The sequence below is a fragment of the Dactylosporangium sp. CA-152071 genome, from assembly GCF_050936335.1.
GTDB classification, from domain to species: Bacteria; Actinomycetota; Actinomycetes; order Mycobacteriales; family Micromonosporaceae; genus Dactylosporangium; species Dactylosporangium maewongense.
This window is the reverse complement of the sequence record NZ_JBNJMZ010000002.1, coordinates 3,055,985-3,113,125: the sequence shown is the minus strand read 5'-3', so window position 1 is coordinate 3,113,125 and position 57,141 is coordinate 3,055,985. Positions and strand designations below refer to the sequence as shown.

51 protein-coding genes (2 of these 51 only partly in view) are annotated in these 57,141 nt (G+C 72.8%); 32 read left to right on the top strand and 19 right to left on the bottom strand.

What is annotated here, in order from left to right; genetic code table 11:
* The 6 genes from ACQEVZ_RS53945 to ACQEVZ_RS53920 all read left to right on the top strand — a co-directional run.
* Nucleotides 1–699, top strand: partial view of a cytochrome P450 gene (locus ACQEVZ_RS53945; protein WP_354892814.1) — the 3' portion only. Its footprint begins 585 nt before the window's first position; only the last 699 of its 1,284 coding nucleotides appear in the window; its start codon lies beyond the left edge, outside the window; its stop codon occupies nt 697–699.
* 193 nt (nt 700–892) lie between these two features.
* Entirely contained in the window at nt 893–4,720 is a 3,828-nt protein-coding gene (locus tag ACQEVZ_RS53940; RefSeq protein WP_433383568.1) for a PA14 domain-containing protein, read from the top strand.
* 29 nt (nt 4,721–4,749) lie between these two features.
* Nucleotides 4,750–6,864 (top strand): glycosyltransferase family 2 protein, encoded by a 2,115-nt coding sequence (locus tag ACQEVZ_RS53935; RefSeq protein WP_433383566.1) that lies wholly within the window; start codon nt 4,750–4,752, stop codon nt 6,862–6,864.
* A complete protein-coding gene (locus tag ACQEVZ_RS53930; protein WP_433383564.1) occupies nt 6,861–8,378 on the top strand; it encodes a glycosyltransferase family 39 protein in 1,518 nt (505 codons plus the stop codon). Before ACQEVZ_RS53935 ends, ACQEVZ_RS53930 begins: the two co-directional genes overlap by 4 nt.
* The gene (locus ACQEVZ_RS53925) at nt 8,375–8,779 is read left to right on the top strand and encodes a GtrA family protein (RefSeq protein ID WP_344502307.1); all 405 of its coding nucleotides are present in this window, start codon (nt 8,375–8,377) and stop codon (nt 8,777–8,779) included. The genes ACQEVZ_RS53930 and ACQEVZ_RS53925 overlap by 4 nt, the downstream gene beginning before the upstream one ends.
* 87 nt (nt 8,780–8,866) lie before the next feature.
* Nucleotides 8,867–9,307, top strand: a complete 441-nt coding sequence (locus tag ACQEVZ_RS53920; RefSeq protein WP_344502308.1) for a universal stress protein — start codon at nt 8,867–8,869, stop codon at nt 9,305–9,307.
* Between the two features lie 120 nt (nt 9,308–9,427).
* Here the strand turns inward: ACQEVZ_RS53920 and ACQEVZ_RS53915 are convergent, their stop codons facing one another.
* Nucleotides 9,428–10,006, bottom strand: coding sequence for a hypothetical protein (locus ACQEVZ_RS53915; RefSeq protein WP_433383561.1), 579 nt, complete (start codon nt 10,004–10,006; stop codon nt 9,428–9,430).
* On the bottom strand, nt 9,982–10,713 hold the full coding sequence (locus ACQEVZ_RS53910) for a hypothetical protein (protein ID WP_433383559.1): 732 nt from the start codon (nt 10,711–10,713) through the stop codon (nt 9,982–9,984). Before ACQEVZ_RS53910 ends, ACQEVZ_RS53915 begins: the two co-directional genes overlap by 25 nt.
* A gap of 86 nt (nt 10,714–10,799) precedes the next feature.
* Between ACQEVZ_RS53910 and ACQEVZ_RS53905 the strand changes: the two genes are divergently transcribed.
* Together ACQEVZ_RS53905 and ACQEVZ_RS53900 are read left to right on the top strand one after the other, a co-directional pair.
* Nucleotides 10,800–11,855 carry a sensor histidine kinase gene (locus ACQEVZ_RS53905; RefSeq protein WP_433383557.1) on the top strand — a complete coding sequence of 352 codons (1,056 nt, stop codon included), beginning with the start codon at nt 10,800–10,802 and terminating at the stop codon, nt 11,853–11,855.
* Nucleotides 11,852–12,499 carry a response regulator transcription factor gene (locus ACQEVZ_RS53900; protein ID WP_433383555.1) on the top strand — a complete coding sequence of 216 codons (648 nt, stop codon included), beginning with the start codon at nt 11,852–11,854 and terminating at the stop codon, nt 12,497–12,499. Before ACQEVZ_RS53905 ends, ACQEVZ_RS53900 begins: the two co-directional genes overlap by 4 nt.
* A 102-nt stretch (nt 12,500–12,601) precedes the next feature.
* Here ACQEVZ_RS53900 and ACQEVZ_RS53895 read toward each other — a convergent pair whose 3' ends face one another.
* The 3 genes from ACQEVZ_RS53895 to ACQEVZ_RS53885 form a co-directional block, all read right to left on the bottom strand.
* The gene (locus ACQEVZ_RS53895; RefSeq protein ID WP_433383553.1) at nt 12,602–13,783 is read right to left on the bottom strand and encodes a metallophosphoesterase; all 1,182 of its coding nucleotides are present in this window, start codon (nt 13,781–13,783) and stop codon (nt 12,602–12,604) included.
* Between the two features lie 89 nt (nt 13,784–13,872).
* Nucleotides 13,873–15,645 carry a PAS domain S-box protein gene (locus ACQEVZ_RS53890; RefSeq protein ID WP_433383551.1) on the bottom strand — a complete coding sequence of 591 codons (1,773 nt, stop codon included), beginning with the start codon at nt 15,643–15,645 and terminating at the stop codon, nt 13,873–13,875.
* Between the two features lie 27 nt (nt 15,646–15,672).
* Complete coding sequence (locus ACQEVZ_RS53885) at nt 15,673–16,674, bottom strand: phosphotransferase family protein (protein ID WP_433383549.1); 1,002 nt, start codon at nt 16,672–16,674, stop codon at nt 15,673–15,675.
* 163 nt (nt 16,675–16,837) lie between these two features.
* Between ACQEVZ_RS53885 and ACQEVZ_RS53880 the strand changes: the two genes are divergently transcribed.
* From ACQEVZ_RS53880 to ACQEVZ_RS53870, 3 genes are read left to right on the top strand one after another with little or no spacing between them, the layout of a single operon-like run.
* Nucleotides 16,838–17,050, top strand: coding sequence for a hypothetical protein (locus tag ACQEVZ_RS53880; RefSeq protein ID WP_433383547.1), 213 nt, complete (start codon nt 16,838–16,840; stop codon nt 17,048–17,050).
* Nucleotides 17,051–17,086: 36 nt separating this feature from the next.
* A complete protein-coding gene (locus ACQEVZ_RS53875) occupies nt 17,087–18,799 on the top strand; it encodes a hypothetical protein (RefSeq protein WP_433383545.1) in 1,713 nt (570 codons plus the stop codon).
* Nucleotides 18,800–18,856: 57 nt separating this feature from the next.
* The gene (locus tag ACQEVZ_RS53870) at nt 18,857–19,939 is read left to right on the top strand and encodes an FAD-dependent oxidoreductase (protein WP_433383543.1); all 1,083 of its coding nucleotides are present in this window, start codon (nt 18,857–18,859) and stop codon (nt 19,937–19,939) included.
* A gap of 130 nt (nt 19,940–20,069) precedes the next feature.
* On the opposite strand, the gene ACQEVZ_RS53865 is transcribed toward ACQEVZ_RS53870, so the two are convergent.
* Together ACQEVZ_RS53865 and ACQEVZ_RS53860 are read right to left on the bottom strand one after the other, a co-directional pair.
* The gene (locus tag ACQEVZ_RS53865) at nt 20,070–21,092 is read right to left on the bottom strand and encodes a LacI family DNA-binding transcriptional regulator (RefSeq protein ID WP_433383541.1); all 1,023 of its coding nucleotides are present in this window, start codon (nt 21,090–21,092) and stop codon (nt 20,070–20,072) included.
* A 122-nt stretch (nt 21,093–21,214) separates the two neighbouring features.
* Nucleotides 21,215–22,096 carry a septum formation family protein gene (locus ACQEVZ_RS53860; protein WP_433383539.1) on the bottom strand — a complete coding sequence of 294 codons (882 nt, stop codon included), beginning with the start codon at nt 22,094–22,096 and terminating at the stop codon, nt 21,215–21,217.
* 151 nt (nt 22,097–22,247) lie between these two features.
* On the opposite strand from ACQEVZ_RS53860, the gene ACQEVZ_RS53855 reads away from it, so the two are divergent.
* Together ACQEVZ_RS53855 and ACQEVZ_RS53850 are read left to right on the top strand one after the other, a co-directional pair.
* A complete protein-coding gene (locus ACQEVZ_RS53855; protein ID WP_433383537.1) occupies nt 22,248–22,802 on the top strand; it encodes an RNA polymerase sigma factor in 555 nt (184 codons plus the stop codon).
* Entirely contained in the window at nt 22,799–23,731 is a 933-nt protein-coding gene (locus ACQEVZ_RS53850) for a CU044_5270 family protein (RefSeq protein WP_433383535.1), read from the top strand. The genes ACQEVZ_RS53855 and ACQEVZ_RS53850 overlap by 4 nt, the downstream gene beginning before the upstream one ends.
* Nucleotides 23,732–24,753: 1,022 nt before the next feature.
* Here the strand turns inward: ACQEVZ_RS53850 and ACQEVZ_RS53845 are convergent.
* From ACQEVZ_RS53845 to ACQEVZ_RS53835, 3 genes are all read right to left on the bottom strand, one after another.
* Complete coding sequence (locus ACQEVZ_RS53845; protein ID WP_433383533.1) at nt 24,754–24,936, bottom strand: hypothetical protein; 183 nt, start codon at nt 24,934–24,936, stop codon at nt 24,754–24,756.
* 209 nt (nt 24,937–25,145) lie between these two features.
* The gene (locus tag ACQEVZ_RS53840; RefSeq protein ID WP_433383531.1) at nt 25,146–26,510 is read right to left on the bottom strand and encodes a DUF2252 domain-containing protein; all 1,365 of its coding nucleotides are present in this window, start codon (nt 26,508–26,510) and stop codon (nt 25,146–25,148) included.
* Between the two features lie 43 nt (nt 26,511–26,553).
* Complete coding sequence (locus tag ACQEVZ_RS53835; RefSeq protein WP_433383529.1) at nt 26,554–27,279, bottom strand: tyrosine-protein phosphatase; 726 nt, start codon at nt 27,277–27,279, stop codon at nt 26,554–26,556.
* A gap of 39 nt (nt 27,280–27,318) precedes the next feature.
* Here ACQEVZ_RS53835 and ACQEVZ_RS53830 point away from each other — a divergent pair, with 39 nt between their 5' ends.
* Nucleotides 27,319–28,449, top strand: a complete 1,131-nt coding sequence (locus tag ACQEVZ_RS53830) for an FUSC family protein (protein ID WP_433383527.1) — start codon at nt 27,319–27,321, stop codon at nt 28,447–28,449.
* 67 nt (nt 28,450–28,516) lie between these two features.
* Nucleotides 28,517–29,182, top strand: a complete 666-nt coding sequence (locus tag ACQEVZ_RS53825; RefSeq protein ID WP_433383525.1) for a DUF3159 domain-containing protein — start codon at nt 28,517–28,519, stop codon at nt 29,180–29,182.
* A gap of 46 nt (nt 29,183–29,228) precedes the next feature.
* Here the strand turns inward: ACQEVZ_RS53825 and ACQEVZ_RS53820 are convergent, their stop codons facing one another.
* The gene (locus ACQEVZ_RS53820) at nt 29,229–29,579 is read right to left on the bottom strand and encodes an STAS domain-containing protein (RefSeq protein WP_344502324.1); all 351 of its coding nucleotides are present in this window, start codon (nt 29,577–29,579) and stop codon (nt 29,229–29,231) included.
* 131 nt (nt 29,580–29,710) lie between these two features.
* Between ACQEVZ_RS53820 and ACQEVZ_RS53815 the strand changes: the two genes are divergently transcribed.
* The 3 genes from ACQEVZ_RS53815 (at nt 29,711) to ACQEVZ_RS53805 (ending at nt 31,796) form a co-directional block, all read left to right on the top strand.
* Nucleotides 29,711–30,322 carry an RNA polymerase sigma factor gene (locus ACQEVZ_RS53815; protein WP_344502325.1) on the top strand — a complete coding sequence of 204 codons (612 nt, stop codon included), beginning with the start codon at nt 29,711–29,713 and terminating at the stop codon, nt 30,320–30,322.
* Nucleotides 30,322–31,071: a hypothetical protein gene (locus ACQEVZ_RS53810; protein ID WP_433383523.1), complete on the top strand. Its 750-nt coding sequence runs from the start codon at nt 30,322–30,324 to the stop codon at nt 31,069–31,071. Before ACQEVZ_RS53815 ends, ACQEVZ_RS53810 begins: the two co-directional genes overlap by 1 nt.
* Before the next feature lie 62 nt (nt 31,072–31,133).
* Entirely contained in the window at nt 31,134–31,796 is a 663-nt protein-coding gene (locus ACQEVZ_RS53805) for a hypothetical protein (protein ID WP_433383521.1), read from the top strand.
* A gap of 73 nt (nt 31,797–31,869) precedes the next feature.
* On the opposite strand, the gene ACQEVZ_RS53800 is transcribed toward ACQEVZ_RS53805, so the two are convergent.
* A complete protein-coding gene (locus ACQEVZ_RS53800) occupies nt 31,870–32,385 on the bottom strand; it encodes a type II toxin-antitoxin system PemK/MazF family toxin (protein WP_344502328.1) in 516 nt (171 codons plus the stop codon).
* Between the two features lie 62 nt (nt 32,386–32,447).
* Between ACQEVZ_RS53800 and sthA the strand changes: the two genes are divergently transcribed.
* The 4 genes from sthA (at nt 32,448) to ACQEVZ_RS53780 (ending at nt 41,108) form a co-directional block, all read left to right on the top strand.
* Nucleotides 32,448–33,851 (top strand): Si-specific NAD(P)(+) transhydrogenase, encoded by a 1,404-nt coding sequence (gene sthA / locus ACQEVZ_RS53795; protein ID WP_344502329.1) that lies wholly within the window; start codon nt 32,448–32,450, stop codon nt 33,849–33,851.
* 93 nt (nt 33,852–33,944) lie between these two features.
* A complete protein-coding gene (locus tag ACQEVZ_RS53790) occupies nt 33,945–35,456 on the top strand; it encodes a hypothetical protein (protein WP_433383518.1) in 1,512 nt (503 codons plus the stop codon).
* Nucleotides 35,457–36,771: 1,315 nt separating this feature from the next.
* Nucleotides 36,772–39,834 carry a putative bifunctional diguanylate cyclase/phosphodiesterase gene (locus tag ACQEVZ_RS53785; protein ID WP_433383516.1) on the top strand — a complete coding sequence of 1,021 codons (3,063 nt, stop codon included), beginning with the start codon at nt 36,772–36,774 and terminating at the stop codon, nt 39,832–39,834.
* Between the two features lie 23 nt (nt 39,835–39,857).
* Nucleotides 39,858–41,108, top strand: coding sequence for an aminotransferase class I/II-fold pyridoxal phosphate-dependent enzyme (locus ACQEVZ_RS53780; protein ID WP_433383514.1), 1,251 nt, complete (start codon nt 39,858–39,860; stop codon nt 41,106–41,108).
* Nucleotides 41,109–41,736: 628 nt separating this feature from the next.
* Here ACQEVZ_RS53780 and ACQEVZ_RS53775 read toward each other — a convergent pair.
* Nucleotides 41,737–42,960, bottom strand: coding sequence for an ROK family transcriptional regulator (locus ACQEVZ_RS53775; protein ID WP_354892748.1), 1,224 nt, complete (start codon nt 42,958–42,960; stop codon nt 41,737–41,739).
* A gap of 113 nt (nt 42,961–43,073) precedes the next feature.
* On the opposite strand from ACQEVZ_RS53775, the gene ACQEVZ_RS53770 reads away from it, so the two are divergent.
* The 4 genes from ACQEVZ_RS53770 (at nt 43,074) to ACQEVZ_RS53755 (ending at nt 46,147) form a co-directional block, all read left to right on the top strand.
* Nucleotides 43,074–44,069 (top strand): sensor histidine kinase, encoded by a 996-nt coding sequence (locus tag ACQEVZ_RS53770; RefSeq protein ID WP_433383511.1) that lies wholly within the window; start codon nt 43,074–43,076, stop codon nt 44,067–44,069.
* A gap of 23 nt (nt 44,070–44,092) precedes the next feature.
* Entirely contained in the window at nt 44,093–44,626 is a 534-nt protein-coding gene (locus tag ACQEVZ_RS53765) for a YciI family protein (protein ID WP_354892742.1), read from the top strand.
* An 80-nt stretch (nt 44,627–44,706) separates the two neighbouring features.
* Complete coding sequence (locus ACQEVZ_RS53760; RefSeq protein WP_344498082.1) at nt 44,707–45,060, top strand: GlsB/YeaQ/YmgE family stress response membrane protein; 354 nt, start codon at nt 44,707–44,709, stop codon at nt 45,058–45,060.
* Nucleotides 45,061–45,154: 94 nt separating this feature from the next.
* Entirely contained in the window at nt 45,155–46,147 is a 993-nt protein-coding gene (locus ACQEVZ_RS53755) for a universal stress protein (RefSeq protein ID WP_433383508.1), read from the top strand.
* A gap of 28 nt (nt 46,148–46,175) precedes the next feature.
* On the opposite strand, the gene ACQEVZ_RS53750 is transcribed toward ACQEVZ_RS53755, so the two are convergent.
* Nucleotides 46,176–47,330: a monooxygenase gene (locus tag ACQEVZ_RS53750; RefSeq protein ID WP_344498086.1), complete on the bottom strand. Its 1,155-nt coding sequence runs from the start codon at nt 47,328–47,330 to the stop codon at nt 46,176–46,178.
* A 196-nt stretch (nt 47,331–47,526) separates the two neighbouring features.
* Between ACQEVZ_RS53750 and ACQEVZ_RS53745 the strand changes: the two genes are divergently transcribed.
* Complete coding sequence (locus ACQEVZ_RS53745) at nt 47,527–48,870, top strand: condensation domain-containing protein (RefSeq protein ID WP_433383506.1); 1,344 nt, start codon at nt 47,527–47,529, stop codon at nt 48,868–48,870.
* A gap of 204 nt (nt 48,871–49,074) precedes the next feature.
* Here the strand turns inward: ACQEVZ_RS53745 and ACQEVZ_RS53740 are convergent, their stop codons facing one another.
* The gene (locus ACQEVZ_RS53740; RefSeq protein WP_433383504.1) at nt 49,075–50,355 is read right to left on the bottom strand and encodes a CoA transferase; all 1,281 of its coding nucleotides are present in this window, start codon (nt 50,353–50,355) and stop codon (nt 49,075–49,077) included.
* Nucleotides 50,356–50,410: 55 nt separating this feature from the next.
* Between ACQEVZ_RS53740 and ACQEVZ_RS53735 the strand changes: the two genes are divergently transcribed.
* Both ACQEVZ_RS53735 and ACQEVZ_RS53730 read left to right on the top strand, forming a co-directional pair.
* Complete coding sequence (locus ACQEVZ_RS53735; RefSeq protein ID WP_433383502.1) at nt 50,411–50,755, top strand: hypothetical protein; 345 nt, start codon at nt 50,411–50,413, stop codon at nt 50,753–50,755.
* A 59-nt stretch (nt 50,756–50,814) separates the two neighbouring features.
* Nucleotides 50,815–51,729, top strand: a complete 915-nt coding sequence (locus ACQEVZ_RS53730; RefSeq protein WP_344498094.1) for an SDR family oxidoreductase — start codon at nt 50,815–50,817, stop codon at nt 51,727–51,729.
* A gap of 482 nt (nt 51,730–52,211) precedes the next feature.
* Here ACQEVZ_RS53730 and ACQEVZ_RS53725 read toward each other — a convergent pair whose 3' ends face one another.
* The gene (locus ACQEVZ_RS53725; protein ID WP_433383499.1) at nt 52,212–53,408 is read right to left on the bottom strand and encodes a WYL domain-containing protein; all 1,197 of its coding nucleotides are present in this window, start codon (nt 53,406–53,408) and stop codon (nt 52,212–52,214) included.
* Nucleotides 53,409–53,411: 3 nt separating this feature from the next.
* Nucleotides 53,412–53,768 carry an effector-associated constant component EACC1 gene (locus ACQEVZ_RS53720; protein WP_360561491.1) on the bottom strand — a complete coding sequence of 119 codons (357 nt, stop codon included), beginning with the start codon at nt 53,766–53,768 and terminating at the stop codon, nt 53,412–53,414.
* A gap of 101 nt (nt 53,769–53,869) precedes the next feature.
* Here ACQEVZ_RS53720 and ACQEVZ_RS53715 point away from each other — a divergent pair, with 101 nt between their 5' ends.
* The gene (locus ACQEVZ_RS53715; RefSeq protein ID WP_344498100.1) at nt 53,870–54,274 is read left to right on the top strand and encodes a Fur family transcriptional regulator; all 405 of its coding nucleotides are present in this window, start codon (nt 53,870–53,872) and stop codon (nt 54,272–54,274) included.
* Between the two features lie 228 nt (nt 54,275–54,502).
* Complete coding sequence (locus ACQEVZ_RS53710; protein ID WP_344498102.1) at nt 54,503–55,093, top strand: TMEM165/GDT1 family protein; 591 nt, start codon at nt 54,503–54,505, stop codon at nt 55,091–55,093.
* Between the two features lie 275 nt (nt 55,094–55,368).
* On the opposite strand, the gene ACQEVZ_RS53705 is transcribed toward ACQEVZ_RS53710, so the two are convergent.
* Both ACQEVZ_RS53705 and serS read right to left on the bottom strand, forming a co-directional pair.
* The gene (locus ACQEVZ_RS53705) at nt 55,369–55,545 is read right to left on the bottom strand and encodes a hypothetical protein (protein WP_433383496.1); all 177 of its coding nucleotides are present in this window, start codon (nt 55,543–55,545) and stop codon (nt 55,369–55,371) included.
* Nucleotides 55,546–55,630: 85 nt separating this feature from the next.
* A complete protein-coding gene (gene serS, locus ACQEVZ_RS53700) occupies nt 55,631–56,923 on the bottom strand; it encodes a serine--tRNA ligase (protein WP_354892723.1) in 1,293 nt (430 codons plus the stop codon).
* Between the two features lie 143 nt (nt 56,924–57,066).
* Here serS and ACQEVZ_RS53695 point away from each other — a divergent pair, with 143 nt between their 5' ends.
* Nucleotides 57,067–57,141 carry the 5' end (the start) of a hypothetical protein gene (locus ACQEVZ_RS53695; protein ID WP_433383494.1) on the top strand. Its footprint extends 75 nt past the window's final position, so only the first 75 of its 150 coding nucleotides appear in the window; the start codon lies at nt 57,067–57,069; the stop codon falls past the right edge of the window.

Sequence of the window (57,141 nt, the reverse complement as noted above, 5' to 3'; positions counted from 1 at the left end):
GCGCCGACGCTCGACCTGGGGCTCACGTACCGGCAGTACCGGCGCACCGAGATCGGCATCCGGCAGAGCAACGCGTGGATGCGCGGGCACTTCGAGCGGCTGCGCCGCGAGCCCGGCGACGACCTGCTCAGCCAGCTGGTGCACCTGGAGGGCGAGCAGCTCACCGACGACGAGCTGCTCGCCACCGCGGGCCTGCTGCTCGCCGCCGGCTTCGAGACGACGGTCAACCTGCTCGGCACGGGCGCGGCGCTGCTGATGGCGCACCCGGCGCAGCTGGAGCTGCTGCGGGACGACCCGTCGCTGTGGCGCGGGGCCGTGGAGGAGATGCTGCGGTTCGACTCCCCGGTGCAGAACTCGGCACGCATCTGCCAGCGGCCCGTGGAGATCGCCGGCATCCAGCTGCAGCCCGGCCACGTGGTCGTGCCGATGCTCGGCGGCGCCAACCGCGACCCCGCCGTCTTCGCCGACCCCGGCCGCTTCGACGTCACCCGCGCCAACGCCCGCGACCACCTGTCCTTCTCCGGCGGCGTGCACTACTGCCTCGGCGCCGCCCTGGCCCGGCTGGAGGGCGAGATCGGGCTGCGCACCCTCTTCGACCGCCACCCCGGCCTCACCGTCGCTGGCGAGCCACGGCGCCGCAAGACGCGGGTGCTGCGCGGCTACGAGTCGCTGCCCGTCGCCGTGTCGGTGACCGTCTGACCTCGGCCGTGTTTCCGGCGGAACAATTCCGCCGCATTTCCGCACGCCGATGAAATGACCGGCAGCGACGAAACAATGCCGACGCGAAATTGTTGTTCCCACATCACACGACGCCCCGAGGATGCATGCCGAGGGACGACTGTGGGGTGGAATGTTGCGCAGGCATCTGCTATTTGTCGCATTGCTGACACTGGTGGCGTCATTGCTCGGCCCGGTGCCGGCCGGCGCCGCGACGCCACCCGGTTTCTCCACGCAGCTCGTCGCGGGCGTCGGGCTCGACGGCCCGTCGGGGTTCGACATCGCGCCCGACGGCCGGATCTTCATCCTCGAGCGAACCGGCAAGATCAAGATCTTCAAGGACGGGCACCTGCTGCCAGAACCCTTCGCTGACCTGCCCTCCGAGGCCTCCGGCGACCGCGGGCTGATCGGCATCGCCTTCGACCCAGGGTTCGGCGTCGCCAATCACTTCGTGTATTTCTATTACACCGGGCACGACCTGCTGAATCACCTCGTGCGATTCGACGCATCGGGCGACATCGGCACCGACGGCCCGTACACCATATTTCAGACACAATCACCGTCGCAGCTGCTGCACGTCGGCGGAAGCATCAGGTTCGGACCCGACGGAAAGCTCTACTTCGCCGTCGGCGACAACGGCTATCCACCGAACGCACAGGATCTGACCAACCCGCACGGCAAAATTCTGCGGATCAACCCGGACGGCACCATTCCGCCGGACAACCCTTTCGCGGGGCAGCCCGGAAAACTCGGTGCGATCTGGGCATACGGATTCCGCAACCCGTGGCGGTTCCAGTTCGACGGCGCCACCGGCCGGCTCTACGGCGGCGACGTCGGCGACTACACGTGGGAAGAGCTCAACCTCATCGTCAAGGGCGGCAACTACGGCTGGCCGGTCCACGAGGGCCGCTGCACCGCCGGCTGCGCCGGCTACACCGAGCCGCTGCACGCCTACAACCACGACGGCGGCAGCGGCGCGGTGACCGCCGGCCCGGTCTACCGCGGTGGCCAGTTCCCCGCCGAGTACCAGGGCAGCATGTTCTTCGGCGACTACTCGCGCGGCTTCATCAAGCAGGCGCTGCTCGACGACGCCGGGCAGATCACCCAGGTCCGCGACTTCGACCCCGACGCCGGCAGCGTCGTGGACCTGAAGGTCGCCCCCGACGGCTCGCTGTACTACCTCACGTACTTCCCCGGCCAGCTGTACCAGGTCTCCTACAGCCTCGCGGGCGGCGCGCCGGTCGTGCGGGCCCAGGCCGACCGGACGGGCGGGCCGCAGCCGCTCACCGTCCACTTCACCAGCGCCGGCACGAGCGACCCCGACGGCGACGACCTCACGTACCACTGGGACCTCGGCGACGGCAGCGGCAGCACCGCACCGGATCCGGTGAAGACCTACGCCGCCGTCGGCGTCTACCCGGTGACGCTGACCGTGTCCGACGGCCGCAACACCGTCACGTCCCGGCCGATCGTCGTGCAGGTCGGCTCCCCGCCGACGGTCCGGGTCGCCGCGCCCGCCGACGGCGCCCGCTACGACGCCGGCGACACGATCACCTACAACGCGTTCGGCACCGACGCCGCCGGCTACGACGTCAGCGACGGCGACCTCAAGACCGAGGTGTTCCTGCACCACAACACGCACGTCCACCCGTTCGTCGGGCCGCTGACCGGCCGGGTCGGCACGTTCACGATCCCCGTCACCGGCGAGGCGTCGGCCGACACCTGGTTCGAGATCAAGGTGACCGTCACCGACCGCAACGGGCTCACCAGCGCGAAGTCCGTCTTCATCTACCCGCGCACGGCGCCGATGACGTTCGCGACCAGCCCGCCGGGCCTCGGCGTGACCCTCGACGGGGTGCCGGTCCCGACCCCGTCCACGGTCCAGGGCGTGACCGGCTTCCGGCGGGAGATCGCCGCGCCGCCGACGACGCGCGACGCCGACGGCACCGTGTACCACTTCACCGGCTGGTCCGACGGCGGCGCGATCCGGCACTTCGTCACCACCCCCGCCGCCGCCACCACGTGGACCGCGACCTACGCGCCGTCGGCGCCGTTCCTCGGCGAGTACTTCAACAACCAGCAGCTCGACGGCCCGCCCGCGCTGACCCGGCAGGACCCGGTGGTCGACTTCATCTGGTCCGTCGACCCGCCCGGCCCCGGCGTGAACGCCGACCATTTCTCCGCCCGCTGGTCGAAGACCGAGTTCTTCGCCACCGGCCGGTACCGCTTCACGGTCGCCTCCGACGACGGCGCCCGGCTGTTCATCGACGACCAGGTCGTCATCGACCAGTGGCACGACCAGGGCCCGACCGCCTACGAGTACGTCGCCGACCTCGCCGCCGGGCAGCACAGGATCCGGCTGGAGTTCTACGACAACGTGGTCGACGCGAGCGCGAAGCTGACCTGGGAGACCACGCCGGACCAGCCCCGCGACACGTTCACCGCCGAGTACTGGAACACCCCCGGAGCCGGATCCGCGCCGGCCGTCCCGGCGACCGCGCCGCAGCTGCGCCGCGACGAGCCGGCCGTCGACCACGACTGGGGTCTCGGATCGCCCGACCCCGTGATCGACGCGGATCACTTCGTCGCGCGGTACACCCGCCCGCTGACGCTGACCGCCGGCTACTACGACTTCGTCACCACGTCCGACGACGGGGTGCGGCTGTGGGTCGACGCCCAGCTGGTCGTCGACCACTGGGGCGACCAGGGCGTCACCGAGTACCGGACCCGGCTGGCGCTCGGCGGCGGCGCGCACACGATCGTCATGGAGTACTACGAGAACGCCGCCGGTGCCCTCGCCCGGCTCGGCTGGAGCCGCGCCGGCGACCTGCCCCCGGCGCCCGCCTACGAGGCGAGGTACTGGAACACGCCCGGCGCCGGCTCGCAGCCGTCGATCCCGTCGCGGGCGCCGGACCTCGTGCGGGACGAGACCGCGATCGACCACCCGTACGGCGACGGCGGCCCCGGCGGCGGCATCGACACCGACCACTTCGTCGCCGTGTACACCCGCACCGACGTGCTCCCGTCCGGCCTGTACCGGTTCGCCGGCGCCAGCGACGACGGCATCCGGGTCATCGTCGACGGCGCGGTCGTCCTGGACCGCTGGCGGGAGCAGAACGAGGAGTTCACCGCCGACAAGCTGCTGCTGGGCGGCCCGCACACGATCCGCGTCGAGTACTACGAGAACGCCGCCGGCGCCCAGCTGCGGTTCGGCTACCGCCGCGTCGGCGACGTCACCTCACCACCCGGCTGGGACGGTGCCTACCACCGCGGCACCGACCTGACCGGGGCGCCGGCGGTGCAACGGCAGGACGCCGCCGTCGACTTCGACTGGGGTCTCGGCGCGCCCGGCCCCGGCGTGCCCGCCGACGGGTTCTCGGCCCGCTGGACCCGCACCGACAACCTCGCCGCCGGCGTCTACACGTTCCGGCTCCTCGCCGACGACGGCGTCCGGCTCTACATCGACGGCGTGCTCGTCCTCGACGAGTGGCGCGACCAGCCGCCGACCACGTTCGTGGTGCAGCGCAACCTCGCCGAGGGCGCCCACGTGATCGTCGTCGAGTACTACGACCGGGCCGCCGGCGCCATCGCCCGGCTCAGCTACGCCAAGACCGCCGACCCGCCGCCACCCACCCCGTGGACGGTGTCCTTCTACGCCAACCCGACCGCCACCGGGGAACCCGTCCTGACCCGGCAGGACCTGGCCGTCGACCACGACTGGGGCCTCGGTGCCCCGGCCGAGGGGCTGCCGGCCGACGGGTTCTCCGCCCGCTGGACCAGGACCGACCACCTGCCCGGCGGCACGTACCGCATCACCGCCACCAGTGACGACGGCATCCGCGTCTCGATCGACGGAGCCGTGGTGATCGACGGATGGTCCGACCACCCGCCGACCACGTACACGTTCGAAACCCCGCTGTCCGAAGGCGACCACACGGTCACCGTCGAGTACTTCGACAGCGGCGGCGGCGCACTGGCGCGCTGTTCGGTCATCCGGTTGTGAAGCTCATCGGTCGTATCGAAGGAGATCCCGTGACCCCGAAGGCCACGATCGTCATCCCTTGCAGGCATGAGGAGGAGAACGTCGGCCCGCTGATCGCCCGGTTGTCGGCGGTGCTGCACGACGCCTCGTTCGAGCTGCTGTTCGTCGACGACAGCGACGACGAGCGCACCGTCGACGCCATCGCGGCCGCCGCGGCCCGGCTGGAGCGCGACGACCTCCGCGTCCGGGTCTTCCACCGCACCGGCGGGCAGCGGACCGGCGGCCTCGCGGGCGCCGTCGTCGACGGGTTCCGGCGGGCCCGCGCGCCGAAGGCCCTCGTGATGGACGCCGACCTGCAGCACCCGCCGGAGCTGGTGCCGGCGATCCTCGCCGCCCTCGACGACCACGACCTGGTGATGGCGAGCCGCTACCGGGAGGGCGGCAGCAGCGGCGGTCTCGACGGCCCGCTGCGCCGCCTGGTGTCGACCGGCTCGACGATCCTGGCGCGGGTCGCGTTCCCGTTCGCGCTGCGCGGCGTCACGGACCCGATGACCGGATTCTTCGCGGTACGCCTGGACAAGATGGACACCGAGAAGCTCCGGTCGCGCGGGTTCAAGATTCTCCTGGAGATCCTCGCGCGGTTCCCCCGCCTCCGCCGCACCGAGCTGCCGCTGCGGTTCGCCGAACGCGTCGCCGGCACCAGCAAGGGCGACCTGCGCCAGGGACTGCTCTACCTGCGGCAGCTGCCGTGGCTCCGGCTCGTCACCTGGTTCGCCGCGCCCGCCGTCCGGTGGGGCGCGCTGCTCGGCACCGCCGCCGCCGGCACCGCCGCCCTCGCCGTGTCACCGCTGTCCGGCGCCGCCGTCCTCGCCCTGCTCGTGACCGCCGTCGCGCTGTACAACACCGTCGTCGGCGCGCTCGAGGTCCGGTGGCGCCTGTACGGCTGGCGCACCCCCGAAGCCGTCGAGCAGATGCGCTGGCCGGCCGCTGTGCCCGACGAGGCGAAGGAGCGCTTCACCATCATCGTGCCGGCGCTCAACGAGGAGTTCGTCATCGCCGGCACCCTGCGGCACCTGCTCCAGCAGGACCACGACGACTACGAGATCCTCGTGTCGCTGTGCGAGGGCGACGACGCGACCCTCGCCGAGGTCCGGCGCGTCCAGGCGCTCGACGACCCGCACGGCCGGGTCCGCACCGTCGTCCGCGCGTACCCCAGATCCAACAAGCCACGCCAGCTCAACGCCGCGCTCGCCGTCGCCACCGGCACCGTCATCGGGGTCGTCGACGCCGAGGACGACGTCGCGCCGCAGCTGCTCACCCGGGTCAACACCCTGCTCGGCCGCACCGACGCCGACGTCGTGCAGGGCGGCGTACAACTCATGACGCTCGGCACCCGCGCCCGCGACTGGTTCAAGGTCCACAACGTGATGGAGTACTTCTTCTGGTTCACCAGCCGCATGTTCTACCAGGTGCGGACCGGGTTCGTGCCGCTCGGCGGCAACACCGTGTTCATCCGGCGGCGGCTGCTCGAGCAGGCCGGCGGCTGGCCCGACAACCTCACCGAGGACTGCGCGCTCGGCGTCCTGCTCTGCACCCGGTACGGCGCCCGCGTGGTCGCGGCCTACGAGCCGGAGCTCGCCACCCGCGAGGAGGTCCCGCAGACCATCGGCGACCGCCGGGCCGGGTCCCTCTTCTGGCAGCGCGTCCGGTGGAACCAGGGCTTCCTCAGCATCCTGCTCGAGGGCCGCTGGGCGACGCTGCCCACCCTGCGGCAGCGGGTCCTCGCCGGGTACATCCTCGCGACACCGTTCCTGCAGGCCTTCTCCGCGCTGCTGCTGCCGCTGTCGATCGCCACGATCCTGTGGCTGAAGGTGCCCGTCGGCGTGGCGATGCTGATGTACGCGCCCTTCGTGCCCATCATCATCACCCTCGCGACGCAGCTCGTCGGGCTGCGCGAGTTCGCCCACGCGTACCGGCAGAAGGTGCTGTGGCGGCACTACCTCTTCCTGCTCGTCGGCGCGCCCGTCTACCAGTGGGTGCTGATGGGCGCGGCGTTCTGGGCCGTGTGGCAGCACGTCGACGGCAACACCACCTGGCACAAGACCGCCCACGGCGGCCACCACCGGCCGCTGTCCCTGTCGTCTGTGGAAGGTGCCGTCGCGTGACCGCCGTTCTCGAGATCGAGCGGAGCCCCGTCCGTGGTGCCGCCTCCGCTTCCGCCGAACCGCGCCCGTCGCGCTGGCGCACGCACCGGGCGTCGTTGCTCGTGCTCGCCCCGCTGCTCGTCCTCGCCGGGCTCGTCAACGGCTGGAACCTGCACGGCTGGCCCGGCCGCGTCAACGACGACGAGGGCACCTACGTCAACCAGGCCTGGGCGCTGCTCGACCACGGCGCCCTGTCGCACTACACCTACTGGTACGACCATCCGTTCCTCGGCTGGGCGATCATCGCCGGCTACGCGGGCCTCACCGACGGCTTCGACCGCGCCCCCAGCGCCGTCATGGTCGGCCGCGAGGTCATGCTCATCTCGGCGCTGGTCAGCTGCGCCCTGCTGTTCCTGCTCGCCAGGCGGCTCCGCTTCAGCCGCGGCTGGGCCGGTGCCGCCGTGTTCCTGTTCGCGGTCAGCCCCCTCGCGGTCTACTTCCACCGCATGGTGTTCCTGGACAACCTCGCCACCATGTTCGTCCTCGCCGCGCTCGCGGCCGCCGCGTCACCGCGCCGCAGCGTCGGCGCCGCCCTGTGGAGCGCGATCTGGTTCGCCTCGGCCGCCCTGTGCAAGGAGACCATCGTCATCCTCCTGCCGGCCCTGGTCTGGCTGCTCGTCCAGCACACCTCCCGGCGGACCCGGGTGTGGAACCTCGGCGTGTTCCTCGTGTCGTTCGGTGTCCTGGTCGCCTCCTACCCGGTGTTCGCGCTGCTGAAGAACGAGCTCCTGCCCGGCGAGGGCCACGTCAGCCTCGGCTGGGCGCTGTGGTGGCAGCTGTTCGCCCGCTCCGGCAGCGGCAGCCTCCTCGACCCGTCCTCCGGCACGTTCAGCCTCGCCAGGTCCTGGATCGACCTCGACCCGTGGCTCCTGCTGCCCGGCGTCGCGCTCATCCCGCTCGGCCTGGCCGTGCGCCACCTCCGGCCGATCGGGCTCGCCCTGCTCATCCAGGTCGTCATGATGTGCCGCGGCGGCTACCTGCCCTTCGCCTACGTCATCGCCCTGCTGCCCTTCGCGGCCCTGCTCATCGCCGGCGCCGGGGCCCAGCTCTCGGCGCGGCTGCGTGCTCCGTTCGTCGTCGCCGCCGCTGTACTGGCGGCGCTCCTCGTCCTTCCCGGCTGGGCGGCGACCCTGCGCGAGCAGGCATCCTTCGACGGCAGCGCGAACTCCCGCGCCGCGACCCGCTGGGTCGTCGACCACGTCGACCGGTCCGCGGTCGTCGTCACCGACGACTACATCTGGATGGACCTGAAGCTCGCCGGGTTCACGAAGCCGGTCTGGCTCTGGAAGGTCGACACCGACCCGGAGGTGATGACCGAGGTCCTACCGGCCGGCGTGGCCAGCATCGACTACATCGTCATGGCCGACCAGGCCGCCAGTACCCTCGCCGGCCTGCCGACCCTGCGCCGGGGCATGGAGTCCTCGACCGAGGTCGTCCGCTTCGGCGACATCATCGTCCGGAAGGTGCACCCGTGAAGTCCCTCCTGCGCATGGCCGGGTTCGGCGCCGTGGGGGCCTCCGGGGTCCTGCCCAACCTGGCCGTCATGTGGCTGCTCGTCGACCACTGGCACCTGCACTACCTGCCGGCCGCGGTGGCCGCGACCGAGGTCGCCATCTGCTGGAACTTCGTCCTCGTCGACCTCGTGGTGTTCCGCGACCGCCGCGGCCGGCACTGGGCGGGGCGCCTCGCGCGGTTCGTGGCCCTCAACAACCTCGACCTGGCCGTCCGGCTGCCGCTGCTCGCGCTGCTCGTCTCATGGGCGGGCGTCGACGAGCTCGCCGCCAACCTGGTGACCCTCGTCCTGGCCTTCGCCCTGCGCTTCGCCGTCACCAACCGCTTCATCTACCGCCCCGCCCCACTCCCGGAGTCCGCCTGACAACTGTCGCTTCGCCGCTCCTTTTGACACCTGCCGTGCCGCGGCCCCCGGATGCGCATCCGCCGGGTGCTGCGGCATGCTGGTGCCGTGGTCTTCGAACTCGGCACCGACGGCCCGAAGGTCATCGTCGTCGGCGTCGACGGCTCGGACCCGTCCCTGCGCGCCGGTGCCTACGCGGCAGGTCTCGCCCGCAGGCAGGGCGCCCGGCTCGTCGTGGTCTACGTCGCCGGCGCGCCCACCGCGAGTCTCTTCGTCGCCGGCGCGGCCGCCGCCGTCGAGCAGGCCATCACCGACGCCACCGAGGACATGCGCCGCCAGGTCGAGGCCGGCTCCGTCCACGCCGGCATCCGCGCCGAGTTCGTGGCCGCCCGCGGCGACCCGTACTCCGAACTCGTCCGCGTCGCGACCGAGCTGCGCGCCGACGCCGTGGTCGTCGGCGCCTCCTCCCGCCTCGGCCACCGCTTCGTCGGCTCCCTCGCCGTCCGCCTCGTCAAGTCCGGCAAGTGGCCCGTCACCGTCGTCCCCTGACCCCCACACCGGGGTGATCACCGCGCAGGAACCACATGGCCGCGATGCGGAGCGTCGGGTCCTCCCCGGGCTCTCCGATCGTCCGGACGAGATGCCGCACGCCCTCAACGGTCGCCGGAGTCAGGTTCGCCGGTCGATCGTCCGCGTCGGCTCGCCGCCGGCGACACGGCCCTTGCGGTGGAACTGCCGCCAGAACGCGCGGTCCTCGTCGTCCGCGGGCGCCTCATCGGGGGCGAACAGCGCCAGCGCCTCCTCGACACGGCCCTGGTCGACCAGGAGCACGGCCAGCCTGGCGGCGGTCCACGCGGAGCCGTCGATGGACTCCAACGTCCGGATCGCCTCGCCGGGGCGACCCGCGAGCACCAGAAGGTCGGCCAGCTTCGAGCTCCCGTACCAGGTGCCACCCTCGTGGTGAGCGCGCAGCTCGGCGATCGCCTGCTCGACCCGCCCCGAGCGGGCGAGCACCTCGACGCGCTCGAACAGCAGCTCGATCCACATGCCGCCGCAGTGCGCCGCGAGGTCGTCGACCGCCGCGAGCGCCTCGTCCACCCGCCCTTGACGCTCCAGCAGCGTGGCGAGCACCGCCGTGGCGTTCCAGGACCACACGGAACTGTCGGCCTCGAGCTGCTCGCGTACCAGCGCCGTGAGGTCGCCGTCGTAGCCGTGCCCCTCGGTCAGCTCCACCAGCGCGTCGAGCACTGCGTCCGCAGCGCTGATCGCGCCGGACGAACACGACGCTGTGGCGTGGTTCGAGGCGTCCGACCTTGACAGCCTGCGGCTCGCCCACGAGTTGTACCTCTCGTGCGGTGCCTGACGTGGGGGCGATGCCGGGCCCGGCGGCGTCGGTGGTAGGCGTACGTGACGACGGCGAGGAGCGGCCCCCACAGCAGCAGGGGCAGGTAGCAGATGTAGAAGGTCGTGGTCGACCAGACTCCCTGCCGGGTGGGGAAGTCCGGGGGAGTCGGGGCGCCTCCCAGTGTGACTCCACGGAAGATGGCGACGAAGGCGGCGGTCCACAGTACCGTCAGGAACGCGGCGGCGGCCGTCGCGGGAATGACGGCGAGCAGTGCCGGCACGGTCCGGCCACGGAGCCAGGGAATCCAGCGCGGGAATCGTTCCCCCCAGGAGGCGACGAGTCCGACGGCGGTGAACGCCACCAGCTCGGCCGCGATCGACAGGCAGACGACGTACACCTTCACGCCGGGGCCGCCGCCGTGCAGGAGCGTGGCCGGAAGGCGCCAGAGGCTGGAGGGCAGGACGACGAGCGGCACCGCGTACGCGGCGATGCTCGCCCAGCGGGGAGCTCCGGCGACAGGGGCGTGCGCGGCCCGCCACGCGGCACGCAGCCGCCCGGTGGGCATCGGCGGCGGGACGGCGACGCCGCCTGATCGATCGATCTCGGCCATGCGATGACGGTAGGAACGGCCTGGCTGGGCCACCTCCCCCTGGCGAGGGAGTGCGCCGTCCGGAGGGTGGGCTACCGTCGGTCGTCGTGAAGCGCCATGCGGTCCGAGCCGTGCGGGCTGGGGTCTACCAGCTGCTGGGTGCCGCGCTGCTGACGCCGGCGGCGGTGGCGCTCGGCCTGCCGATCCTGGTGGAGCTGACACCGCAGCGGGTGCTGGCGTGGTGGGCGGCGTGCCTGCTCGCCGCGGTGCTGCTGGCCGTGACGCCGTTGTTCCGGCGTCTCGAGGTGACCGCACTGTCCGAGCTGCTCGACGTCGACGTGCCCAGACGGGCCGACCCCGTCTACCTGATGGCGCTGACCAGCCTGCATCTGTACGGGGGCGCCACGCTCAGCGCAGGTCTGGTGGCGCTGTCGCCCGAACTCGTTCGCGCCGCCGGACTGCGGCGCGGCGCGCCGGGCGACTCGGCCGAGGTGCTCCTGGCCGCCGTCGCCATCCTGGCCGCGATGGTCGTCGCGGGATTCGGCCAGCGCTGGGCGGCGCGCCGGCTGCTGCGCACCGAGCCGTCACGCGTGGTCGACCAACTCGGCCGCCGCCAGGCCCTCGCCATGGAACTGCACGACGCCGTCGGCCATGCGCTCAGTGTCGTCCTGGTGCAGGCGATGGCCGCCCAGTCCGCGCTGCAGCGGCCGGATCCCGCCGCTGCCGTCCAGTCACTCGAGCACGTGACGGCAACCGCCCGGCACGCCCAGCAAGACCTCGACGTGCTGCTCGGCGTGCTCGACGACGGCGTCTCCGCCCAGACCCCGACGCTGGAAGCCCTCGGCATGCTCACCAGCGGCCTCGACGTGCACACCAGCGTCGGCGACGTGCACAAGGTCCCGGCCGCACCGTCGCGGGCGGCCTTCGCGATCGCCCGGGAAGCCCTCACCAACGCCCTGCGGCACGGGCGCAGCCCGGTGACACTCGACCTCGCCGTCGGCACCGACCTGGTGCTGACCGTGGACAACGCGACCGTGGGGACGCCCGGTGGGCCAGGCCGCGGTCTGACCGGGATGCGCATGCGCGCCCGCCTGGCCGGCGGTACATGCACCTGGCAGGAGGTGGACGGAACGTGGCGCGTCCAGGCGAGGCTGCCGCTGTGATCCGCGTGGTGCTGGCCGACGACGAGCGGCTCATCCGTGCGGGATGGACCACCATCCTCTCCCACCACGACGACATCGACGTGGTGGCCGAGGCGGCCGACGGCTGCGAAGCCGTCGAGGCCGGCGTCGGCGCGGACGTGGTGCTGATGGATGTCCGCATGCCGCGCATGGACGGCCTCGCCGCCACCCTGGAACTCGCCCGCCGCGCCCCGGCGACGCGGGTGATCGTGGTCACCACCTTCGAGAACGACCAGCTCGTCTGGGGTGCGCTGCGCGCCGGTGCCGCCGGCTACGTGCTCAAACGCGCGCCGGCCCGGGAACTGGTGGACGCCATCCGGTTCGTGCACACACGTGATGCGGTGCTCTTTCCCGACGCGCTGCGCCGCATCGCCGCCCCTCGCGCCGGCACGGCCCGATCCAGCCCGGTGACCGGGCTGACCCCCCGCGAACTGGACGTCCTGCGCCACATCGCGCTCGGGCAGAACAACGCGGAGATCGCGGCCGCTCTGCACGTCACCAGGGAGACCGTCAAAACGCACGTGGGCAACGTCCTGGACAAGCTCGGCGCCCGCGACCGCACCCAGGCGGCGGTCCTCGCCTACGAGTTCGGCCTCGTCTTTCCCGGCACCCATCACCAAGGTTAGGGCTGCCGGGCGTCCTGGACCGCCGCCTCGACCGCCGCCTACCGCGAGCGGTTCGGCGTCGGGCCGCCCGCGCTGCACGAGCGCGGGCGGCGGTGGGTGCGGTCAGGCGCGGCGCAGGGTCAGCTCGGTGATCTCGCTCGGGGCGAAGATGCGGAACGGCGGGCCCCAGAAGCCGGTGCCGCGGCTGGTGTAGAGCTGGGTGCGCGCGCCGTGGCGGGTCAGGCCCTGCACGACCGGCTGGTCGAGGCGCACCAGGTAGTGGAACGGCCACATCTGGCCGCCGTGGGTGTGGCCGGACAGTTGCAGGTCGATGCCGTGCGCGATGGCGTCGTCGACCTGCTTCGGCTGGTGGGCCAGCAGCAGGACCGGCAGGTCGGGGTCGGTGCCGGCGAGGGCGGTCGCGTGGTCGGCGCGGTGGCCCGCCAGGCCGGTGCCGGCGGCGGTACGGTCGTCGACGCCGGCCACGACGAGGCGGTCGCCGCCGCGCTCGACGACCAGGTGCCGGTTGTGCAGGGCCTCCCAGCCGAGCTCGCCCATCCGCTGCAGCCAGCCCTCGGCCTCGCCGTAGTACTCGTGGTTGCCGGTGACGTACACGCGGGCGTAACGGGCCTTGACGTCGCCGAGCGGGGCGGCCTGCTCGGTGCGCTGCGCGACGGTGCCGTCGGCGATGTCGCCGGTGTGGGCCACGATGTCGGCGTCCAGGGAGTTGACGACCTCGGTGACGCCGCGGGACCAGCGGGCCCGGTCGATCGGGCCGTAGTGCGTGTCGGTGAGCAGGACGACCTTCAGCCCGTCCAGTCCGGCGCCGAGGCGGGGGATCGCGACGTCGACCCGGCGGACCCGCGGCACCTTCATCGCCTCGACGTAACCCCACAGCAGCAGGCCGACGGCGACGACACCGGTGAAGCCGGCCACGATCCGGGAGCGCAGCGGGTCGCCGACGCCACCGGCGAGCAGGCCCAGGCGCAGCAGGTCGCCGGCGACGGCCCACACGAAGAGCTGCCACATCACGCCGAGGGTGGTGTCGGCGACGCGCGACGCCCAGTCCACGTGGCGGCGGCCGTGGCCGAGCATCATCAGCACCGGGAACGCGACGGCGGCGCCGGCGAACAGGACGGTGCCGGTGACGCGGACGCCGAGGGGCCACGCGTTGCCGGACAGCACCAGCGACCACCACGGCACGCCGAAGAGCAGCGCCAGCACGGTGGTGAGCGTCAACGCGAAGAGCACGGGGCGCAGCAGCGACCGGCGCCGCGCGACTGGGACCGCTTCAGTGGTAGCCACACTTCAGCATGGCACGCAGTGCCATCACCCGACCAAAGCGCGGCCGGGCGAACCTGTGATCCGTCACAGGTCACACGAACTGGAGCCGACTACTGGTACTTGCGGGATGAATTGTCCCGGTTCGCCGCGCCCGGGGTGGCCTCCCAGTGACGGCGCAGCACCTCCAGCTCGTGCCGCCGCTGCTCCGTCACGTCGCGCATCGTGATGACCAGGCCGCGGACGAGCCGGTCGTCGCGCAGGTCGCGGAAGCGGACCTCGACCAGCACCCGGGTCCCGTCGGGGCGGCGCAGGCTCCACGTGTCGCGGGTGCCGTCCCGCCCGCCGACGAGGGCCACCCCCAGCGTCGCGTCGACCTGCTGGCGGTCGTCGGGCGCCACGATCTCCCGCAGCGTCGCGAACGGCGTCGGCCGGATCCCCAGCAGTTCCGTCACCGACGGGCTCGTGTAGCGGATCCGCTCGTCGTCGTCGAGGACGATCACGACGTCGTTGGTGTACTCGGCGACGGCCCGCAGGTAGTCGTCGCTGTCGCGGCGGCTCGCGGCCTCGGTGAGCGCGATCCGGGCGAGCGCGAGCGCCGCCTGGCCGGCGAGCACGGTCACCGCGTCCTGCACGGTCCGCAGGTCCCTGCGCTCGGCGGCGATGTACAGCACGGCCGCGTCGAGCGGGCAGATCAGCACGTCACCGAACTCGCCGAGCCGCTCCTGCCACAGCGGCGGCGTCGCGCCGACGGGCACGATCCGCGGCGCGGACAGCTCGTTGAGCGGCAGCAGGTCGGTGAGGCTCGAGTCGACGACGATGATGTGCGGCGTGTCGGCCGGCAGCAGCTCCCGGACCGCGGTCCGCACGGCGACGGCGACCGCGCCAGCGTCGGTGACGCTGACCAGGACCGTGCCCGCGTGCCGCAGGGTCCGCTCGCGGCGCAGCCCTTCCGCGTGGTGCCGGACGGCGTCGTTGAGCCTGGTGACGAGGAGCGCGAGGGTGATGCCGGCGACCGCCGCGATCATCGGGCCGTCCTGCACGGTGCCGGTCAGCGCCTGCGCCAGCAGGACCAGCGGCGCGAACGCGACGGCGCCGAGCAGCCACGGCATGCCGAGCCCGCGGTCAGGGGTGTCCGCCGTCGTGGGGGCGGTCGGGGGAGCGGTGAGCCGGGCCATCGACGGCAGCAGCGCCGCCGCGCCCCAGCACGCGTAGAGCACAAGGTATGCGGCGTCGGCGGGCCCGCCGGGTGCCAGCCCGTCGCGGGACTGGGCGAGGCCGTACGCCACGTCACCGATGAGCATCCCGGCGGCGCCGGCGGTGAGCAGGATCGCGGAGGGGTTGCGCGGCGCCGCGCGGGTCAGCCGGACCGTCACGACCAGCACGACGACGTCGCCGAGCGTGTACGCCGCCTGGATCGACCACTCGGTCCCGGTCATCCCGTCGGCGGAGAGCCTGGGGCCGACGATGAACACCCAGCCGGCCAGCAACGCGGCGCTGGCGAGGGCGAGCAGGTCGAGCAGGCCGGCCCGGCCGGCGAGCGTCGACGAGGCGCGGGTCAGCCCGATCAGCGCGGCCGCCACGAACGGGAACATCGCCAGGTAGCACAGGTCGACGAGGGGCGGCGGGTCGGCGGCGGTGTCCACGACGAGCCCGAAGAGGGAGTCGCCGGCCGTCATCGCCGCGAGCGCGGCGGCGAGCGCCCACCACGGCCCGGGGCGCCGCGGCCGGTTCCGCCGTACCCCGAGCAGCACGGCCCCGGCGCCGCACAGGCCGATCCCCGCCCAGGCGACGGAGTCGAGCTCGGGCGCGATGAACAGCGTGCAGGCGAGCACCGCCATCAGCGCGCCATACGCCGCGGCGATCAGGACCTGCCGTCTACCCATCGACATCCTTACCGTATGTAGCGTCCTCTATACCACACTGTGGCCGACCGGACCTAGGTCCCGGTGGTCGGCGAGCAGCTGCGGCGTCACCCACTCGCGCCGCCCGCGCGCCTCCTCGCCGGTGATGCCGCGGCTGGGCATCTCGGCGAGCAGCAGCACGGAGAACTGCATCCGGTACAGCATCAGCCGCAGTCGCTGCGACGGCGTGAACGTGTGCGGCGTGGCGCCGTAGTACCCGCGCAGAACCGGGTGTTCGGGCAGCTCCTCCATCCTCCGGCCGATCGCGGTGGACACGAAGTCGTACAGCGGGTCGCCCCAGAAGTACCGCTCCCCGTCGACGAGACCGGTGAGCCGGGAGGCGGAGCCGCCGGCCTCGCACAGCACGTTGCCGTCCCACAGGTCGAAGTGCACCAGCGCGGGCCGCTCGACCTCGGCGAGGACGCCGGCGTGCCGCTCGATCGTGGCGAGCACCTCGTCGGCCGGCACCGGCAGCGCCACCTCCCAGTCGGCGGCGTCGGCGAGCAGGTCGGCGGTCATCGCGGTGAACGCCGCCGCCCACGTGGCCCCGGACGCCCGGCCGTCGCCCTCGTAACCGAAGTGCGGGCCGGTCACCCCGTGCAGGTGCCGCAGCGCCACCCCGAGCTGCTCGCGCACGGCCTCGCCGGCGGTCTCGTCCGGCAGCTCGGTCAGCGGCCGGCCCGGCAGCAGCCCGACGACCACCACGTCGTCGTCCGCGTGCAGCACCGGCGGCACCGGTACGTGCGCGGTGTTCGCCGCCACCGTCCGGTAGTACTGCGCCTCGGCCGCGATGACGCCGCGCTCGTACCGCAGCAGCGGCACCTCCGGCGTCGGCCCGACCTTCGCCACCACGTCCCGCCCGTCGTCCAGCGTGGCCCGCCACACCGCGGCGAACGTCCCGCCGCTCAACGTTCCACAGTGGACGACATTCAGGCCGGCCCGCTGCCGCAGCAACGCGGTCACGTCGCCGGCGGTCAGGAGGCGCTGGGTGGGGCTGGGGGCGTGAGGCACCCCAACACTCTAGGCGAGCGGCGGGGGTCGTGATCAACACGCCGTCAACATAGGCGTTGATCATTGGATCTGTTAAATCCTGTATTGACAAGCATTGGGGGTGGTGTAAACGACCTTGCAGGCCATAGCGTGCACGAAACGCCTGACTCAATGGGGAGGCCAAGTGAGGAAAAGGCTAGCGAGTCTCGCTGTCGCCGGGTTGGTGGGCGCGGCGCTGGTGGCGCTGCCGCAGAGTCCCGCCGCGGCGGCACCGTCCAAGGAGCTCAGCGACGGCATCAAGCGCCAGCTCGCCGCGGGGGTCCAGGTCGTGCCGAAGCAGCAGGCCACGCTGAAGGCCCCGGCCGGCGCCGTCAACCCCTACACCGCCCTGCTGTAGGATCCCAGCAAGGTCGACAAGTACTACTGGTCCGAGGTGGCCAAGCAGCAGGCGGCCGCACGGGCCAACCTGAAGAAGAACTCGCTGACGGCGGCGGCGACGTCGCCGTTGCTGCACGACGAGGCCGAGCCGCGCGGGACGTTCGGGTCCAACGACAGCCACGCCACAGCGGAGCTGGTCAAGGGCTTCGGCACCGCCAAGAAGCTGAACAACCGGGCCCGCGTGCTCGGGCAGCTGTCGCCGGAGACGGTCAGCCCGACCACGGTCTCCGCGCCGGCCGAGGACAACGGGGCCATCCCGATCGCGTCGGACCTGCTGCTCGGCGCCGGCCGCCGGGGCATCTCGACCAGCGGCGACATCGGCGACGGCCCGCACGGCAGCGCCGGCGACGACACCGGCGACTTCGACTTCATCAAGGTGACCGCGCTCGCCGGGCAGCAGCTGCTCGCCGGCACGGACACGCCGAGCGGGCCGCTGGACACGGTCATCGGCCTGTACGACGCGACCGGCGAGCTCGTCGGCACCGACGACGACGGCGGACCGGGGCTGGACAGCCTGCTGGACTTCACGTTCACCACCTCCGGCACCTACTACCTGCTCATCTCCGGATTCGGCACCGGCACGGTGTTCCCCGCCGACCCGTTCGACTCCGGCAGCGGGCTCGGGTCGGGCAGCGAGGGCCCGTACCTGCTCACGGCCACGCTCGCCTTCCCCGACCGCGACTTCTACGCCGTCGACCTGCTCGCCGGCGACGTCCTCGGCGGTTCGGTGACCGGCGTCGGCACCCGGCTGACCGTCCGCGACCCGTCCGGCCGGATCGTCTTCGGCTCCGAGCAGGACGCCAGCTTCATCTACGCGCCCAGCTCGCCGCTGCCCGGCGGCGGCAACGCGGTCGTGTCGCAGGTCGCGGCGACCTCCGGCCGGTTCACCGTGGAGGTGGGCGGCAACGCCGGCCTGTACGACATCACCCTCGAGGCCTATCGCCCCGGCCCCGAGGCGCAGGACAACGGCACCGTCCAGACGCTCTTCCTGGACTTCGACGGCGCCCGGATCAACACCGCCATCTTCGGCGGCCCCGGGGTGCGCACCCTGTCGCCGCTCGCCGGGTTCCTCGGCAAGTGGGGGCTGAGCGCCGCCGACGAGAACAAGGTGATCAACGAGGTCATCGCGGCGGTGAAGGAGAACATCATCACCGACATGAAGGAGCGCGGCACCGACCCGCGCTTCGGGCTGAAGATCCTCAACAGCCGCGACAACCCGGACCCGTTCGGCCAGCCGAACGTGCACCGCATCGTCGTCGGCGGCACGATCGCCGAGTCGGGCATCGACACCATCGGCATCGCGCAGTTCATCGACCCGGGCAACTACGCCACCGAGGACAGCGCGATCGTCCTGCTCGACGTCCTCAGCGACCCGAGCGGCGCGGCCTCGCTCAACACGTACATCACCCCGGCCAGCAACAAGATCAAGTTCATCGGCCGGGCGCTGGGCAACGTCATCACGCATGAGGCGGGTCACCTCTACGGCAACTTCCACACCGACCCGCTGAACTCCACCCCCAACCTGATGGACGCCGGCGGCGCGTTCCCCGGCCTCTTCGGGGTCGGCCCGGACAACATCGGCGGCACCGCGGACGACTTCGACTACGACTTCGGCGACGACGAGTTCTTCCCGAACGAGGGCCTCGTCGGCGTCGAGGACACCCTGAACACTGCGGCCTGGGGGCTCACCAAGGGCAAGGCCAAGTGACGCGTTAGCTGTCTCACCTCGCGGAACATCCGCGTCCGCGGCGGGGTTCTCCTCGTCGTGGACGCGGATGTGGTGGTGATCGGCGCCGGGCAGGCGGGCCTCTCGGCCGCGTACCACCTGCGCCGGCTCGGCCTGGACCACGTCGTGCTCGACGCCGACGCCACACCGGGCGGCGCCTGGCAGCACCGCGCACCGTCCCTCGACGCGTCCTCACTGCACCGGATCTTCGACCTGCCGGGCCTGCCGTTCACCCCGCCGTCCTCGGGCTCCGCGGCTTCCGTCGTCGCCGCGTACTTCGCCGACTATGAGCGACATTTCGGACTCGACGTGCGGCGTCCGGTGCGGGTCCTCTCGGTGTCGCGCCCGTCCTCCTCGTCGGGTTTCGTCGTCGGTACGACCGGCGCCCCGTTCCACGCGCGAGCCATCGTCAACGCGACCGGCACCTGGACGCGCCCCTACATCCCCACCTATCCGGGCACCTTCGCCGGGCGGCAGCTGCACTACGCGGCGTACCGCGGCCCGGCCGAGTTCGCCGGCCTGCGGGTCATCGTCGTCGGCGGCGGCAACTCCGCGGTCCACGTCCTCTCCGAGCTGCCGGGCGTCGCCGCCTCGGTCCGCTGGGTGACCCGCCGCCCGCCCGTCTTCCACGACGGCGAGTTCACCGAGGACCACGGCCGCGCCGTGATCGCCTCGGTCACCGCCAGGGTCACGGCCGGCCTGCCACCCGCCAGCGTCGTGAGCGTGACCGGCCTCGGGTATACCACCCTCGTCCGCGCCGCCCTCGCGAAGGGCGCCCTGGACCGGCACCCGATGTTCGACCGCCTCGTTTCCACCGGCGCCATGTGGGGCACCACCTTCGAGCCCGCCGACGTCATCATCTGGGCCACCGGCTTCCGTGCCGCCCTCACCCACCTGGCCCCGCTCCACCTGCGAGAGCCGGGCGGCGGCATCCGCATGACCGGCACCGCCACCACCCGCGAGCCACTCGTCCACCTCATCGGCTACGGCCCCTCCGCCAGCACCGTCGGCGCGAACCGCGCCGGCCGCGCCGCCGCCCTCTCCCTTGCTGCTGTAATTCCCCCCACCGGCGGAGACGCTCACCCACACCTCGACCCGCAAGCGGCGCACAGCCGCGCGTGACGCGCCGGCCGGGACTGCGCGCCGCATCCGGTGGTCGCCACCCGCCGCTTCCTCGATGGCCCGCCGGCGATCTCGGCGCACCACGCCGCGGGCGCTCCCTCCACACCCTGCCCGTTCGCGGCCGGTGGGACTACCGCGGCCGGGGTGGGGCGATGGAGGCGCGGGAGCGCAGGGGCATGTCGACGAGGTGGGTGCCGGGCTCGCGGTCCGGGTCCAGCAGGAGCTCGACGGCGCGGCGGCCGAGCTCGAAGTGGGGGAGGGCGACCGACGTCAGCTGCGGCCGCAGCCACGACGCCAGATCCGAGTCGTCGAAGGAGACCACCGACAGGTCCTCCGGGATGCGCAGCCCCGCGGAGGCGGCGGCCTGGTAGGCGCCCATGGCGAGCCGGTCGTTGAGACAGATCAGCGCCGTCACGCGCGGGCCGCCGGCGAGGAAGGCGCGGACGGCGTCGTACGCGGGCTCCGGCCACCACGAGCACTCGACCGTCCCCGCCACGCGCAGGCCGGCGGCGGCCAGTGTCTCGTCGATGCCGGTGCGGCGGTTGCGGGCGGCGTACACGTGAACGGCCGACTCGCCGACGATGTGGATGCCGCCCGTGTGACCGGCGGCCAGGAGCGCCGACGCGGCCGAGCGGCCCGCGGCGAGCTCGTCGGGGACGACACTGACGGCACTGACGGCACGGCGGCCGCCGGTGACGCAGTTGACGAGGACGACGGGATGGCCGCGCAGGGCCGACGGGATGCGGATCTCGCGGGTGTACATCGCGGCGTAGAGAAATCCGTCGACGCCACGATCGAGCATGTCCTGGATGAGCCGCTGCTCGGTGGCGGGGTCGCCCTCGGTCTCGCCGATGAAGAGCAGGTGCTGGCGGGTCAGCGCGGTGGCGGTGCTGCCCCGGATGATCTCGCCGGCGAACGCGTCGGTGGCGATCGTGTCCGACACGAGGCCGATGGTCTGCGTGACGCGGGTGCGCAGGCTGCGGGCGGTCAGGTTGGGCCGGTAGTCCAGCTCGCGGGCGGCGCGCAGCACGCGCTGCTCGGCGTCGGCGGAGATGCGCATGTCGCGGCGGCCGGTGAGCACGAACGAGGCGGTCGTGCGCGAGACGCCGGCGCGCCGCGCGACGTCCAGCAGCGTCACCCGACCGGCCGTCATCCGCCCCCATCCAAGACGAACCCCTTCCAGCACAGCGATGCCGGGGACCAGTCTGCCGCAAAACGAGCGCACGGTCTGACCGGTGTCACCGTCCGGAGGGACGTCGACGCTGCTGAATGCGCTCAGATGGCTTTGCTGCCGTTGCCCTTCAACGTGCGGCTGATCTTCTTCGGCAGCAGCACGAAGCAGTGCGCGCTGTGGTTGCCGGCGCCCCACTCCTGCGCGTTCACGGCGACCAGCGGGTACCAGTAGCGCGCCTTGGCGCTCGCGAGCGGGTTGATGGCGCCGCCGGTGTAGCTGCGGATCTGGTCGACGCACGCCGTGTCGAACGCCGCCTTCGACGCGTCCCGGCTGGCCGGGTACGTGCCGGACTTCGACGCGATGAGCCCCATGAACTCCGCGTCGTGGGGTGTGGTGCAGGCCACCGGCGCCAGGTCGCTCCAGCTGTCGATGCCGCCGACGAGGGCCATGCACCCGTACAGCCGCTCGCTGCCGGCCCGCAGGCTGCCCTGCAACGACGCGGTCCCCTCCTCGAAGTAGCCGTCGTGGCTCTTCAGCGCCGCCACGTCGCACCGGAAGAACCTCGCGCCGCCCCGCCACTGGGTGGTGGTCGGCGGGTACACGAGCAGCCGCGCCCTGCCGAGCTTCCAGGACCCGCCGAGGAACTTCGTGACCTCGGCCTCGCACGCGGCGTAGGTGTCGGCGATCTTGTCCAGCGTCGGCGGCGCCTCGGCGTCGGCCGTGGCCCCGGTGAAGTGCCCGACGTGCACGGTCTCGCCCATGTGCGAGCCGCTGCACGGCGCCGCGACCGTGGCGATCGGCACCGTCACGATGTCGTCGACGGTCGGGGTCGAGGTGCTCCAGCAGTCGCCGACCTTCGGTTCGGGCACCTTCGCCTCGGGGATCATGGCCCATCCGTTGACGAGGTCCTTGTCGACCCCGGCCGGCACGCCGGCCGAGCAACCCGTCACCGCCGCCAGCAGTACCACCGCGACAGCTACCATCCGTGATCGCACCACGTCAATGCCTCCCCCGCGAACGTGCGCGGTGTGCAGTGTGTCAGCAGTCGATCAATCCCACAAGCGAGAAGAATTCGTGCCGTGGGGGAGGGAACCCGGCGCCGGCCGCGGACAGGTACCAGGTGTGACAGCTGAAATGCGGGTCCGGATCCGGGCCGGGGACGCCGACGCCTTCGGCGCGCTCTTCGACGAGCACGCCGACGCGGTGCACCGGCACGCCGTGTGGAGCACCGGCGACCCGGCGCACGCCGAGGACGTGGTGTCGCTGACGTTCCTGGAGGCGTGGCGGATCCGCGAAACCCTGCACCCCGACGGCGGCAGCCTGCGCCCGTGGCTGCTCGGCATCGCGACCAACGTGCTGCGCAACCGCCGGCGCGCGGCCCGCCGGCACCGGGACGCGCTGAGCCGGCTCCCGCTGCGCGACACCGTCCCGGACTTCGCCGACGAGGTGATCGCCCGGATGCACGACGCCGACCAGCTGGCCGCCGCTGTGGCGGCCCTGCGGGCGCTGAGCCGGGCGGACCGGGAGGTGTTCCTGCTCTGCGTGTGGTCGGAGCTGGACTACGCGTCGGCGGCCGAGGCCCTCGGCGTCCCCGTCGGGACCGTGCGCTCCCGGCTGTCACGGGCCAGGACCCGGCTGCGGGCCCTGACACAGCAGCCGGACTCCGTCGAGCAGGGAGAGCACCGATGAACGACCAGACCACCCCCGCCGCCCCGCCCGTGCCCGTCCTGCCCGCGGCCCGCCGGCAGGCGCTGCGGCACCACCTGGTGAACGAGATCCACCGGCCGGCCCGGCGCTCCCGGCGGGCGCTGCTGCTCGTGCCGGCGGGCGTGCTCGCCGTCGTCCTCGCCGGCGGCGTGGTCGCCTATTCGCTGGCCCCGGTCAGCGCGCCGCTGGTCGTCACCGTCGCCCAGGGCGACCACGGCGCCGCGACGCTGCTGCTGCAGCGGATGGCCGCGGCGGCGACCGGCGAGCCGGGCCCCTCGCCCAGCGGCGGCGAGTACCTCTACGTCAAGAGCCGGGTCGCGTACTCGGAGGTGGGCAACGGCCCGGCCCGCCTCCAGCCGGTGCACGAACGGGAGATCTGGATCCCGCTCTTCCACCGCGGCGACGGCCAGGTCCGCCAGCCGTTCTACGACGTGCCGCTCATCGGCGCCATCCCCTCGACGCGGAAGCTGCCGGACATGACACCCAACGCGCAGGCCGTCGACCTGCCCGCCGACCCGGACGAACTGCTGGCGAAGCTCTACGAGCGGCACACCGGCCAGGGCTACGACCCGGACAGCGCGGTGTTCACCGCGATCGGCGACATCCTGCGCGAGTCCCTCGTCCCCCCACAGATCAGGTCCGCCCTGTACCGCGCCGCGGCGAAGATCCCAGACGTCGAGGTGGTCCGCGGCGTCACCGACGCGGCCGGCCGCCCAGGCATCGCGGTCGCCCACACCGACCAGAGCTGGCGCCATGAATGGATCTTCGACGAGCGCACGTACGACTACCTGGGCGAGCGCAGCTACCTCGTGCAGGACACCGTCGACGGCCCAGCCGGCACGGTCCTGGGCATGTCAGCAGTCACCCAGCGAGCCGTCGTCCCCGACCTCGGCGCCCGCCCGAAGCACTAGCCCCGGCCCAGGGCCGGCCGCGGCGCTTGGTGCCGTGTTCCCGAACGTCGGCGAGGGTTTTCTGTCGTACCCCTGTGCTTGAGTGTCGGTGTGCCTCGACGCCGCGCCGCTCACGCTCCAGGGTCGCCCGCCGTCGTGGCTGCGCCTGGACCGCACCGGGCCCCATCCGCTGGAGCAGGCCAGCTCGGCGACACTGCTGTGAGGGCGACCGGTTGTGGGCGGGGGGTGACTGCTGAGGCCACGCATCACCACGTACGCGCCCGGCACAGGCCCCGGTCTCCGGCCAGGTCACCGACGGGCCGATCTCGGTGCCATCCCACCGCCGACGAGGGGCAGTGCGGCGGCGGCGATCATCGCGCGGCGGTCGTCGGGGGCCGCCGCCGGGACCGGCCCTGACGGGCATGGGCTGCTCGTCTCCGGCCGCGCGGTCCACCCCGAGCATCGCATGCACCTGGCCGACACGAAACACGGCCGCCGCGCGACCGCGCCCCGAAGCCGGTTGTGCGTGAGCCGCGGCGGTGGCTTCCCGGTGCTGGGGCTGTCCTGGCGTGACCCTCGCCTGCTTCCACCACACGGGACCGGCCTCTACTAGCGGTGACAGCCTGGGCGCCGGGCACTTGGGTGTGCGTGGGTCGCGGTGGTGGCGTCCCGGTGTTGGGCTGGCCGGCGTGGTCCCCGCAGGCTTCCGCCGCATGGGACCCGGTCGCTGCCAGTGGCGACAGTCCGGGCGCCGGGCACTTGGGTGTGCGTGGGTCGCGGTGGTGGCTTTCCGGTGCGGGACTGGCCGGCGTGGTCCCCGCAGGCTTCCGCCGCATGGGACCCGGCCGCTGCCAGTGGCGACAGTCCGGGCGCTGAGCACGCGGTTGTGCGTGGGCCGCGGTGGTGGCGTCCCGGTGTTGGGCTGGCCGGCGTGGTCCCCGCAGGCTTGCGTCACATGGGACCTGGCCGCTGCCAGTGGCGACAGTCCGGGCGCCGGGAACGGCAGCAGAGGCAGATGGCCGGCTGAGGTCCGCCCCCACTGGTCAGGCCGCCACGGGACCGGGCGATCCCTTGGCGTGCCTGTCGGCGTTGCGCCCCTGAACGAGCACCGGCCGGACCCGCACGACTGTGGAGTCGACCTGAGCCTCCCAGTCGATGTCGCCGTCCGCGTCGGGGAGGGCGACGTCCCGGTCCTTCAGCATCGCCCAGCGCCGGTGGCGGTCCACCGCCGTAACCGCTGATACTGCGCCGTAGCGTTCCGGCAGATCACGGCCCCGGCGACCCGGTCCGCTTCGCCCGACAGATCGCATGGCGGTGATCCCGCCACCGGACGTTGCGGACGGGCTGAGCCGGCGACGGTGCCAGCGCAGCCCGTTCGGCACCCTCGCGTGCCACAGGCGGGAACAGGCCGACGCGATGATCCGTGAGGCGGAACCTAGACGCCGGTTGTGGCGGGGAGTTTGCCGGCGTTGACGGCGGCGACGAGGGCGGCGTGGTCGGCTTCGGTCTGGTCGGCGTAGGCGGCGGCGAAGGTGGCGAAGCCCTCGTCGAACTCGTCGCCGTCGGCGGTGTCGGGGGCGCCGCAGTAGCCGGACAGGGTGCGCGGGTCGATCGACTGGGCGTGGGCGCGGGCGAGGACGACGCCGCAGACGCGGGCGTAGTCGTCGAGCTGGCCGGCGCGCAGCGTCGTCGGGTCGATCGAGCCCTTCATGTCGCGGAACTGGCGCACCAGATAGGGCACGCCGTCGATGCTCGTCCAGCCGAGCAGCACGTCGCTGACGGTCTGCATCCAGCGCTGGCCGCGCACGACCCGCTCGCCGGCGTGCTGCTCGGGCACGGGCGGCAGGTAGGGGGCGAGGGCGGACGCGCGGGCCTGCTTGACCTGCAGCACGAGCGCCTCGTCGTGGTTGCCGTGCAGGAGCACCACATACGAGCGGAGGCCGACGCTGCCGAGACCGACGATGCGGTGGGCGACGTCGACGACGGCATAGCGCCCGAACAGGGTGCGGATCTCCTCCTCGAGCGTGGCGGCATAGCCCTCCAGGGACTCGATGACGCGGAACGAGTCGGTGGAGTCGAGCGGCACCAGGATCGGCGGGTCGGGGGTGAAGCGCCACGCGTCGTGGTCGAGGCGCTGGGTGAACTTCTGCGCGACGCGGCGGCTGGTGTTCTTCTTCGCCTTCTTGCGGACCCGGTCGAAGACGTCGGCGAGGTCGCCGATGCCGAAGTGCTCCAGCGTCGAGTGGTCGGTGGTCAGGTAGTACGCCTCCAGCAGCGACATGTCGGCGAGCTCGGCGAGGGCCTGGCGGTAACCGGTCGCGCAGTCGCGGGCGGAGTCGCGGCACTCGTCCTCCGGCAGGCCCGCCTCCCGGCCGGCGCTGACGATGCTGGCGGTGAGGCGCTTGAGGTCCCAGTCCCAGGGCCCGACGACGGTCTCGTCGAAGTCGTTGACGTCCATCACGAGCCGCCGCTCCGGTGAGGCGAAGAAGCCGAAGTTGGCCGCGTGCGCGTCGCCGCAGATATACCCGTGGAGCCCGGTGTCGGCGCCGCCGGCGAGGTCGGCGGCCATGACGGCGGCGGAGCCGCGCAGGAACGCGAACGGGGAGCTGATCATGCGGCCGACGCGGATGGGCACCAGCTCGGCGACACGCTCAGCGTTGGAGGCGGCGATCACGGCGACCGGATCGCGGCCGGCCGCCGTGCGGGGCTCGGTCAGCGACTTGGCGGGGGTGCTGGTGCGACGCTGGACGCCCTCGGCACGCAGTGCTTCGGGGGCCGCCCATCCGGTGGAGCCGATCATGCCCTTACGGTAACGGCCCGCAGGTGACACGGCGGTGTCAGATTCATGGCTCCAGCAGGTGCTCCTCCAGCGCCGTGAGGTGCGTCTCCGGCAGGCCCATCTCCAGCAGGTACCCGCGGACGGAGCCGTGCCGGCCGTGCACGTCGCGCAGGAACAGCCGCATCGCCTCGGCGGGCGCGGCCAGGTACCGCTCCGGCATCTTCGCGATCTCCGGGTTGATCCGGCGCAGGTACGCCATGGCGGGGCCGGTCGCCCCGGCGGTGAGCGCGTAGTCCTCGGCGATGTCGTCCTCGGCGACGCCGAGCGCCCCGAGGGTCAGCGCGGACACGACGCCGGTGCGGTCCTTGCCGGCGGTGCAGTGCACGACGACCGGCGCGTTGTCGGCCTCCGCGATCACGGCGACCGCGGCGACCATCGCGGCGGCGCCGGTGTAGACGATGTCGAGATACCGGTTGGCCAGCCAGCGGGCGTCGCTGGGCTCGTCGTGGTCGGGCGCGTCCTCCCACTCGGCGTGCTCCGGGTGCAGGTGGTGGTAGGCGAGGCCGGGGAACTCGGGCACCCGCCCGTCGCGGGCGATCTCCCGCGGGCGGCGCAGGTCGATGACGGTGCGCACCCCGACCGCGGCGAACGACGCGGCGTCGGCGGGGTCGATCCGGCTGAGCGAGTCCGATCGGAAGAGCCGCCGCCAGCGCACCGTCCGGCCGCCGGTGCCGGTGTAGCCGCCGAGGTCGCGGAAGTTGAACAGGTTGGGGTGGTCGTAGCTGCGCACGCTGCGACCTTATCGGGTGCGCCGGTAGGCTTAGGTTCTGTGGATCCGGCCAGGTCGAAGCGTGCGTCGGTCACCGAGCCGCTCGGCGTGCTGCTGGCCAGCGTGCCGAAGAGCCGCCCGAGCTGGCTGACCGTCGTCAAGACGACCGTCGCGGCGACCACGGCCTGGGTCCTCGCCCGCCAGCTCGGTGACAACGTCGCGGTGCTCTTCGCCCCGATCGTCGCGATCCTGACGCTCCAGGCCAGTGTGTACGGCTCGATCGCCACCGGCGTGCAGCTGCTCTTCGCCAACCTGGTCGGCACGGCCGTCGCGATCGGGTGGGTGAAGTTCCTCGGCCTCAGCTGGTGGTCGCTCGCCCTCGCCGCGTTCGGCGCCCTGGCCCTGGCCCGGCGGGTCACCAACACCCCGCTCGCGCGCAACCAGCTCACCATCGCCGTGCTGGCGGTGATCATGCTTGCGCCGGTCGCCAAGGGGTACGGGCAGTGGCGCTTCATCGACGTCGCCATCGGCAGCGTGGTCGGGCTGGTCGTCGCCGTGGTCGTGCCGGAGCGGCCGCGCATGCGGCAGGCCTGCGAGGCCATCTCCGTCTGGGCGGCGGGGTGCGTGTCGGTGCTGCGGGACATCGCCGACGAGCTCGACCGCCGCGACGGGAGCCCGCCCCTGGACAGCCGGGCCGGGCACGACTGGATCCCGGCGTCGCGGGGGCTGACCGACCTGAGCACCGCCGCCGCGGCCGAGGTCGCCGCGGTCGAGGAGACGGCCCGGCTCAACGTCGCCGCCGTCCGGCTCGGGGAGCGGGTCGTCGCCCTGCACGAGGAGCAGGTGTTCCTGGTCCGGATCAGCCTGCAGATCAGGTCGGTGTCGCTGGCCGTCGACCGGCTCTACGACCGGGCCGGGCAGCCGCCGGCCCTGGACCGGCAGACCCTCGCCGCGCTGCTGCGGTCGATCGCGGCGCTGCTCGAGGACCTCCTCGGCGGCAAGGAGACCGACGACACGCTGCTGCGGGAGGAGCTGACCGGCGCCGTGGAGCGCACCCACCAGGTGTTCCCGAGCGCGGTCGTGGTCCTCGACTCCGTCAGCCTGCTCGGCCGGCTCGACCAGCTGCGCCAGGACATCGGCGGCGAGGACGCGACCGCCCTCATCGACCCGGACACCCTGCCGCGATCGTGACTCTCCGTCCGGCACCGGGCATGATAGGGCAGGCTTACCTGGGTCTGGCCGCTGAAAGGTGTGGACGGTGCACAACGGGGACGAGTCACTCGCCACCCTGCTTGGTGGGCGGCGAGCGGCGCTCGACAGCGTCGTCCCTGTCGCCGGGTTCGTGGCGGGCTGGCTCGCGGGCGGCCGGTCGATCGCCCTGGGGGCCGGGATCGCGGTCCTCGCCGGCGCGGCCGTCGCCGTCTGGCGGCTGCGGCAGGGGCGCCCGCCCGCGGCGACCGTCGTCAGCCTGCTGCTGGTCTGCCTGGGCGCGATCGTGGCGCTGCGTACCGGCCGGGCCGAGGACTTCTTCCTGGTCAGGCTGCTGACGAACGCAGCGAGCGCCCTGGCGTGGGCCGGCAGCATCCTGGTCCGGTGGCCGTTCCTGGGCCTGATCGTCGGCACCGTCCTGGGGCAGAAGGCCAGGTGGCGGCGTGACCCGGCGCTGCTGCGGGCGTACCAGGCGGCGAGCTGGGTGTGGGTCTGCCAGTACATGGTGCGGCTGCTGATCTTCGTGCCGCTGTGGTGGACCGGTCACGTGGTGTGGCTGGCCACCGCGCAGGTGGTGCTGACCTGGCCCCTGGTCGCGGCGTGCCTGGCCGTGAGCTGGTGGGTGCTGCGTCGCAGCCTGCCGCCGGGCCATCCCGGCCTGCGCCATCCGCAGGCGGCGCCGACCGGTACCGACGCCGGCGCCACCCACCAGTGACGCCGGTGCCGCGGCGCCTCACCAGGCCCCCGGCGCGCGGCCTCTGTCAGGGTGCCTTGAGGGCGATGACGGCCTCGTCGACGGTGTCGGTGAGGGTGAAGACGCGGTCGAGCGCGGTCAGGTCGAAGATCCGGCGGATGCGGGCATGCGGGCAGACCACCGCGAATCCACCCGATTCGGTGTCCCGCAACCGCTTGTGTACTGACACCAGGACCCGCAATGCTGTGGAGTCGATGAACTCCACCTCCGACAGGTCCAGCACGAGCAGCGTCGCTCCCTCGTCCAGGCAGCGGTGCACCCACGTGTGCAGCGCGGGCGACGTGGCGACGTCGAGCGCCCCGGTCGGGGTGACCACGACACAGCCGTCGACGGTCGCGGTCGCGAAGGCGTCGGTCATGTCCGCTCCCACGGCCCTGTTCGGTGCGGCAGTCGGTCCCTCAACGGTGATCCCCCTCGATGCGCGGATGGTGCTCGTCCCCGAAGGGGCGGCCCGCGCTCGCGACGCGTTACACACGGTCGGCGACGCCGGTGCGTGACGCCGACCTTGCCGCGCCGTTACGGGCGGCGGCCAGCGGTGACGAGACCGGTTTCGCCGTGCTGTGGCGCGCCCTGCAGCCGGCGGTCCTACGGTACCTGCACGCGGTGTGCGGCGACGCGGCGGAGGACGTGGCGTCGGAGACGTGGCTCCAGGTCGTCAGGGACCTGCCGCGCTTCGCGGGGGACCCGACCGCGTTCCGGGTCTGGCTGTTTCGCATCGCCCGGCACCGCGCCATCGACGACGGCCGCCGGGTCTGGCGCCGCCGGGAGGAGAGCCGCGACCACGTCGAGTCCGGCCGCCCCGCCCCGGACGCGGCCGCCGAGGTCATCGAGCACGCCGGCACCGAGTGGGCGCTGCGGCTCATCGGCGAGCTGCCCCAGGACCAGGCCGAGGCGGTCCTGCTCCGCGTCGTCGCCGGCCTCGACGTCGCCGGCACCGCCGAGGTCCTCGGCAAACGCCCCGGCGCCGTCCGCGTCGCCGCCATGCGCGGCCTGCGCCGCCTCGCCGCGCACCCCCAGGTCAGCGCCCGCCGCGTCCCCGCCGGCACCACCGGCGCGGGCGCCGGCGCCGACCTTCCCCACGCCCACCTGGAAGGTGCCTGATGCTGGGCTGGTGGCGCCGGCGGGCGCGGTCGAAGGCGGAGTCGCAGCGGCTCCTCGAGCGCATGACCGGCGAGCCCGGCGGCCACGGTGACGCCCACGGACAAAGCGGACCGGGCCGGACGGGCGACCTCGGGGACTCGCCGCTGGCGGGGCTGCTCCGGGCGGCGGCCGGTCCGGCGCGGCCCGGGGAGCTGGCGGGGGAGCAGTCCGCGGTGGACGCGTTCCGGCGGGAGTTCGCCGCCGGCGGCGCCGGTGCGCCGGTGGCGGCGCGGCGGGCCAGGCCGCCCAGGCGGCGGGTCGCGGTGCTCGCGGCGGCGCTGACGGCCGGCGTGCTCGCCGGGGTCGGGGTCGCCGCCGGTGCCGGCAGGCTGCCCGCGCCGCTGCAAAGCGCCGCGCACGACTGGATCGACCAGATCCCCGACCACGACCCGGCGCCCGCGCCCGCGGCACCGACCCGGACCGTGCGGACCGTGTCGCCGACCACGCCCGCCGCGCAGCGGTCCAGCGAGCCGGCGGTGACCCCGAGCCCGGCGGCCCCGACCGCCACGGCCGGCAAGGACATGCGGAAGCTCTGCAGCGAGTGGCAGAAGGTCCGCGACGACCCGCACCGCAAGCCGATGGACCCCGAGGACCTGAACGTGCTGACCGCCGCCGCGGGCGGTGCGGACCGGATCGAGGCGTTCTGCGGCCTGTCGCCGGCGCCGACCGGTACCAAGTCGAAAAACAGCCGGTCGTCCAAGAACGCGTGACGTGATCGCGTGACCGGCGTTGAGCACCACGACGACGGACGATCGCGACGGGAGTGGACGCCATGGACGGGACCACGGAACAGCTGAGCATGACCGCCGCCGAACTGTCGTTCCTGCTGGCCAGCGGTGGCCAGCCGGGCGAGGCGCCCCGGCTGCTGGGCCTGACCGACGCCGACCGGGCCGACGCGGTCCTCAGCGCCGGGCTCGGGTCGCTGCTGCTGCGCCACCTGGCCGCGCCCGTCGACGGGCAGAAGCTGGAGATGGCGCCGGCGGTCGCCGCGGTCGCCGCCGGGCTGCACCGGCCGCGCGCGTTCGTGCAGGTCGGTCTGACCGCGGAGGACCACGCCGACGGGGCGCTGCTGTTCGAGGCGGAGATGACCCGGTTCCTGGTCGCCGCCCGCGCGTACCGCTGCTACGACATCACCCCGATCGGCGCTGACGTCGACGTCCGCGAGCCGCTGCTGGGGATCGCGGACCGGTTCCTGCACCGGCACCGGCCCGCCGTCGCCACGTTCAACACCTCGACCGTGCAGGACGTCGCCCGCGGCAACGCCCCGGCCCGGGCGACCCTCGCGTCGGCGACCGACGGCACGTGGCGCTTCGTCGGCAGCGACGGCACCGACGAGACCGCCACCGTGGTGGACAGGTTCGACGAGGCCGCCGCCCTCATGCGCGACGAGCTGGCCAAGATGCTGCCGGTGTTCCAGCCCCAGCCCCAGACCTGACGGCCGGCGTCGGTCCCAGCCGTACTCAGTCCCAGCCGTACTCAGTCCCAGCCGTACTCAGTCCCAGCCGTACTCAGTCCCAGCCGTACGAGGAGCGCAGCCGCTCGGCGACCCGGTCGAAGCGCTCCCGGTCGAGGATGGCGCCCTCACGACGGATGCCGTGCTCCTCGACGGTCAGGACCCGGTCGAGGCGGACCCAGCTGGGCCGCTGGTCGCGGTCCCACGAGCCGGGCCCGAGAGCGAACCAGTTGCGCTGGCCGTCGCGCTCGCTCTGGCTGGACAGCATCAGCCCGACGAGCTCCGTGCCCTTGCGCCCGACGACGAGGACCGGCCGGTCCTTGCCCTGGTTGGGGTCGTCCTCGTACTCCACCCACGTCCACACGACCTCGCCCGGGTCGGCGGCGCCGTCGAGCTGCGGGGCGTACTGCAGCAGCTTGTCGCTGACGTGCTTCGGCGGCGGTCCCGGCTTGTGCAGCGTCGCCCTGCCGGCCGGCGCCGAGCGGGGTGGCGTGGGCACCGGCTGCGTGGGCGCGGGGGCGGACGGCCGGCCGCCGAGCCGGGTAGCCAGGTTGCGAAGAAGTCGTTTCACGCGGACGACCATAGTCCCGATCGTCTGGACGGCGCTTGCCAGCGCACTGGACACTGTCGTTCATGTACGACTTCGATGTCCTCGTGCTCGGTTCCGGCCCCGGCGGGCAGAAGGCGGCCATCGCGGCCGCGAAGCTCGACCGGCGGGTCGCCGTCGTCGAGCGGCGCCACATGATCGGTGGTGTCTGCATCAACACGGGCACCATCCCGAGCAAGACCCTGCGCGAGGCGGTGCTCTACCTGACCGGCCTGAGCCAGCGGGAGATGTACGGGCAGAGCTACCGCGTCAAGGACGACATCACCGTCGGCGACCTGGGCGCGCGCACGCAGCACGTGATCGGCCGGGAGATCGAGGTCATCCGCAGCCAGCTGGCCCGCAACCGGGTGAAGCTGCTGCAGGGCACCGGCGTCTTCGTCGACCCGCACACGCTGTCGATCACCGACGAACAGGGGCACTCGTCGCTGGTGTCCGCCGAGAAGATCATTCTCGCCGCGGGCACCCGGCCGGCCCGCCCGGACAGCGTCGAGTTCGACGACACGACGATCATCGACTCCGACGGCATCCTCAACATCGACAAGATCCCCGCGTCGATGGTCGTGGTCGGCGCCGGGGTCATCGGCATCGAGTACGCGTCCATGTTCGCCGCCCTCGGCACCAAGGTCACCGTGGTCGAGCGGCGCGACCGCATGCTCGACTTCTGCGACCTGGAGATCATCGAGGCGCTCAAGTACCACCTGCGGGACCTGTCGGTGTCGTTCCGCTTCCGCGAGTCCGTCGCCGCCGTCGAGCGGCACGGCCGCACCGCCGTCGCGGTCCTCGCCAGCGGCAAGCGGATCGCCGCCGACGCCGTCATGTACTCCGCGGGCCGGCAGGGCGCCGCCGACCAGATCGGCCTGGAGAAGGCGGGCCTGGAGGCCGACAAGCGCGGCCGGATCACCGTCGACGAGCACTTCCGCACCGAGGTGCCGCACATCTACGCCGTCGGTGACATCATCGGCTTCCCGGCCCTCGCCTCGACCTCGATGGAGCAGGGCCGCCTCGCCGCCCACCACGCGTGCGACGAGCCGGTGCGCGGCATGCAGCTGCTCCAGCCGATCGGCATCTACACGATTCCCGAGATCAGTTTCGTCGGGCGTACCGAGGACGACCTCACCGACAACAACATCCCGTTCGAGGTCGGCATCTCCCGCTACCGTGAGCTCGCCCGCGGGCAGATCATCGGCGACTCGTACGGCATGCTGAAGCTCATCGTCTCGCCGGAGGATCGCAGCATCCTCGGCGTGCACGTCTTCGGCACCGGGGCCACCGAGCTCGTCCACATCGGCCAGACCGTCATGGGCTGCGGCGGCACCGTCGACTACCTCGTCGACGCCGTCTTCAACTACCCGACGCTCGCCGAGTCGTACAAGGTGGCCGCCCTCGACGCGATGAACAAGATGCGCTCGGTGTCGCGCCTGACGGCGTGACGATGTGACGGGCACCACACCGCAGAACTCCAACCTCGGGCACGGCCGATGAAGTTACAGGGAGGCGGAGCGACGACACGGGGGAAGGCGCGCATGCTGCGATACGTGAGGCTGGTGCTGGTGGCGGCGCTCCTGGCTGCCTCGGCCGGTTGTACGGGTGACAAGCCGGCCGAGGATCCGTTCGCCGCGTTCGTCGCCGGGTGGCAGCGGGCCGACCTCTCGGGCGTCGAGCTGCGCACGCCGGCCGGGCAGCCCCTGGCCGCCGACGCCGCCAAGCAGCTGCTGGCGGGCACCGAGGGCGACCTCGCGGCCCGCCGGCCCGCGCTGACGAGGAGCGGCGCGGCGACCGTGCGCAAGGACGACGCCAGCACCAGGCTCGGCGTCGACTGGACGCTGCCCGACGGCCGGCACTGGGCGTATGAGACGACCGTCGACGCCCGCAGGATCGACGGCCGGTGGGCGGTCTATCTCGGCCCGGCCGTCGTGCACCCCGACCTGCCCGACGGCCGGCGGCTGACGCTGCGCTCCACCCCGGCGAACCGCGGGGTCGTCCTCGCCGCCGACGGCACGCCGATCGTGTCGGAGATCCCCGTCGTGTATGTCGGGGTCGAGCCGCGGCTGGTCCGCGACGTCAACGCCCTCGTCCAGCGGCTCGACCTGGTGTTCCGGTCCGTGCGGGTCGACGTCGACACCTCGGCGCTGCCGGGGCGGCTCGCGGCCGCGAAGCCCGACGCGTTCGTCGACCTCGTCACGCTGCGCCAGACCGACTACGCCGAGATCGAGCGGGACCTCGCCGCCACCGACGGGATCGCCACGCGGGCGGGCACCCTGTCCCTGCCGCTGACCCGCACGTTCGGGCGGGCGCTGCTGGGCACCTCCGGCCCGGCGACGAAGGAGCTGATCGACGCCGGCGGTGGCGTGCTGAAGGCCGGCGACATCACCGGGCTCACGGGGCTGCAGCGCCGCTACGACACGGCGCTGCGCGGCACGCCCCGGGTCGAGATCGTGGCGGCGGACCCGCAAGGGGCGAAGGCGGCCGACAAGGTCCTCTACACCGCGTCCGCCGTCGACGGAGCCCGGGTGCGCACGACGATCGAGGTGAAGACGCAGCAGGCGGCGGAGGCCGCCCTCGCGGCGACCACGAAGCGTTCCGCGCTGGTCGCGGTCCGGGTCGCCGACGGCGCGGTGCTCGCCGTCGCCAACGGCCCAGACGCCGCCGGCTACAACCTCGCCTTCCAGGCCGAGCTGCCCAGCCCACCGCTCGGCGTCGACGGCGCCGCGGCCGGTTTCGGCGCTTTGTGGAAGCTCGGCGCCGACATGTACACCGGCAAGGCCACCGCGGCCGGCGTCGTCGGCTCGCCCCTCGTCTACGCGGGCGCCGCCGCGGCGGCCTCCCGGGGCCAGTGGCGCCAGCCGGTCCTGCTCACCGAGCCGTCCCCCGGCCCACCCGCCGCCGACGGCCCACCGGTCACCGGCACGCTGACCGTCCCGACCATGTCCGTCGGCGTCCGCGGCGGCGTCGCGTACTGCGTCTACGTCGAAGGCGCCGGCCAGGACGTCACCGGCCCGATCGCCGAGGCCTTCCTGAAGACCCTGAGCGTCTGAGGGACGCGCCGCACGCGGGTTCGGTCGACGCGGCCCAGGCACCACCCGGTTCGGCGGGCGGGTCGGGCTACCAGGCGCTGTTCGCGGACGGGGGTGCCGTTGTGTCCGCTGTACGGCGTCGACGTGGCTGGACTGTTCTCGCGGGTGCCCACGGCCGGCGTCGCTGTGTGTGTCGTTCCCGGTCGGCGGCTTCGCCCTGGTCTGCGGGGCGGGCGTCGCTGTCTGCCGGTGCGCGGTGGCGTCGCGTGCTGCGTCTACGTCGAGGGCGCCGGCCAGGACGTCACCGGCCCGGTCGCCGAGGCCTATTGAAGCCCCTGAGCGCCTGAGGGACGCGCCGCACGCGGTTCGGTTGACGAGGCGCGGGCACGACCTGGCCCGCCGGGCGGGTCGTGCCGTGGGCGCTGCTGGCGGACACGGTGCCGCTGCGCGTGCGTCGAAGCGGGCTGGGCCGGTCGCGCGGGTGCCCGCGGCTGGCGCTGCTGTCTGTCGTTCCCGGTCGGCGGTTATGCCCTGGTCGGCCGGGCGAGCGTCGCCGGCTATCGGTGCGCGGCGGGCCGTCGCAACGCGCCTGCCGTCCCATGGATGCCGCTGCCTCGCCCGAGCGTGATTGGCGGCGGGCGCGGGCCACGGCCACGTCGCTGGCGTCCCTGGCGACGGAGCTGCCGGCGGCGGAGCTGCTCGGGGCGTGGGTGGCCGGGGAGTGCCGAGCGTCCCGCCCTGAGTGCGCTGCTTGCCGTTGCGCCGTCCGCGCCGCGCCGTCCGCGCCGCGCCGTCCGCGCCGCGCCGTCCGCGCCGCGCCGTCCGCGCCGCGCCGTCCGCGCCGCGCCGTCCGCGCCGCGCCGTCCGCGCCGCGCCGTCCGCGCCGCGCCGTCCGCGCCGCGCCGCCCGCGCTGGTCGCCGTCGTGCCGGTCGTCGGCGCGAGGTGCCGGGAAGAGCCGGGAAGCGCCAGGAGGCGGCGGTGGTGGTGGTGGGGTGGCTGGTCGGCGGGGAATATGGCGTGAAAGTTACCTTTTGCCGAATGAGGTGAATGAATTCGCGAACGGATGCGGACCGTAGAGGGGGTGATCGCAGCCTGTACGGGTGCGTGTGCGGCGAACTTCGCAAAGCGCTCGAATGGCGCGAAGCGGCTGGTCAGGACGTGGTGGCATGTCCTTGCAAGGTATTCCTCATTAGGCAGCGAACAATCTACGGTGAGGGCAGGCCGATGGCTCCCCTCGCCAAAAAGCCTAAATAGGACCTGCCCCACGCCGATGGGGCGTTTACGGGTGTCACTGGGTAGCGTCGGGGCCGCCACCGTGACGGTCGGGAGGGATGCGTGTCGCCGCAAAGGGTGCTGGCCGGCTACTGCGGGATCATGGCTGCCCTCGTGGCGGCCAACTTCGCGCTGCCCGCGCTGCACCTGATCCTGTGGTCGGCGATCGGCCTCACCAGCGTCGCGGCCATCCTGACCGGCGTCCACCTGCACAAGCCCCGCCGCCGCGCCCCGTGGTTCCTGCTCGCGGGCGCCGTCGCGTCGTTCATCACCGGCGATCTCATCGCCGACGTCCTGACCCTCGTGCTGGACAAGCGCGGCTTCCCGTCCGTCGCCGACGGCTTCTACCTCGCCGTCTACCTGCTGATCGCCGCCGCCATGGTGGGGCTGATCCGAATGGGTGTGGCCAGCCGCGACCCGAACGGGCTCTACGACGCCGTCACCGTCACCGCCGGGCTCGGGCTGCTGTCGTACATCTTCCTGATCCGGCCATACGTCGAGGATCCCGCGCTGTCGGTGCTGGAGAAGAGCATCTCCATCGCCTACCCCCTCGCCGACATCCTCGTGCTCGCCGTCGGTGCGCGGCTGATCACCGCCGTGCGGCGCGGCTCCGCGCTGCTGCTGCTGGCCGCCGGCGGCATCGGCCTGCTCAGCGCCGACGTCGGGTACGGGCTGAAACAGCTCAACGGCGTCTGGGAGACCGGCGGCCCGGTGGACCTCGGCTGGGCCACGTTCTACGTCCTGTGGGGCTTCGCGGCGCTGCACCCGTCGATGCGGGACCTCACCGAGCCCAAGGTCCACCGCGCCGGCGAGGAGCACTTCGGCCGCCTGCTCATGCTCGGCCTGTCGCTGTTCATCGCGCCGTGCGTCCTGTACTTCGAGATGCGCGGCGGCGAGGTCCGCGACGCCACGGTCATCGCCGGCTCGTCGGCGCTGCTGTCCGGGATGGTCCTGCTGCGCCTCGGCCGCGCGATCAACGTCCAGCGGCGGGCCGCACAGCGGGAGCGGCGGCTGCGCCGGGCCGGTGCGGCGCTGCTCATGGCGACCGACGAGCCGGGCGTCACCGCGACGGTGCGGACCGCGATCGCCGAGCTGCTGCCGCTCGGCCGGCCGCACCGGGTCGTGCTCGCGCCAATGGGCGACACGACCGGCGCGGCCGACGGTGCCGTGTCGATGCCGTACACGCGGAGGCTGGCCCCGGCGCTCGCCGAGGAGCTCGGCGACTTCGAGGTCACGCTGTGCTGCCCCCTGGCGCCGGTGGAGGGCCGCGAGTCCGGGCGGGCGCTGTACGTCGCCGCCGACGAGGTCACACTCGTCGGCGTGCAGGAGGCCGCGCAGATCCTCGCCACCCAGGCCGCCCTCGCCCTGGAGCGGATCGCGCTCGGCGAGGAGATCGGCCGGCGCAACAGCGAGGCGTACTTCCGGACCCTGGTGCTCAACACCGCCGACGTCATCCTCATCGTCGGCGACCACGACCAGATCCGGTACGCGAGCCCGTCCGCCCACGCCCTGTTCGGCAGCGACGAGCTCGACGGCACGCCGCTGCCGATGGCGTTCGCGAAGGAGAGCGTCGTCGAGGTCGACCGGCGGCTGCACGAGCTGCGCACCCGGGGCGTCGACCGGCCCGGCGACGACCTGCGTGTCGTCGGCGCCGACGGGCGGCCCGCGCTGGTCGAGGCGACGTTCCGGGACCTGCGCGGCGAGCCGACCGTCGGCGGCGTCGTCGTCACCCTCCGCGACGTCACCGAACGCAGCCGGCTGCAAGCCGAGCTGTACCAGCGAGCCACCTTCGACGCGCTGACCGGCCTGCCGAACCGGGAGGTGTTCCTCGCCCGGGTGCAGGAGGCGGTCAGCTCCGGCGCGGAGAGCGGCGCGACCGTCGGCGTGCTCATCATGGAGCTCGACGACTTCAAGGTGGTCAACGACACCCTCGGCCACGGTGCCGGCGACGCGCTGCTGGTCGCGGTCGGCAACCGGCTCACCGAGGCGCTGCGGGCCGTCGACGGCTCCTACGGCGCGGCCGGCACCGTCGCCCGGCTCGGCGGCGACGAGTTCGCGGCCCTGGTCCGCCGGGCCGGCAGCGCCGCCGACGTCGAACGCGTCGCGGAGAAGGTCCTCGCCAGCTTCGCCGCGCCGTTCGAACTGCCGCACGGCGAGGTCACCGCGTCCGCCAGCATCGGCGTCTCCACGACCGCGGAGGCCGCCGACGCGCAGGACCTGCTGCGCCACGCCGACCTCGCCGTCTACGTCGCGAAGGACGCCGGCAAGGACCGCTGGCGGCGCTACGAGTCGTCGCTGCACAGCGCCGTCGTCGAGCGGCACAAGCTGCGCGCCGACCTGGACCGGGCGATCGCCGACGGCGCGTTCCTGCTGCACTTCCAGCCGATCGTGGCGATCAGCGACGGCCGTACACACGGCTTCGAGGCCCTCGTCCGCTGGAACCACCCGACCCGCGGCATGGTGTCGCCGGCCGAGTTCATCTCCGTCGCGGAGGAGAGCGGCCTCATCGTGCCCCTCGGCGCGTGGGTGCTGCGCAACGCCGTCGAGGCCGCCGCGCAGTGGCGCCTGCTGCACCCCGGCGAGGAGGTATACGTGTCGGTCAACGTCTCCGCCCGCCAGTTCCGCGGCCGCGAGCAGGGCTTCGCCCGCTGGGTGCTCGACGAGATCGACCGGATGGGCCTGCCGCCGGCGAGCCTGCTGCTGGAGATGACCGAGAGCCTCCTGCTGCACGACGACGGCGATGTCACCGCCGAGCTCGCCGCGCTGCGCGAGGCCGGAGTGCGGATCGCCATCGACGACTTCGGCACCGGCTTCTCGTCGCTGTCCTACCTGCGCCGCCTCCCGGTGGACGTGCTGAAGCTCGACAAGAGCTTCATCGACACCATCGCGTCGTCGGCCGAGCAGCACGCCGTCGTCGACATGATTGTGCAGCTCGCAGCGATTCTGCAGTTGCAGATTGTAGCTGAAGGAATCGAGACGTCGGCTGAACGTGATCTCCTCATGACGATGGGTTGCCATCTCGGGCAGGGGTACTTGTTCTCGCGGCCGTTGAGCTACGGTGACGCGAGTCAATGGTTGTTGGAGGAAGCGTCGGGGCTTCAACGGGGAAGTCGGACGGCGGCCTAAGCACCACGGCCCTCGGAGGATTTGTGCTCGAACACCTCGCCGCCGCTGTCGATGACGACCCCCGGTTCAGCGGTATCGCCCACCTGCGCGCCAGCAGTCGCTTCTACGACGCCGTCATCGACGAGATCGACGGCCGGCGCATCCGCGTCGGGGACCACTGGCTCACCGACTGGGCGTCGTGCAACTACCTGGGCTTCGACCTCGAGCCGCAGATCATCGACGCCGTGGAGGCGCAGCTGCGCCGCTGGGGCACGCACCCGAGCTGGTCCCGGATGCTGGGGAACCCGGCGCTGTACCCGCAGATCGAGGAGCGCCTCGCGGACCTGCTCGGCGCCCCGGACACCCTGGTCCTGCCCACCATCACCCAGATCCACCTGTCGGTCATCCCGGTCCTGGTCCAGCAGGGCACGGTGCTCGTCGACGCCCGCGCCCACAAGACCATCTGGGACGGCTGCGTCCACGCCCGTGGTCTCGGCGCCACCTTGAAACGGTTCAAGACGATCGACGAGCTCGCCTCGCTGCTCGCCTCCGACCTGCCCGGGCCGGTCCTGGTCTGCATGGACGGCGTCAACAGCATGACCGGCAACATCCCGCGCATCGCCGAGTACCTGTCGCTGTGCCGCGCCCACGGAGCCGTGCTGTACGTCGACGACGCGCACGGCTTCGGCGTCATCGGCTCCCGCACCGCCGACGAGACGTCGCCCTACGGCTCCGGCGGCAACAGCATCGTGCGCTACTTCGGCGAGTCCTACGACGACCTGGTGCTCGTCGGCGGCTTCTCCAAGGCGTACTCGTCGCTGCTGGCGTTCCTCGCGGTGCCGACGGTCCTGAAGAACCGCCTGAAGGCGTCGGCCGCCCCGTACCTGTACTCCGGCCCGTCCCCGACCGCGTCGCTCGCCACCGTCCTGGCCGGCTTCGACGTCAACGCCGACCGCGGTGACAAGCTCCGCGCCGACCTGTACCGCATGTCCACCCGGGTCCTGCAGCACGTCCGCAGCCTGGGCATCTTCACCCCCAACGTCGACGACACGCCCATCATCGAGCTGCCGATCGCCCTGGACCGCGACCTGGTCGAGGTGTCGGAGCAGCTGTGGGACCGCGGGCTGTTCGTGACCCTCGCCCCGTACCCCGGCGTGCCCCGCGACCAGGTGGGCTTCCGCGTGCAGGTGACGGCCGCCAACACCGACGCCCAGATCGACGAGCTGAACGCCGCCATCACCGACCTGGCCGCCGCCGACGTCTTCCAGTCCGCCCGCGAAACCAGCGCCAGCTGACGCTGTAATTCCCCCACCGCTGCCGCGGCGGGGTTCTCCATGATCCGGTAGATCTTGTGCACCCCTGGCTGCACAACCTTTACCGGATCATGGGGGCGGGCGGGTGTGGCGGCTCAGCGCTGAGCACCTTCCGTCGCAAAACCGGAATGTCCGGCACTGGAAGCGAGTGTCGTCAGGGCGCGGTGGTTTCTCATGATCCGGTAGATCTTGTGCACCCCTGGCTGCACAACCTTTACTGGATCATGGGGTGGGCGGGTGTGGCGGCTCGGCGCTGAGCACCTTCCGTCGCAAAACCGGAATGTCCGGCACTGGACGCAAGCGGCGCCAGGGCGCGGTGGTTTCTCATGATCCGGTAGATCTTGTGCATCCCTGGCTGCATAAGGTCTACCGGATCATGGAGTCGGTAGGCGCAGTGACCCTGAATTGTGGCCTCCTCCGCGCGCAATTCCGAAATGTCCGGCATCGGAAGCGAATGGTCCGGGCTCAGTGGTGGGTTCCTCATGATCCGGAAGACTTTGTGTCGCTCTGGCGGCAAGAAGTCTTCCGGATCATGGAATCGGGCGCTGAGCAGGTCCGAAATGTCCGATAGTGAGGCGGGTTGTGCTCGGTTGCGGAGGTTTCTCGTTTATTAGGGGCGGCGGAGGGTGGCGAGGATCGAGTCGCGGACGGCGGAGCGGCCGGCTTCCTGGGCGCCGAGGAGGGCGGCGTCGTCGGTGAGGGTGCTGGTGGCGATCGACGTCTCCAGCGGCGCCGCCTCGGCCAGGGCGGTCGCGACCGCGGTGCTCAGGACGGGGCCGCCCGCCTGGCCGACCTCGCCGCCGATGACGACGAGCGGCGGGTCGAGGACGGCGACGACGGCCGACAGGCCGATCGCGATCCGGCCGGCGAGGGTGGTGACGAAGCTGCGGGCGGCCTCGTCGCGGTCGGCGGCGCGGGCGACGGCGGTGGCCATGGTGCCGGCGGCGGTGCGCTCCCGGATGCCGTACTCGGCGGCGAGGTCGAGCACGGCGCCGCCGCCGACGAGATCCTGGAAGTCGACGCGGCCGGTGAAGCCGCGGCCGCCGGTGACGCCGGGCAGCATCATCGGCATGTAGCCGATCTCGCCGGCGCCGCCGCGGGCGCCGCGCAGCAGGGTGCCGCCGAGGTCGATGGCGAGGCCGAGGCCCGCCTCGCCGAGCCACAGCAGGGCGAAGCTCTCCGCGTCGCGGCCGGCGCCGTGGGCGCGTTCGGCGACGGCGGCCAGGTTGACGTCGTTGTCGACGCCGACGGGGACGCCGAGGCGGCGGCGCAGGTCGTCGATGAGCCCGGGGCGGCTCCAGCCGGGGACCTCCACGTGGTGCAGGACGTCGGTGCGCGGGTCGAACGACCCGGCGACCGCGATCTGCACCTGCGCGACGGGATCCGGCGCGATCCGGGCCTCCTTGCACACGTCCTGGACGGCGTCCACGACGGCGGAGACGGGGTCGGTACGGGTGAAGTCCACAGCCAGGTCGAGCCGGCCGCGGACGGCGCCCGCGAGGTCGGTGACCGCGGCCGTGACGGCCGGCAGCGACGAGTCGGACGTCTCGCCGAAGGTCCGGTCGCGCACGGACAGCGCGACGGAGTACGCCGCGTCGGGGTTCACCGCGTACACCTCGGCGTTGGGGCCGGGGCCGGCGCTGACGTAGCCGACGACCGTGACGAGCTTCGCCTCGGTGAGCCGGCGCAGCGCCTCGGAGATCGTGGGCTTGGACAGGCCGGTGAGCTCACGCAGGTCTCCGCGCGTGAGTGGGCCGCGTTCGAGGACATGACTCAGGGCCGCCGCGTCGTTCATGGCCCTGAGCAGCTTGGACGATCCGCCGAGGTGCGTCATGGTGGCTCGAACCGTATGGGCGTCCGTCGGCGGGTGTCAATCGCCACGCGCGGTCGGGTGGCCGTCACTTAAGCTCACTAACGGGGCAAAGCGACGTAAAGCGGGTCAAGAGGATGACGGTCGATCCGGAGCTGCTGGCGGCGGCGCTGGACCAGCTCGGCACCGGGCTGCTCGTCACCAGCGCCGACGGCACCGTCGTGGCGGCCAACCAGGCGACCCGCGACCTCCTCGGCGAGCAGGCGACCGGGAAGAAGGTCGGCGACACCGTCGCGGCGGCGATGGCGGCCGAGGACAGCGGGCGCTGGTCGCCGCGGCCCGGGCTGGTCGTCGAGTGGAGCTGGAGCGGCCCGCTGCTGCCCGGCACCCCGCACGAGGGGCGCTGCCTGGTGCTGCGGGACGTGTCGCACCGCATCGCCGACCGGGCCAGGCTCCGCCGGCAGAACCGGGCCCTCGCCGAGCTGGTCGCGATGAAGGCCGAGTTCACCGCGGCCGTGTCGCACGAGCTGCGCACCCCCGTCACGTCGATCGCCGCGATGTCGGAGCTGCTCGGCGAGGAGGTGACCGAGCCGGACCCGCTCGCCGTGCCGGTCGCGGCCGTCGCCCGCAACGCACAGCGGCTGCTGGGCCTCATCGACAACGTGACGGAGCTGGCCCGCATCGAGAACGCCGCGCCCACCGGTACCGGCGAGAAAGTGCAACTGGAGAGGATCGTCGCCGAGGCGCTGTCCGGCTGGACCGGTGCCGCGAAGGCCGCCGCCGTGCACCTGACCGCCCACGCCGACCCCGACGCCACGGTGCAGGGCGACCGGGTGCTGCTGCGCCGGCTGGTCGACGCCATGATCGGGATCGGGCTCGCCGCGGCCGAGCCGGGCGCGCTGCTCACCGTCGGCGTCACGGCCACCGGCAGCGGCTGGCGGGTCACCGTGCCCATCGGCGGCCGCGGCGGCGACCGGCTCTTCACGTCGTCCCTGCTGACCGGCGACGGTGTCCGGCACGACTCGACCGCGCTGATGCTGTGCCGCGCCATCATCGCCCGGCACGGCGGCCGGCTGACCACCGATACAGACCCGGAAGGCGCCACGGTGCTGGCCGCGCATCTGCCCGGTTAACAGGCATGGAAGACTGCGGCACCATGCTGCACTTCGTATGGGGCATCGACGTTCCCGGCACCGGGCCGCTGCGCGAGGAGCTCGTCGAGAAGCACTGGGCGTACATGGACGGCTACGTCAAGGAGCTCACCGCCCGCGGCCCGACGCTGAGCGAGGACCGCAGCGAGGCGACCGGCAGCATCCACATCGTCGACCTGCCGGACCTGGCCGCCGCCCGGGCGTTCGCGTTCGACGAGCCCAACTACCGGGCCGGCGTCTACGATCCCGTCCTGCTGCTGCGGTACGAGGACACCCTCGGCGGCACCATGTGGCAGCACGCCTCCGGCGAGGGCTCCGGTTTCCTGCTCATCGGCCACGCCACCCCCGGCGCGTCCCCTTCCGCCGCCGTGCCGCCGAGGCCGGGCACCCTGGCCCGCGGCGAGCTGTTCTCGCACGACGACGGCGGCTGGCTCGGCACCGCCGTGCTGGTCGAGGCGTCGCGGGCCGACGGGTCGTTCCTGCCGGACGGCTACGAGGAGGTCGAGATCCACCCGTGGCAGATGGGCGGCCGCCGGTAGCTGCTCCCAATCCTGCGGATCTTGCCGCGGACGTGTACGGTGCCGGTCGATTGCTTCAACGCGAGGGGAGCGCGGGTGCCATGCACATCAACGACTTTTTGAGCGCGATCCCGATCGGTCTGCTCATCGGTGTCCTCGGCCGGCTGGTCCTGCCGGGCCGCCAGTCGATCGGCCTGTTCATCACGTTCCTCATCGGCGTGGGCGCGGCCCTGCTCGGCACGCTGGTCGCCGAGCTCGTCAACGTCGACGACAAGGCCCTCGTGAAGCTCTGGAAGATCGAGTGGAGCTGGTGGGAGCTGGGCATCCAGGTGCTGTTCGCGACGATCGGCATCGGGCTGGCCAACATGCTGACCTACACCAGGCTCGCCTCCGGCAACCCGAAGCCCCGCAAGCGCGCCAGCCGCCCCCGCCGCCGCAAGAAGGCCGAGGACTAGGCGGGCCCTGCGGGTCCGCGCCCACCCGTCGTCCGGGCCGGTTTCCTCATCCCGAGGGGTGGTCGATGCCGGTCCGGCGAGGGACGTTGGATGCATGGACAGACCAGTGGTCGCCGGCGTCGACGGGTCCATGGCGAGTCTCGGCGCGGTCCGGTGGGCCGCCGACGAGGCCGCCCGCCACGGGCGGACGCTGCGGATCGTGCACGCGATGAGCTGGGAAGGCCACGCCGACGGGCAGGGAATCGTCCTCGACGCGGCCGACGACGCCCGGGCCTGGCAGCCGGGCATCTCGGTGGAGACGGTCACGGTGGGCGGCCGGCCGGGCCGGGTCCTACAGGAGCAGTCCCGGTCGGCGAGCCTGGTGGCGATCGGCGGCAGGACGCACGACGGCGGCCAGCTGAACTCGTCGGTCTGCGCCCAGCTCGCCGCGTACGCCCACTGCCCCGTCCTCGTCGTCAACCGCGGCGAACGCTGGATCCCCGAGTCCGCCGCCGGACCCCCGACCCCCGAGCTGCCCGAACCCAGCCAGTTCCTGAGCATGCCGGAGCTGTCACCCCACTTCGGCAGCGGTGCCGGTCGCGCCACGGCCGGGAACGGCCAGACGAGGTACGGGCCCGGGCCGGTCAGCGCGGTCCCGCGCCGCGGCGGGCGGCACGTCGGTGGCCGGCCAGGCCCGGACCTGGCCGGCCCCGGCGCCGACCCGATGACGGCCCTGCCGGGCACCGCGCCGGTCGTGGTCGGCGTCGACGGCTCACCGTCGGCCTGGCGCGCGCTCGAGTTCGCCTACGACGAGGCCCTGTCCCGGCACGTCCCGATGGTCGCCCTGCACGCCGGGCGGGCCCGGTCGCACGCCGCCGTCCACGCCGAGCTGACCCCGTGGCTGCGCGGGCACGGCGACGTCGACGCCAGCTTCGCCGGCTCCGACGAGCCGGTCGTGGAGGCCCTCACCGGCGCCGCCGACGCCGCCCTGCTGCTCGTCCTGGGCGCGCACCGGGACAGCTGGTTCGAGAACCCCCGCCCCAACCCCCGCACCCAGCTCATCGTCCACCACGCCGCGAGCCCCGTCCTCGTCACCCGCAGCGTGTGACCGTCCCCCGCCGAGGGGCGGTCGGACGTCAGGCACTGGGAGTCATGATGACGAGGCCGAGGCACATCTCGTCGCTGGTGCCGTCGCCCCAGACCACGTAACGGGGCGCGGTGCCCTTCAGCTGGGGCAGCTGGCCGCGCAGGGCCGCGTCGTGGGTGCAGGTGACCCGCAGCGTGTCGCCCGGCTGCAGGACGACGGGCTTGGCGAGCGGGTGGATCGCCTGGTCGTCGAAGTTGTACCGGGGGACGTCGAGCAGCGTCTGCGCGCCGGGCCGACCGGGGTTGAGCTCGATCTTGATGGACCGGCCCAGCAGGTGCATGTGGCCGGCCACCGCGTACACCGTGGACCTGCCGGGCACGGGGCGGTCGCAGTGCTGGGTCGGGCCCGCGGCCGGCGGGGCGCCCTTCGCGCACAGCCGCAGCAGCCGGTCGGCCTGGCCGCCGATCTCCTCGCCGAAGCGCTTGCCGACGTCGGCGACGGCCGCGGCGCGGTCGCACAGCGGGCCCGACTCGGCCGGCGTGCACGGCAGCTCGATCGGCGCCGGCAGCAGCGACGTCTGCAGCGGTGTCATCGCCGAGGTGGTGTCGTTGAGCCGCAGGCGGATGCTCGACCGGTCCGCGCCGCCCGCCGGGCCGCCGGTGGCGAGCAGGTTGTAGTGGATCTGCATGACGATGAGGCTGCCGGGCGGCATCTGGTAGCCGAGGTCGGGCGCGAGGAGCGTCTCGTTGGCGCCCGGTGCCCAGGACGCGACCCACGTGTCGCCCTCGACGCCCGAGTCGCCGAAGCACGTCCAGCCGTCGCCGGGCGTGCCGGCGTCGAGCCTGCGGGCCTCGTCGGCGGAGCCGGGCGCGATGCGGAAGAAGATCGCGTGGTGCACGATGTCGGCGTTCTGCGGCAGGAACTGGCTGCCCGTCAGGTACGCCTCGCTCGTCAGCTTCGGGTCGACCAGGAAGCACCGGTACTCGTCGGTGCCGCCGTTGGGTGCCTTCGGCGTGTACGACGCCGGCATCGACAGGCTCTGGAAGCGTTCCCCGGCCCGGAGCGGCTCGGCGGGCGGCGCGGAGAGGTGCCCGCTGTGCGCCCCGCTCGCCGGCGCCGCGGCCGACGGTGCCGATTCCGGGTCCTTCGACCCGCCACACGCCGTGAGCAGGACCACCGCCGCGAGCGCTACCAGCCTCTTCATCGTTGCCTCCCCGTGGACGGCGCCGGTTATGAATCGATGTCGATGATTCTCTCCGGATTCGGGCGACACATCCGGGGTTCTCCCTGATAGTGCCCCTCGGGGTCAATCGACTCGATGGGTAATGGTGGATGAGGACTTCTTGCGGCACTATGTGGAAACTTTGCCGCCGAAAGTCGAAAACTGAGGAGGGCCGGCGATGGTTGTTGCGCCGGAACGGGTGGTCGTGCGGTTCGAAGGTGACGGCGCCGGCACCGGGCCGCTGTCATGGGGGCAGCTGGAGAACTGGTCGGCGATCGTCAAGCAGGGCACCTGGCTGCCGCTCGGCGGGGTCCGGCCGCTGCCCGAGGGGACGACGCTCGACGAGGTCGTCGACGAGGTCCGGTACCTGATGGGCCGCTACCAGCCGATGCGGACCCGGGTGCACACCGGCGCCGGCGGCCGGCCCGAGCAGGTCGTGCACGCGTCGGGCGAGCTCACGGTCGAGGTCCACGACGTCGGTACCGACGCCGACAATGACGCAGGTGGGACCGGCGCAGGACCGGACAGCGCGGATCTGGTCGCCGCGGCCGTGCACGAGCGGCTCAGGGACACGCCGATGGACTTCGCCGCCGAGTGGCCGGTGCGGTACGCCGTCGTCCGGCAGGGCGGCCGGCTCACCCACGTGGTGCTGCTGGTGAGCCACTTCGTCACCGACGCCGCCGGGGCCGTCACGATGATGACCGAGGTCGCCGCCCGCACCGCCACGCCGGTCGCCGGGCTGCAGCCCCTCGCGCAGGCCGGATGGCAGACGTCACCGGCCGGCCGCCGGCACAACGAGCACGCCCAGCGCCACTGGGAGCGGATCGTCCGGGACGTCGACCCGGTCAGGTTCCCGCCGCCCGCCGAGGTGGTTTCGCCACGGTACCGGCAGGGCGAGCTCACCTCCCCGTCGCTGCCGGCGGCGGTGCGGGCGATCAGCGACCGCAGCGGCGTCGAGCCCGCGACGGTGCTGCTCACCCTGTACGCGGCCGCCCTGCACGGCGTCCTCGGCGTCGACCCGGTGGTGATCCGGCCGATCACCAGCAACCGGTTCAGGCCCGGCCTCGCCGACGTCGTCTGCACCCTCGCGCAGGCCGGCCTGTTCCGCATCGACGTCGGCGGCGGCTCGTTCGAGGACCTGCTGCCCCGGGCGGGCCGGGCGGCGCTGTCGGCGTACAAGTACGCGTACTTCCACCAGGCGGAGATGGCCGACCTCGTCGACCGCGTCGGCCGCGAGCGCGGCGCGCCGATCGAGCTCGGCTGCTACTTCAACGACCGCCGCGGCGCCGGTCCCGCCCCTGACGCGCCGGCGGCGTTCCGGTGGGTGGCCGCGCAGGAGGCGCCGACGTTCGAGCCGCTGTTCGTGCACGTCGACGACGCGACCAGCGACGGCGCCGAGGCGCTGCGGCTCACCGCGTACCTGGACACGGCCCACGTCACCCCGGCGTCCGCGGCCGCGGTCCTGCAGGCGATGGACGAGCTCGCGTCGAAGGCCGCCGCACTCCAGCCCGCGGCGCTGTAGGAACGCCCGCCGGGTGCTCGTGGAGTCCTTCGTGGCGACTCGACGCGGTGGCGGCAGGCGCTTCCACCCGGCCGCTGCGGCGAATTCCGTGGCGGCCGTCGCGGGGCTTCTGCGGCGACCGGGGTGGGGCTTCCGTGGCGACCGGGGTGGGCTTCCGCGGCGGTCGTTGCGGGGCTTTCCGTGGCGGCCGGGGTGGCGGGGTGGTCAGCTCCAGGTGGCGGGTGCGGTTCCGTAGGACGGGGGCAGGCGGGGCCAGCTGAGCGGCACGCCGTCCAGCGCGCCGGGCGGGGCGACGCCGGTCCAGCCGTTGCCGAGCGGCACCAGGTGCGGCGCGACCGGCGTCTCCACCGGTGGCGTCCCGTCGAGCGGCGCACCGATCAGCCAGGCGGCGGTCCGGGCCAGGGACACCTCGACGTGCGCGGCGACCCCGGTGCGCGCCCGCTCGGCGAGGGCGGCCAGGGCTCCGGCGGCGACGAGGTATCCGGTCGCGTGGTCGAGCAGCTGGCACGGCAGCGCCCCGGGCCGGCCGGACGCGTCCCTGGTCAGCCATCCGATCCCGGTCGCGACCTGGACCAGGCTGTCGAAGCCGCGCCGCACGCCCCACGGCCCGCCGGTGCCCCACGCGGACAGCGTCACCACGACCGTGCCGGGGTGCCGCTCGGCGATCTGGTCGGCGTCCAGGCCGAGCCGGCGGAGGGCGCCCGGCCGGTACCCGGTGACGAGCACGTCGGCGCCGTCCAGCAGCCTGTGCAGCGTCGCCGGGTCCTCGCCGGCGTCCAGCAGCGCGCTGGCCTTCCCGAGGACCCCGTCGACGGCGAGCCCGGGCAGCTCGGGCCGCGCGGGGTGGTCGATCCGCAGGACGTCGGCGCCGAGCGCGGCGAGCATCCGCGTGCCGACGGGACCGGCGATGACCCGGGTCAGGTCGAGGACCCGGATCCCGGCGGCCGGCAGCGGCCCTCGCGCACCGGTGCCCTCTGCCCGCCCGGTCGCGGTGCCGAGGGGTGTGGCGCGTACCAGTGGGCCGTTCGGTCCCGGCAGTTCGCCTGGTAGGCGGGCGGCGACGGCGAGGCCGCCCGCCTCGTACACCAGACGCTCCACCATCAAGGCGGGCATTCCGGCGATCGTCTCGGCCACGCTCTCCACATCCGCGCTCTCCGCTTCGAGGGCGGTGAGGAGTGCGGCGCGGTGCCACGGGTAGTTGGCGTGGGTGCGGACCCAGCCGTCGGCGGCGGGCCACAGGCGCGACAGCGGCGCGAACCCGTCGATGCCGCGCCCCTCCGGGTCCCGCAGCAGCGCCTCGGCGCGGACGGCCGCGGCGACGTGCCCGGTGTCGAGGGAAACGGCGGGGCGGTGGCCGGTGCGCGCCTCGGCGAGGTCCGCGGCCGCCTCCAGGCACATGGTCACGGCCGCGGTCGCGCACCCGGCGACGGCGAGGGGCGCCGCAAGTACAGCAGGAACAGCGGGACCGGAGATCTCAACGCTCACGGTCGCCATTCTCGCTCGACGCCGCCGCGCGGGCGGGTGCATGCTGACGGGCACGATGGGTGCTCTCGACATGGTCGCCGCCCGGGTCGCCGGCGGCGCGACGGTGCAGTTCCGGCCCAGCGGGTCGTCGATGGTGCCGCTGGTGCGCAGCCGCCAGCTGGTGACGGTCAATCCGGTCGACCCGGCGCTGGTCGAGGTCGGCGACATCGTCCTGGCGAAGGTGGCCGGCACGGTGTACCTGCACCTGGTGTCCGCCGTCGACGCCGCGGCCCGCCGGGTGCAGATCAGCAACAACCGCGGCCGGGTCAACGGCTGGACCGGCCACGCCAAGGTGTACGGCATCTGCGTCTCCGTCGACGGCGTCCCCCGCCCGCGCACCGCCGGCAAGAGCCTTCTCTGAAGTCGGCCTTCTCTGAAGTCGGACACGGGTTGTCAGGTTTTTCTGGCACGGTCGTCTGTATGGAACAACCACTGAAAGGCAAGGTCGCCCTGGTCGCCGGCGCGACGAGGGGCGCGGGCAGGCAGATCGCGGTGCAGCTCGGCGCGGCGGGCGCCACGGTGTACGCGACGGGACGCACCACCCGCGAGCAACCCTCCGAGATCGACCGGCCCGAGACCATCGAGGAGACCGCCGAGCTGGTGACCGCCGCCGGTGGCACCGGGATCGCCGTGCAGGTCGACCACCTGGTGCCCGACCAGGTGCGCTCGCTCGTCGCCCGCATCGACGCCGAGCAGGGCCGGCTCGACGTCCTCGTCAACGACATCTGGGGCGCCGAGAAGCTGTTCACCTGGGACAAGCCGCTGTGGGAGGACTCGCTCGACACCGGCCTGCACATCCTGCGCCTGGCGATCGACACGCACATCATCACCAGCTACCACGCCCTGCCCCTCCTCATCCGCAACCCCGGCGGCCTGGTCGTCGAGATGACGGACGGCACCCTCGCGTACAACCTGGACAACTACCGCGTCTCGTTCTTCTACGACCTGGCGAAGATGTCCGTCCTGCGACTCGCGTTCGCCCAGGCCCACGAACTACGCCCACACGGCGCGACCGCGGTCTCCCTCACCCCCGGTTGGCTGCGCTCGGAGCAGATGCTCGACCACTTCGGCGTCACCGAGTCCAACTGGCTCGACGCGACGGCCAAGGAACCACACTTCGTCATCTCGGAGTCCCCGGCGTACGTCGGCCGCGCCGTCGCCGCCCTCGCCGCCGACCCTGACGTCGCCCGCTGGACCGGCCAGTCCCTGTCCAGCGGCCAGCTGTCGCAGGTGTACGGCTTCACCGACCTCGACGGCAGCCGCCCCGACTGGTGGCGCTACTTCCGCGAGGTCCACGAACCGGGCAAGCCCGCCGATGCCACCGGCTACCGGTAGCCGCACGCTGTCCTGGAGGTCGCGGTGGCGGGGCGGCGGTGGCCTGCCTTCCAGGGTTTGCGCTGACCGGCGACGGTGGCCGCTTCCGGGGTTTGCGCTGACCGGCTACTTGCCAGCGCTCGGTGCGTGACGACCGCTGGTGGCGAACTGTCCGCGGTTTGCGGTGGCTGGCTGGCTGCCGGTGGAGCGCTGCCCCGGGTCCCCGTCGGGTGGCCGGCGCCGCCCGATCCGGTCCGCGCCGAATTGCCGTGGGTCGCCTGCCCGCGGGGCGCTGCCCGGGATCTGCCGGGACCGGCTGCTGCCGGTGGAGGGCCGCCATCTCGTCCGTTGCGATCGCGGCCGTGCCTGTCCCTCACGCGGCCGTGGGTCACAGGTCCGACCTGCCCTCACGCTCGCTGCTGGTGGGGCTGTCCCGCCTGCTTCGGGCGCGCGGTCTTGCGTGACGGGTCCGACCTCCACCGCACGCCGGAGGCGTGGGTGCCCTACGCCGCGTCGCCTACGTCTGCGTCGTCGCCACCGGACTCGCCAGGCGCGACGGCGTTCGGCTGCTCCGGCGGCCGGTAGAGGGCAGCCATCCTGTCGGCGGCGCTGCGCATGAGGTCGCGTAACGGCTCGGGCTCGAGCACCTCGACGTCGGGCCCGAGCCGCAGTAACTGTGTGTACGCCACGGCGACCGACTCCACGGGCAGGTCCACCACCACCCGGCCCTGCTCGTCGGGCGGGTGGAAGTGGGCCTCCCGCACCGCGAGGGCCTCCACCGCGTGCCGCAGCGTCCGCAGCCCGGCCGGCGTGAGCCTGATCGTGACCCGCTCGGCGAGGACCCGCCGCACGAACTCGTCGGCGCGCTCCGCCCAGAACGCGCCCAGGTCGAACTCCACGTCCCGCGTGAACCCCGTCTCGTCGACGGTCAGCTCGGCGATCTTGTCCACCCGGTACACCCGCAGGTCGCCGGCGACGCGCCCGACGAGATACCACCCTCCGTTCTTGAGCACTAGCCCGTAGGGCTCCACGGTCCGCGCGACGACCTCCCGCCGCCCGGCCACCGTGCGGTCGTCGGTGCGCCCGCCCGAGTCGGTCCGCCCGCCCGAGTCGGTCCGCCCGCCCGAGTCGGTGCGCCCGCCCGAGTCGGTGCGCCCGCCCGAGTCGGTGCGCCCGCCTGAGTCGGCGTGTCCGCCCGGGTTGGGTCGGCCGGCGCGGCGCTCATACCGCAGCTGGATGACCCGGTCGTCCCAGACGGCGCGGGCCAGGTCGGCCAGCCAGGGCGGCGGCTGGGCCGGGTCCTCGAACCACCCGGGCACGTCCAGGTGGAACCGCTGCCGTGCGCGGCTCGACGCGTCGCGGATCGGGGCGGGCAGCGCCGCGGCCACCTTCAGCTCAGCCACGGCGAGCACGTCGCCGAGGCCCATGTCACGGGCCGGGCCGGGCAGCCCCGACAGGAACAGCGCCTCCGCCTCGGCGCGGCTGAGACCGGTGAGCTTCGTGCGATACCCGTCGAGGAGCCGGTATCCACCGGCGCGGCCCTGTTCCGAATACACGGGAACGCCGGCTGCGGACAGGGCGAGGATGTCGCGGTAGATGGTGCGCTCGGAGACCTCCAGGGCCTCGGCCAGCTCAGCCGCCGTCACCGTGCCGCCTGCCTGGAGCAGCAGCACGAGCGAGATGAGCCGCGACGCGCGCATCGCCTACGCCGGGTCCTGATCGGGTGCGGCCGGTGGGTCGAGCGTTTCGACGATCCGCCGGATGTCCTCGGGGGAGGAGGAGCCATCCAGCTCGACGACCACGTCGCCGCGCCGGATCCGCACCCGCGGCGGCCGGGGCCGGGTCCCGCGCCACGTCACCACCGCCATCAGCAGCCCGCCGAGCGCGATGCCGTTGCTCACCAGGGCGTTGACGACCTCGAACGCGCCGCCCATCTCCCCGGGCCGGGGCGCCGTCGGCGTCAGGCTCACCCGGACCGTGCGAATGATCTCGTCGTCGCGCAGCCACTGGTACAGCTGACGCAACGACTCCTCGTCGTCGACCTCAAGGCGAATCTCCACGACGGCACGGTACCGCGCAGGTACGACAATTTTCGCCGCCGCTCCAGCTGGCTCTCGGCTCCGCTGCAGCGCTTTGGTGAGGTCACGCTAAGCTTTTTCGGGTGAACGACGTGGAGCAGCACCCTGCCCGGCGCAACACCCGCCAGCGTGACGCCGTGATGACGCTGCTCAGCAACGTCGACGGGTTCCACAGCGCCCAGGAGCTGCACGTCATGCTCCGTGAACGCGGCGCCAACGTCGGCCTCACCACCGTCTACCGGACCCTGCAGCTGCTCGCCGAGACCAACGAGATCGACGTCATGCAGGTCCCGGGCAGCGACACCCGGTACCGGCGCTGCAGCGACCGCCACCACCATCACCTCGTGTGCCGCAGCTGCGGGCGCACCGTCGAGGTCCTCGGACCCGCCGTCGAGCGCTGGGCGGACCGCATCGGCGAGGAGCACGGCTTCACCGACGTGAGCCACACGCTTGAGATCTTCGGCACGTGCGGACGCTGCGCGCGCTGACGTCTCCGTCGGTTACCCTGGTGGAGCGCGAAGGGGAGTAGTCCTCCAACTGCGTGGTCGACATACTGGGGCGCTCGCGTCCCCGGCCACGCGGCCCAGTGTTCATGGCGTCCGGACCCGTCCGGTGCCGCACAGGGCGGACGAGACCTTCGACTCAGGCTGAACAAGCCGGGTCGAGGTCGTCCGTGCCCTCCTCCCGGCCATCTCCGGGAAGGTATCTGCAACCACATGAGCGGTTTCCTCGCTGCCCTGGCCATCAGTTTCGGCGTCATCTTCGTCGCCGAGCTGGGCGACAAGTCGCAGCTGATGGCGCTGACGTTCGCCACCAGGTTCAAGACCGTTCCGGTCCTGATCGGTATCACCGTCGCCACGGCCCTGGTCCACCTGGTTTCCGTCGCCGTGGGGTACGGTCTGGGCGCCGCCCTCCCGACCGCCTGGATCTCCCTGGTGGCGGCGCTCGCCTTCTTCGCGTTCGGCGCCTGGACGCTGCGCGGCGACTCCCTCACCGACGAGGAGCGCGACAAGGTCAACCAGCCCACCACCCGGTCCGCCATCTTCACCGTCGGCGTCGCGTTCTTCCTGGCCGAGCTCGGCGACAAGACCATGCTCGCCACCATCACCCTCGCCACCCAGCACGGCTGGTTCGGCACCTGGCTGGGCTCCACCATCGGCATGGTCGCCGCCGACGCCCTCGCCATCCTCGCCGGCCGCCTCCTCGGCAAGCACCTTCCGGAACGCACCATCAAGTACGGCGCCGCCGCCCTGTTCGTCCTCTTCGGCGTCTGGCTGCTCATCGAGGCCCTCGGCGAGCTCCTGTAACCACGGACGCCGCCTCCGTCCCAGTACCTCGCCGAGGACGCGCTCGTGTACTGGGGCGGAAGGCGCTCCGCCGCGCAGTGCGCCGGCGTCGCAGGAGGAGGGCCCGACGCCCCGGGAGTGCGACCCGGCGGCGTGGGGAAACGTGACGCGTGGCGGGGCGGGCTAGAGAAGAGCGGCGCGAGGCCCGTTCAGCATCCAGGCCAACTTGGACGAGCCTGTGCCCGGGCGGCAGCACTGCGACGCACGCCGACAGACGGCCAGGAGCGCCGGCCAGGTCAGGAACCCCGCCAGGTCAGGAACCCCGCCAGGTCAGGAACCCCGGGCCAGCCCAGGAACACCTGCCGGCCCAGGAACACCTGCCGGCCCAGGAACCCCTGCCGGCCCAGGAACCTCGGCTGGGTCAGGAGAGCCGGCCCGGCCAGGAACCATGGCGCGAGGCCGCTGATGGGCATGGCACCGGGCGGCGGGGCGTAGACGGGCAGGTCCGGCGGGTCGGTGCCGGCCGGACCTGCCCGGGAAGCGGAAGGCTTCCGGAGCTCAGCGTCGCTTGGTCGGCTTGACGATGCGGTCGGTGCCGACCTTGTCGCGGAGGACCTCGGGGACGAGGACCGAGCCGTCGGGCTGCTGGAACTGCTCGAGGATCGCCGGGAAGATGCGGCTGGTGGCCAGGGCGGAACCGTTCAGGGTGTGGACGAAGCGGTTGTTCTTCGAGCCCGGGACCCGGTAGCGGATGCCGGCGCGGCGGGCCTGGTAGTCGCCCGCCCAGGAGACCGAGGAGACCTCCTTGTACTTGCCGGTGCTCGGCATCCAGACCTCGATGTCGATGGTCTTGCGCATCGAGGCGCTGGAGTCGCCGGCGGCGAGCAGCGAGCGCCGGAAGTGCAGGCCGAGCGAGCTGACCAGGTCCTCCGCGTAGTCGACCATCTCCTCGAGGGTCTTCTCGCCGTCCTCGGGAGTGGTGAACTGGAAGATCTCGACCTTGTTGAACTGGTGGCCGCGGACGGTGCCGCGCTCGTCGGAGTGTGAGCCGGCCTTCTCGCTGCGGTAGCAGGGCGTGTACGCATACGCCTTGTGCGGCAGGTCGGCGGTATCGAAGATCTCGTTCTGGTACGCGCCGAGGATCGCGGTCTCCGACGTCGGCAGCAGGAAGCGGCCGCGCTCGTCGTCGTCGGTGGCGATGTGGAACACGTCGTCGTAGAACTTCGGGAACTGCCCCGCGGCATAGCCCGCCGAGTCCAGCAGCAGGTGCGGCGGCAGCATGAACTGGTAGCCCGCGGTGAAGTGGCGGTCGATGAACCAGTTGACCAGGGCCCACTCGAGGCGGGCGCCCCAGCCCGTGTAGATCCAGAAGCCGGAGCCGCCGAGCTTCACGCCGCGCTCGAAGTCGACGAGGCCCAGCTCGTTGGCGAGGGTGACGTGGTCGCGGACGTTGTCGATCTTCGGCGCCTCGCCGAAGACCTTGACGACGACATTCGCCTCCTTGCCGCCGGCCACGACGTCCTCGGCCGGCAGGTTGGGCAGCTCGCTCATCGCGGTGGTGAGCTGCTCCTGCACCGCGGCGAGGCGCTCCTCGAGCTCCTGCAGCGCGGCCTTCGCGTCGCGGGTGGTCGGCTCGACCGCCTGGCCGGCCGCCTTCGCGGCGCCGAAGGCGCGGGCCTCCTCCTTGCGGCGGGCCCGCTCGGCGTCGATGTCGCCGATGAGCTCGCGGCGCTGCTTGTCCAGCTCGGCGATGGCACTCAGCGAGCGGGACACCTCAGACGGATCGAGCCTCTTGGACAGTGCGGCCTCGACGGAGGCCCGGTCCTTGCGAATCAACTCGATGTCGAGCATGTCTGCCGCGCACCTTTGCCTAGATTTTCTGGACGCTCAGGATGTTACCGGTTGGGTCCGACACAATTCCGACCCGCCGCCGCGGTACATCTGCAACTCCAAGTGAACGCTACTCGGCGTCACCTAGTGGGCCGCCCCGCAAGGTGTACGCCCTGACCGACGCCGGCACCGCGCGCCTTGACGCGTGGCGCCGGCAGTGGAGGCGGTTCGTGGACATC

Excerpts from the sequence above, each read along its gene's own strand:
- ACQEVZ_RS53790 (WP_433383518.1), top strand. The coding sequence starts at position 33,945 with ATGCTGCGATACGTGAGGCTGGTGCTGGTGGCGGCGCTCCTGGCTGCC.
- ACQEVZ_RS53910 (WP_433383559.1), bottom strand. The coding sequence starts at position 10,713 with ATGGCCGAGATCGATCGATCAGGCGGCGTCGCCGTCCCGCCGCCGATG.
- ACQEVZ_RS53860 (WP_433383539.1), bottom strand. The coding sequence starts at position 22,096 with ATGGTAGCTGTCGCGGTGGTACTGCTGGCGGCGGTGACGGGTTGCTCG.
- ACQEVZ_RS53850 (WP_433383535.1), top strand. The coding sequence starts at position 22,799 with ATGAACGACCAGACCACCCCCGCCGCCCCGCCCGTGCCCGTCCTGCCC.
- ACQEVZ_RS53865 (WP_433383541.1), bottom strand. The coding sequence starts at position 21,092 with ATGACGGCCGGTCGGGTGACGCTGCTGGACGTCGCGCGGCGCGCCGGC.
- ACQEVZ_RS53760 (WP_344498082.1), top strand. The coding sequence starts at position 44,707 with ATGCACATCAACGACTTTTTGAGCGCGATCCCGATCGGTCTGCTCATC.
- ACQEVZ_RS53805 (WP_433383521.1), top strand. The coding sequence starts at position 31,134 with ATGGACGGGACCACGGAACAGCTGAGCATGACCGCCGCCGAACTGTCG.
- ACQEVZ_RS53710 (WP_344498102.1), top strand. The coding sequence starts at position 54,503 with ATGAGCGGTTTCCTCGCTGCCCTGGCCATCAGTTTCGGCGTCATCTTC.
- ACQEVZ_RS53810 (WP_433383523.1), top strand. The coding sequence starts at position 30,322 with ATGCTGGGCTGGTGGCGCCGGCGGGCGCGGTCGAAGGCGGAGTCGCAG.
- ACQEVZ_RS53775 (WP_354892748.1), bottom strand. The coding sequence starts at position 42,960 with ATGACGCACCTCGGCGGATCGTCCAAGCTGCTCAGGGCCATGAACGAC.
- serS (WP_354892723.1), bottom strand. The coding sequence starts at position 56,923 with ATGCTCGACATCGAGTTGATTCGCAAGGACCGGGCCTCCGTCGAGGCC.
- ACQEVZ_RS53890 (WP_433383551.1), bottom strand. The coding sequence starts at position 15,645 with ATGGGTAGACGGCAGGTCCTGATCGCCGCGGCGTATGGCGCGCTGATG.
- ACQEVZ_RS53730 (WP_344498094.1), top strand. The coding sequence starts at position 50,815 with ATGGAACAACCACTGAAAGGCAAGGTCGCCCTGGTCGCCGGCGCGACG.
- ACQEVZ_RS53820 (WP_344502324.1), bottom strand. The coding sequence starts at position 29,579 with ATGACCGACGCCTTCGCGACCGCGACCGTCGACGGCTGTGTCGTGGTC.
- ACQEVZ_RS53745 (WP_433383506.1), top strand. The coding sequence starts at position 47,527 with ATGGTTGTTGCGCCGGAACGGGTGGTCGTGCGGTTCGAAGGTGACGGC.
- ACQEVZ_RS53735 (WP_433383502.1), top strand. The coding sequence starts at position 50,411 with ATGGGTGCTCTCGACATGGTCGCCGCCCGGGTCGCCGGCGGCGCGACG.
- ACQEVZ_RS53725 (WP_433383499.1), bottom strand. The coding sequence starts at position 53,408 with ATGCGCGCGTCGCGGCTCATCTCGCTCGTGCTGCTGCTCCAGGCAGGC.
- ACQEVZ_RS53855 (WP_433383537.1), top strand. The coding sequence starts at position 22,248 with ATGCGGGTCCGGATCCGGGCCGGGGACGCCGACGCCTTCGGCGCGCTC.
- ACQEVZ_RS53750 (WP_344498086.1), bottom strand. The coding sequence starts at position 47,330 with ATGAAGAGGCTGGTAGCGCTCGCGGCGGTGGTCCTGCTCACGGCGTGT.
- ACQEVZ_RS53765 (WP_354892742.1), top strand. The coding sequence starts at position 44,093 with ATGCTGCACTTCGTATGGGGCATCGACGTTCCCGGCACCGGGCCGCTG.
- ACQEVZ_RS53755 (WP_433383508.1), top strand. The coding sequence starts at position 45,155 with ATGGACAGACCAGTGGTCGCCGGCGTCGACGGGTCCATGGCGAGTCTC.
- sthA (WP_344502329.1), top strand. The coding sequence starts at position 32,448 with ATGTACGACTTCGATGTCCTCGTGCTCGGTTCCGGCCCCGGCGGGCAG.
- ACQEVZ_RS53840 (WP_433383531.1), bottom strand. The coding sequence starts at position 26,510 with ATGATCGGCTCCACCGGATGGGCGGCCCCCGAAGCACTGCGTGCCGAG.
- ACQEVZ_RS53705 (WP_433383496.1), bottom strand. The coding sequence starts at position 55,545 with ATGCCCATCAGCGGCCTCGCGCCATGGTTCCTGGCCGGGCCGGCTCTC.
- ACQEVZ_RS53770 (WP_433383511.1), top strand. The coding sequence starts at position 43,074 with ATGACGGTCGATCCGGAGCTGCTGGCGGCGGCGCTGGACCAGCTCGGC.